Raw genomic sequence first — 54,907 nt, forward strand, 5'->3', positions numbered from 1 at the left:
CCCTCGCGGTCGGTCGCGACCATCGCGCCCTTGCTGCCGAGCTCGACGGCCCCGGCCTCCTCGAGCAAGTTCAGCAGGCCGCTCACGCGGCGCTGGTTCAGGCCGGTCTGCTCGGCCACCGCCCCGACGCGCTGCGCACCGGAGGCGACGGCCTCGAAGACGCGGGCGAGCTCGGCGGCATCCGGAGCACCGGAGTTGAAGAAGCTGCGCAGCCCGAGGTCCTCGGCCCGGTAGTGCAGCTCGATGCTGCTGGGCTCGCCGTCGCGCCCCGCTCGGCCAATCTCCTGGTAGTAGGCGTCGACCGACTCGGTGATCGCCGCATGGATGACGAAGCGCACGTCGGGCTTGTCGATGCCCATGCCGAACGCGCTCGTGGCGACGACGACCTCGAGGTCGCCGGCGAGCCAGGCGTCGTGCACCTCCGACCGCTCGCCCGCCTTGAGACCGCCGTGGTAGGCCGCGGCGCGGAGACCCCGCTTCGTCAGCTCCTCGGCGTACTTGGTCGTGTCGCGCCGGGTGGCGACGTAGAGCAGACCCGGCTTGCCGGCGGCCACGACGGCGTCGAGCACGGCCTCGCGCTTGGCGCGGTCGCTCTCGTGTCGCGCGACGGCGAGGTGGAGGTTCGGCCGGTCGAACCCGTGCGTCCGCACGAGCGGGTTCTTCATGTTCAGCCGCTCGACGATCTCCTCGCGCACGGGAGCCGAGCCCGTCGCGGTGAGGGCGAGCACGACCGGGTGACCGAGGTCCTCGATCACCTCGCCGAGCCGCAGGTAGTCGGGGCGGAAGTCGTGACCCCAGGAGCTGACGCAGTGCGCCTCGTCGACGACGAACAGCCGGGGCTTCAGCGCGCGCAGCCGGTCGACGACCTCCTCCTTGGCGAGCTGCTCGGGCGCGAGGAAGACGTACTCGGCCTCCTTGCGGCCGAGGTCCTTCCACGCCTCCTCGATCTCGCCGCTGCTGAGGCTCGAGTTGATGATCACGGCGTCGGGGGCGTTCGGCGCCTCCTCGATCATCCCCGCCTGGTCGTGCTGCAGGGCGATGAGCGGCGAGACGACGACGGTGGGGCCGTTCAGCAGCAGCCCGGCGACCTGATAGATCGCGCTCTTGCCGTGACCGGTCGGCATGACGGCCAGGGTGTCGTGCCCGTCGGCGAGAGCGGAGATCGCCTCGTGCTGACCGGGGCGAAGGGACTCGAAACCGAACGCATCGCGCGCGGTCCTCTCGATACGTGAAGGCACGTCAACACTTGAGCCCCTCTTGCTGTGAGAGCCCTGGTCGCACAGAGCTCTCAGCCTCCGGTGCCAGCGTGGAGGAATGAACGCCGACAATTCAGGATTCCGGGAGTGGCTGCACACGCAGCAGGACCGCAGCGACGAGATCGGTGCCTTCGCGCAGAAGGTGCTCGCCGACCCGCTCTTCCCCGAGCACGGCGGCAGGGCGATCTACGACGGCTACTTCGAGACGGGCTTCGACGACGAGACGCGCGAGACCTACGGGCGCGCGTACGAGGAGTTCGAGAACATGCCGCAGATGCCGCAGTGACGATGCCGCGATGACACTGACGGTCCGCACGACGGCGGGCCTCGTGCGCGGCGTCCGTCGCGGCGGACTGCGCGAGTGGTGGGGCATCCGGTACGCCCGCGCCGAGCGGTTCCGGGCGCCGCGTCCGGTGGAGCCCTGGGAGGGGCTGCGCGGGGCGAGCGTGCCGGGTCCGGTGTGCCCGCAGGAGCGGAACGCGCGGCTCGGCGGCGGCGCACGCGGACCGATGGACGAGGACTGCCTCTTCCTCAACGTGCAGGCGCCGGAGGACGCCGACGGCCTGCCCGTCGTCGTCTTCATCCACGGCGGCGCCTACCGGGTGGGCGCCGGCTCGCTCGAGCTCTACGACGGGCGCCGGCTGGCGGAGCGCGGCGTCGTGTACGTCTCGCTCAACTACCGTCTCGGCGCCCTCGGCTACCTCGACTTCACGAGGTACTCGACCGCCGAGCATCCGTTCGAGTCGAACCTCGGGCTGCGCGACCAGGTGGCGGCGCTGACCTGGGTGCAGGAGAATATCTCGGGTTTCGGCGGCGACCCCGGCAACGTGACGATCGTGGGGGAGAGTTCCGGCGGCAACGCGGTGACGACGCTGCTCGCGACGGCCGCCGCCCGGGGGCTCTTCGCCCGCGCGATCGCGCAGAGCCCGTGCCCGAACGCCGTGTACGAACCGCGCCTCACGGCGCAGTGGGCCGAGGAGTTCGTCGAGCTCGCGGGAGGCGTCGACCGGCTGCTGACGCTGCCGGCGACGGCGCTCGCCGCGTTGAGCGCGCAGGTGGAGCGCCAGACACCCGACGAGTACCCGGGCGCGATCGTGCTCTGCCCGGTGATCGACGGCGACTACCTGCCGGAGCGGCCGATCGACGCGATGGCGAACGGCACCGCCGCCGCCGTGCCGCTGCTCGTCGGAACCAACGCCGACGAGGGCACGCTCTTCCGCGGCGACCTCGACATCCTCGCGACCACGCCGGAGCGGGTCGACGGCGTGCTCTCCGCGACGCCGCCACACGAGGCCGAGCGCATCCGCCGCGCGTACGACGGGTACCCCTCGTCGGACGCGCTGCACTCGCTCGGCGGCGACTACGCCTTCTGGCTCGCGACGACGGTCGCGGCCGAACGGCACTCGGCGCACGCTCCGGTGCACTTCTACCGGTTCGACTTCGCGCCCCGACTCGTGAAGGCGACCGGGTTCGGCGCGACGCACGGGCTCGAGCTCTACGCCCTGTTCGGCGACACGTCGGCCTTCTTCCGGACGATGACCGCGCTCGGCGGCAGACGCGCGTTCGACGAGATCGGAGAGCGGATGCGGCAGTGGTGGGTCTCGTTCGCCACCGACGGCTCGCTGCCCTGGCCGCAGTACGAGCCCGAGCGGAGGGCGACCTGGATCATCGACGCCGAGGACCGGCTCGAGCTCGACCCGTACGCCGAGCGGCGGGAGGCCTGGCGCGCCTACGTGCCGCACCTCTGATCGGGTGGCATCCGTCGCGTCGCTAGGGTTGCCGGGTGAGCGTCGTCGTCGTCGGAAGCGCCAACCTCGACCTGGTCTACACCGTCGAACGGATCCCGCGCCCCGGCGAGACCGTGCTCGCCACCGGCGCGGCCAGCTACCCCGGGGGCAAGGGCAACAATCAGGTCGTCGCCGTCGCCCGCTCCGGCGCCGAGGTCGCGTTCGTCGCCGCGATGGGCACGGATGACGCGAGCGGCACACTCCTCGCCGTGCTCGCCGACGCCGGCGTCCGCGCCCACGTGCGGCGCGTCGACGCGCCGACGGGCACCGCGCTCATCACGGTCGACGCGTCCGCCGAGAACGTCATCGTCGTGAACCCCGGGGCAAACGCCGCCCTGGTGGAACTCACCGCGGAGGAGCGGGAGGTCGTCGCGGCGGCCGACGTGCTGCTCCTGCAGCTCGAGATCCCGCTCGGGACGGTGCTCGAGGCCGCGCGCACCGCCCGCGAGGCCGGCACCCTCGTCGTGCTGAACGCGGCGCCGATCCAGCCTCTGCCGCAGGACCTGCTCGACCTCGTCGACCTGCTCGTGGTCAACGAGCACGAGGCGCGGGAGCTCGCGGGGGAGCGGGGAGCGGCGGGAAGCGTCGACGCGCTGTCCGAGGCCGTGCGACCCCTCGCCCCTGCGGCGGTCGTGACCCTCGGCGGGGAGGGAGCGCTCGTCGTCGCCGGAGGGGCCACTCGCCGCCTTTCGGGGCACGCGGTCGACGCCGTGGACACGACGGGTGCCGGCGACACGTTCTGCGGCGCCCTCGTCGCCGCCCTCGACCGCCGCGGCTCCGAGCGACTGGGACTCGAGTCGCTCGTCGCCGCCGCCGAGTGGGCGGGCGCCGCCGCCGCGATCGCCGTCACACGGCCCGGCGCGGTCCCCGCGATTCCCACGGCCGACGAGGTCGAGGATTTCCTCGCCCGGCGCTGACGTCCTCCCCACCGGTCGCGCCGCGGGCGTCGTCCACAGTCCGGCCTCTCAGCGGTCGCTGCGCATCCTCGGCGACGAGGCTCGGGACATGACGATCCCCGCCTACGACGACGCGAAGCTCGTGCCCCTCGACACCGACGCGGCCATCGAGCGCCGCGTCGCCGACCTCATCGGCCGCGCCAACCGCCGGCAGCTCTGGCTGATCTTCCTCGACGAGCACCAGCGTCAGCTGCCCACCATGATCCCCGTCGACGACCTGCCGCTCGCGCCCGAGCCGGGCGACGGTGACATGCTCGCCGGCGCACTCGCCACCACGGCCGAGATGATCGGCGCCGCGTCGGTCGTGCTCGTTTGGGAGCGCTACGCCGACGACGCGCTCACCGTGTCCGACCGCCGCTGGGCCCGCCTCGCGCACGACGCCTGCGCGGGCCACGACGTGCCCCTCCGCGCGATGCTGCTGTCGCACCGGCACGGCGTGCGCTGGATAGCCCAGGACGACTACCGATTCTGACGTCGCCGCTCAGGGCTTGATCGGTGCGTCCTTCCGCACGTCGATGCGCTTGACGCCCCGCTCGTCCTCCGTCACGTCGATGCGCTTCGCATCCGAGTCGTTGTCGACGTGCTTGTCGCCGGGAGCGGAGGACAGGATGTCGCTCCGCGCGGCCTCGAACTCGTCGGCGTTCAGCTCATCGGAGGAGGTGCGCACCTCGTGGCGCTCGTCGTCGCTCATGCCACCACTGTGTCGGGCGCTCCTGGACCTTCTCTCGACGTCGGGCTCCACCGGTCGGCTTCCGATGCGGAGCGCGCCCGTCGGCCGGCCGGTCCCGACGCCGGGCCTCCGGGTCTCCGCCGTATGAGAACGTGAGGAGGTGACGGAGTGGCTGCAAGCAGGACTGTGGGGACTCGCTAGCGGCGCGATGCTGGTCGTCGGCGCGGCCATCGCCTGGTTCGTCCGGGTGCCCAGCCGTGTCGTCGCCGGCGTCATGGCGTTCGGGGCCGGCGTGCTGATCTCGGCCCTCGCGTTCGAGCTCGTCGAGGAGGCCACCGACACGGGCGGTCTCGGTCCCGCGGTGCTCGGCTTCGCGGTCGGCGCCCTCGTCTACCTCGCGGCGACGCTCGCGCTCGATCGCCTCGGCGCGCGGCACCGCAAGCGCAGCGGCGACCAGCAGTCGAGGGAGGACGAGAAGTCCGGCAGCGGCCTCGCGATCGCCGTCGGGGCCCTGCTCGACGGGGTTCCGGAGTCGATCGTGCTCGGGCTGAGCCTCGTCGGCGGTGGCGGCGTCAGCGTCGTCGTCTTCGCCGCGATCGCGATCTCCAACCTGCCGGAGGGGCTCAGCAGCGCGGCCGGAATGAAGAATGCGGGGCGGAGCGCCCGCTACGTCTTCGGGGTGTGGGGCGGCATCGCACTCGCCTCCGCACTCGCCGCTGCCCTCGGCAACCTCGCTCTCGCCGACGCCTCGCCCGCGACCGTCGGCTTCATCACGACGATCGCCGCCGGCGCGATCCTCACGATGCTCGCCGACACGATGATCCCCGAGGCGTTCGAGAAGGCGCACGCGTTCACCGGAGTGATCACGGCCGCGGGGTTCCTCGTCGCCTTCGCCCTGTCCAATCTAGGCTAGGCGGCCGGAACGACGACGAGCCCGCCACCTCGGTGACGGGCTCGTCGTGGCGCTCGACGCGTGTCAGTCGTCCGGGCCCTCGCCCACGGAGTCGAACTGCGGGTCGTCGGCCTCGGCGATGTCGATCTGCTCGTCGGCCAGCTCGAGAGGGTCGGTCCCCTCGGTCGAGTCCGGGTTGTTCAGGCCGCCCTTGCCGGGGATCGCCTGACCGTCCTGCGGCAGGTCGGGATATGCGTTGCTCATCGGCTCATCCCTTCTTCGGGTCGAGGTCGTCCTCGTCGGCGACGATGTTGCCCTCGATCAGCGCGTTGGGGTTGCCGTCCACCCGGCCGCCGTCCTGGTCGGTCGGCGCGGCGTCGACGTTCTCCGTCGCGGCACCGAACGCGGAGTCGTCGGTCGCGGTCAGCGTGGCCTCGCCCTTCTCGAGCGGGTCGGCATCCGCCGCGGTCTGCGCGTTGCCGTCGCCCGGCGCACCGTCGGTGTCGCCGAACTGCGACTCCCCGAGCTTCTGGTACATCGGGTCGTCCTGCAGCTGGTCGGTCGCCTGGTCCTGCGCCGCCTGGCTGCCGGTGACGCTGCCGCCCCCGTTGCCGTCCTGGCTGTTCGTGGTCATGGTTCTCCTTCCGTACGACGAAGGGCCGAGCCTCTCGGCCCGGCCCTTCGCACGTCACTGGTCCGGACGTTCGAGCTCGTCCTCGACTGTCGAGTCGAGCTCCGTGTCCGTTCCGATGTCGCCGTCCGCGGCGTCGGTGAGGTAGTCGGTCATGCCGACGCCGATCGCCGCTTCGGGTGACTCCGGGTTCTCGATGCCGCCGGTGCCGGGCACGGCCCCCGCGTCATCCGTGTTGATGTCGTTCCTGAGGTGATCCGCTGGTCCGCCCATCAGTCCTTCTTCGCCTTGGGGTCGATCTCGGCCCGCTCACCGGTGCGCTCGTTGGGGTCGCTCGGGAAGTCGAGGTCGATCTCGGCCGGCATCGTGAAATCCGTCTCGGGGTCGCCTTCCCGACGGTCGGGCTCCCGGTCGGTCATCAGGAACTCGGGGTCGGGGTGCCGGTCGCCGGGTTGGTCGAGCCGGTCGTGACGCCGCCGGTCGTCGTCGCGGACGTGCCGGTGGCGCCGCCCGTGCTGGAACCGCTCGTGTCGGTGCCGGTCGAACCGGAGCCGGACGAGCCGGAGCCGCTGCCGGACGAGTCGGAGCCGCTCTCGGTCGAGGTCGAGTCCTTGAGGTACGACTTCAGCGACTCGGGGGTCTTCTCGTCGATCGTCGACTTCGCCTGGTCGACGAGGCGCTGCACCTGGGGCTTCTCCCACAGGCCGCTCGCGGTCGACTTGATCTTCTCGTACTGCTGACGACCCGCGGCCGATCCGAGCAGGTAGCCGACGGCGGCGCCGACGAGGAAGGTGAACTTACGCATGTTCCGTCTCCTTGTGGTTGTTGGGTGCGGTTCGAGGGCGTCTACTGCTGAGACGTGTCGAGGTCGTCGCGGTCGACGTCGTAGTCGGAACCTTCGGCACCGCTCAGGGCGCTCGGCTCGGACGGCGTCTCCGCGTCGGTGCCGGCGGCCGAGGACACGCCGACGACCTTCGGTCCCGGGAGGTCCTCGGTGCTGACCGTGTAGTCGTCGTTCCCGTTCGCGGTGAGCGAGTCGCGCACGTCATCCGACTGCCCCTGGTCGACGGCCGCTTCGGTGATCGCGTCGTTCGGGATCGGCTGCTTGCTGCTCTGGGTGTCTTCCACATCGCTCATTCCTCCACACTATGAGCGCCCCTCCGCGCCCCGGCTGGCTTCCGGACAACGCACAGGGCTTGTTGAGCAATCGTCGGGAGCCCCCGGAGTTTGAGAGACTGGCGCGATGCTGCTCGAGCGCCTTCCCACCGGTGACGAGGCGCGGAACGACCCCGACGGGGTGTACGCCGCCTTCGTCGACTGGGTCGAGGAGGGCGGCATCTCGCTCTACCCGGCCCAGGACGAGGCGCTCATCGAGATCGTCTCCGGCAACAACGTCGTGCTCAGCACGCCGACCGGCACGGGCAAGTCGCTCGTCGCGGTGGGCGCGCACGCGGCCGCCGTCGCGGCCGGGGGGCGCAGCTACTACACCGCGCCGATCAAAGCCCTGGTCAGTGAGAAGTTCTTCGCCCTCGTCGACGTCTTCGGGGCGGAGAACGTCGGCATGGTCACGGGCGACAGCTCGGTCAACGCCGACGCCCCGATCGTGTGCTGCACGGCGGAGATCCTCGCCAACCTCGCGCTGCGTCAGGGCCCGGATGCCGCGATCGATCAGGTCGTGATGGACGAGTTCCACTTCTACGCCGACCCCGAGCGGGGCTGGGCCTGGCAGGTGCCGCTCCTCGTGCTCGAGCGCGCCCAGTTCGTGCTGATGTCGGCGACGCTCGGCGACATGAGCGACCTCGCCGCCGACCTCACGCAACGGACGAAGCGCGAGACCGCGCTCGTGACGGGCGTCGAGCGCCCGGTGCCGCTGCACTACAGCTACGCGCTGTCGCCGGTGCACGAGACGGTCGACGAGCTGCTGCACACCGCCCAGTCGCCGGTCTACGTCGTGCACTTCTCCCAGGCGGATGCCCTCGAGCGCGCGCAGGCGCTGACGAGCGCGAAGATCGCGAGCCGAGAGCAGCGCGACGCGATCGCGGAGGCGATCGGCGACTTCCGCTTCACCACCAACTTCGGCCGCACCCTGTCGCGCCTGCTGCGCTCCGGGGTGGGCGTGCACCACGCGGGGATGCTGCCCAAGTACCGCCGACTCGTCGAACAGCTGGCGCAGCGCGGGCTGCTCCGGGTCATCTGCGGCACCGACACGCTCGGAGTGGGCATCAACGTGCCCATCCGCAGCGTGCTGCTGACCGCGCTCACGAAGTTCGACGGCACGCGGATGCGGCAGCTCAACGCCCGCGAGTTCCACCAGATCGCCGGGCGCGCCGGACGCGCCGGCTTCGACACCGCCGGCACGGTCGTCGTGCAGGCGCCCGAGCATGAGATCGAGAACCAGCGCGCCCTCGAGAAGGCGGGCGACGATCCGAAGAAGCGGCGCAAGATCGTGCGCAAGAAGCCGCCGGAGGGCTTCGTCAGCTGGGGGCGTGGCAGCTTCGACCGGCTGATCGTCGCCGAGCCCGAACGGCTCGAGTCACGGATGCAGATCACCTCGGCGATGATCATCAACGTCATCGCCCGGGGCGGGGACGCGTTCGCGAACGTGCGCTCGCTCGTCTTCGACAATCACGAGCCGATGCCGCGCCGCTACGCGCTCGCCCGACGCGCGCTCGCGATCTTCCGCACGCTGCGGCAGGCGGGCATCGTCGAGGTGACCGCCGCCGGCGACATCCGGCTCACCGTCGACCTGCAGCCGAACTTCGCGCTCAACCAGCCGCTGTCGCCCTTCGCCCTCGCGGCGATCGAGCTGCTCGACCCCGAGGACTCGGCGTACGCGCTCGATGTCGTGAGCGTCGTCGAGGCGACGCTCGACGATCCGCGTCCGGTGCTCGCGGAGCAGCAGTTCCGCGCCAGGGGCGAGGCCGTCGCCGCCATGAAGCGGGAGGGCGTCGAGTACGAGGAGCGGATGGAGCTGCTCGAGGACGTCACCTGGCCTCAGCCGCTCGCGGAGCTGCTCGAGCAGGCGTACGAGACGTTCGCCTCGACACAGGCGTGGGTGCGCGACTTCTCGCTGGCTCCGAAGTCGGTCGTGCGCGACATGTACGAGAAGGCGATGACGTTCGCCGAGTTCGTCGGCTACTACAAGCTCGCCCGGAGCGAGGGGCTCGTGCTGCGGTACCTCTCGAACGCCTACCGCGCGATCCGGCAGACAGTGCCGGCGACCGCCCGCAATCAGGAGCTCGAAGACATCGTGGAGTGGCTCGGCGAGCTCGTCCGTCAGGTGGACTCGAGCCTGCTCGACGAGTGGGAGCAACTCGTGAACCCGCGGGAGGTGCTCGAGGGTCCCGTCGTCCCGCCGCCGCCGCCGGATGTCACGACGAACCGTCGCGCCTTCACGGTGCTCGTGCGCAACGAGCTGTTCCGCCGGGTGCAGCTCGCCGCGCAGGAGCGCTGGGGCGACCTCGGCGAGCTCGACGGCGGGGTCGGCTGGCACTCCCTGCGATGGGCCGAGGCGCTCGACCCCTACTGGGACGAGCACGACGAGATCCTCACCGGACCGGACGCGCGGAGTCCGAAGATGCTCCTCATCGAGGAGCTCCCCGGGTCGTGGCGGGTGTGCCAGATCCTGGACGACCCCGAGGGCGACCACGACTGGGGCATCTCCGCCGAGGTCGATCTCGCCGCCTCGGCGGAGCAGGGCGTCGCGGTCGTCGCGGTCACCGACGTCGGCCGGCTGTAGAACGAGGAAGGGCCCCGCCGGTTCCCCGGCGGAGCCCTCCGTTCCGGACGACCCTTACTTCGCGAGCACCGCGAGCAGGTCGGCCTTGGTCATCCGCGAGTAGCCCGCGATGCCGCGCGACTTGGCCTCGTCGCGCAGGCGCTGGACAGTCCAGGTCGAGTCGGGCGCAGCGCCGGACCCGGTGCCGAGGCTCGGCGCGTCGTCGCTCGTCCTGGCCGTCGCGGGCGCGAGCGGCTCGCCGGTGGCGGGGGCGTCCGCGACGGTCTCGTTGCTGCCGCCGTGCAGGTCGGCTGCCGGGGTGTCCGCGGGCTGCGCGAGGTCGTCGGAGTGCTTCTGCTCTTCGGGCACCGCCACCTCGAGGTCACCGCCGGGCTCGACCTCGGTCGCCGCGGCGGCCGTCGTGGTCGGAGCGGCGACGGAGGGGGTCTCCGACTCGGTGTCGCGGTCCTTCACGGGGACCTGGACGCCGTGCAGCGCCTGGGTCGCACGCGGGCTACGGGTGAACAGTCGCTTGATGAAGTTGGCCATGTGCTGTGTCGAATCTTTCGCGAGAAGTCGTGGGGATGGGCGGAGGCGCCCCTAGTCTGCCCGATGCCTCTTGATCCTGAGGGAATTCTCAGGAGGTCGTGTCGCCGCGCGACTGGCCCACGAGCACGTCCCAGAAGTACTGCAGATGACCGACCATGTCGACGCTCGGGTCGACCAGCCACTGCGTCTGCAGCCCGTCGGCGGCCGCGATGATCAACCGGGCGACACGCTCGGCGTCGAGCTGCTGCGGCACCTCGCCGCGGCGCTGTCGCTCCTCGATCGCCTGCCGCACGAGCGAGATCACGGTGGGATAGCGCTCGGTGAAGAACCGCCGCGACGGGGAGTCGGGATCGGTCTCGACCGTCGCGGCCATCGCCGTGTACAGCGCGACGAGCCCGGGCACCTCGGCGTTGGCGCGCATCGTGTCGAGGAAGCCGTGGATGGTGTCGCTCTCGCCCGCCCGCTCGACCGCGAGGGCGTCGCGCCGACGGAGCACCTCGACGAGCAGTTCCTCGCGCGAGGCGAAGTGGTGCAGAACGCCCGCCTTGGTGATACCGACGGCGTCGGCGATCTGCTGGATCGAGGCGTTCGTGAAGCCTGAGGTCGCGATGGTGTTCAGTGCGGCCTCGAGGATGTCGCTGCGCTTCCGCTCGCCCTTGCGGTAGCTGCCACGCGGAGTCGTCGTGCTCACCGGTCCTCCGTCCCAGGGCTCGTCATTGGGCCCGGAACCAACTCTACGGCTCCACGGAAGACCCTGATCAGTCGGGTTCCTGGACACTGCTACGGTCGAAGGATGAGCAAGGACGACGCGGTTCTCGACGACGCCCCCATGGAGTCCACGAAGCGGTGGCGGATCATCGGACCCGGTCTCGTCGTCGCGGCGACGGGCATCGGCGCCGGCGACCTCGTCGCCACCCTCGTCGCCGGCAGCCGCTTCGGCTACACGCTGCTCTGGGCGGCCGTGCTCGGCGTCGTGATCAAGATCGCCCTCGTCGAGGGAGCCGGCCGCTACACCCTGGCCACCGGCCGCACGATCTTCCAGGGCTGGCGCTCGCTCGGCCGCTGGACGACCTTCTACTTCGCCCCCTACATCGTCATCTGGGGCTTCGTCTACGGCGCCGCCGCGATGTCGAGCTCGGCCCTGCCGCTGAAGGCGATGTTCCCGGGCGTCGACCTCAAGGTGTTCGCGATCGCGTGCGGTCTGGCCGGCGCCGCCCTCGTCTGGTTCGGCCGCTACCGCTTCTTCGAGAAGGTCATCGCGGTCTTCGTCGGCATCATGTTCGTGACTGTCGTCGGCGCCGCGATCGCGACCCTGCCGAACATCCCGCAACTGCTCGCCGGTCTCGTGCCGCGGATCCCGGAGAACTCCCTCGTCTACACGCTCGGCCTCGCCGGCGGCGTGGGCGGCACGATCACCCTCGCCGCCTACGGCTACTGGCTGCGGGAGAAGGGCTGGGTCGCCCCGCGCTGGATGAAGGTCATGCGGCTCGACAACGCGGTCGCCTACGTCGTCTCGGGCATCTTCGTCATCTCGATGCTCGTCGTCGGCGCGGAGCTGCTCTACTCCGCCGACCTCACGATCGGCGACGGCGAGGCCGGGCTCGTCGACCTCGCGGCGATCCTCGGCGAGCGGTACGGCACGTTCATGACGTACTTCTTCCTGATCGGGTTCTTCGCCTCGTCGTTCTCCTCCGTGCTCGGCGTGTGGAACGGCGTCTCGTTGATGTTCGCCGACTTCGTCGGCACCCTCCGCGGGCTCGACGAGGACGACCCCCGCCGTCTGAGCGGCGGCCTGTACTACCGCCTGTTCATCGTGCTGCTGACGATCCCGCCGATGTCGCTGCTGTTCCTCGGCCAGCCGATCGCGCTGATCGTCGCGTACGGAGTGCTCGGCGCGCTGTTCATGCCCTTCCTCGCGATCACGCTGCTCGTGCTGCTCAACACCTCGCGCACGCCGGCGCAGTGGCGCAACGGCTGGTTGGCGAACGGCATCCTGGGCCTCTGCGCCGCGCTCTTCATCGGCCTCGCGATCAACGAACTCGTGCGGGTGCTCGGCACGCTCTGACCTCGGCGCTAGGGTTCGAGCAGGCGCGCGATCCGCGCCTGACCGAGGAGCGACGACGGCGACGCGACCCGTGCCGTCGAGGAAAGGACGAGCGGATGTCAGAAGACACCCTGTCCGGCGAGACCCGAGACGACGACGACGTCGACGTGACGCCGGTGAGCGGCCAGCCGGTGAGACTCGAGCGGGACTCGCTGGGGGAGCGCGAGGTGCCGGCGGAGGCGTACTGGGGCATCCACACGCTGCGCGCCCGCGAGAACTTCCCGATCACCCGGCGCACCATCTCGGTGTTCCCCGATCTGCTCACCGCGTTCGCCTGCGTCAAGCAGGCGGCCGCGCGCGCCAACGCCGAGCTCGGCGTGCTCGACCGGCACAAGGCCGACGTGATCGACCGCGTGTGCGACGAGATCCGTGCGGGCAGGCTGCGCGACAGCTTCATCGTCGGCGTCATCCAGGGCGGCGCCGGCACCTCGACGAACATGAACGTCAACGAGGTGATCGCGAACCGCGGGCTCGAGCTGATGGGCCACGGGCGCGGGCAGTACGAGCACCTGCATCCGATCGACGACGTCAACCGCAGCCAGTCGACGAACGACGTCTACCCGACCGCGATCAAGCTCGCGATGGTGCTGTCGCTGCGCCGGCTGCTCGCCGAGCACGACCTGCTCACGCAGGCGTTCGCGCGCAAGGGCGAGGAGTTCGCGCACGTGCTCAAGGTCGGCCGCACCCAGCTGCAGGACGCCGTTCCGATGACGCTCGGGCAGGAGTTCATGGGGTTCTCGCACACGATGCGCGAGGACTACGAGCGGCTGCTCGAGACCGTGCCGTGGCTCGGCGAGATCAACCTCGGCGCGACCGCGATCGGCACCGGAATCACCGCCGACCCGCGCTACGCGAAGACAGTGCGGCGGCACCTCGCCGAGATCACGGGGGAGGACATCCAGACGGCGCCCGACCTGATCGAGGCGACGAGCGACACCGGCGTCTTCATGGCGCTGAGCGGCATCCTCAAGCGCGCCGCGGTCAAGCTCTCGAAGATCTGCAACGACCTGCGGCTGCTCTCGAGCGGCCCGCAGGCCGGGCTCGGCGAGATCCAGCTGCCGCCGCGACAGGCCGGGTCGTCGATCATGCCGGGCAAGGTGAACCCGGTCATCCCCGAGGTGGTCAACCAGGTCGCGTTCTCGGTGATCGGCACGGACGCCACGGTGACCGCGGCCGCGGAGGCCGGTCAGCTCCAGCTCAACGCGTTCGAGCCGGTGATCGCGCACAGCCTGCTGCAGTCGCTCGCCTGGATGACGAACGCCTGCCGCACGCTGCGCGTCAACTGCGTCGACGGGATCACGGCGAACGTGACGCGGCTCACCGCGCAGGTGGCGACCAACGTCGGCGTCGTCACGGCGCTCACGCCCTACATCGGCTACGCCGCGAGCGCGTCGCTGGCGCACGAGGCGCTGACGACGGATGCCTCGATCAAGCAGCTCGTCGTCGAGCGCGGGCTCATGTCGGTCGACGAGGTCGAGAGCGTGCTCTCACCGGAGCGGTTGAGCGGCATCGAGGCGATCACGGCCGCGCTGCCGCTCGCGTCGGTCGAGCAGGCCCTCGAGGAGGCCAGGACCGACCCCGAGCGCCAGGAGGAGGCGGAGCGGGCGCAGTAGGCGTCTGCTCCCGAAGCTGCTCCTTCGGCGGTCGAGTAGCGCCGCAGACGCGTATCGAGACCCGGCGGCCCTGGCTACACGCCCTCTTCGCCGGCCGGGGACGCCCCGCGCGCGGTCGCGCGCTCCCGGATCTCCCGGCTCGCGCGCTCGTCCTCTGCTCGGTGCCGGGCGATCATGAGCGTCCGGGCGCTGTCCCGCGCGGGCAGGTGGATGACCTCTTCCGACGGGATGCCGGCGCGTAGCTGCCGCGCCCGCACGATCTCCGCGTCGAGGTTCGCGCCGAACACGAGCACGAGGTTGGTGATGTACAGCCAGAGCAGCAGCACGAAGGAGCCGCCGAGCCAGCCGTACACCCGGTCGTACCGCGCGACGGTCGTGACGTAGAGCGCGAAGCCCGCGGTGGCGAGTGCCCAGGCGACGATCGCGACGACGGCCCCGTAGCTGACCCAGCGGAAGCGCGGGTGTCGGATGTTCGGGGTGAAGAAGTAGAGCACCGCGACCACGGCGATCGCGACGGCGAGGATCACCGGCCACTTGCCGACGTTCCACAGCGTCAGCCACGGCTCGCCGAACCCGATGCTCTCCGCGATCGCGGCGGAGACGGTGGGCGTGAGCAGCAGCATCGCACCGATGAGCGCGAACGCGGCGAGCACCGCGACGGTCACGAGCATCATGAGCGAACGGAACTTCCAGAGCTTGCGTCCCTCCTCGATCTCGTAGGCGACGTTGACGGCGCGGCCGAAGGCCGTCGCGTACGCGGAGAACGACCAGAGGGCCAGCGTGAGCCCGAGGGCGAGCCCGATCCCGGGATTGGCGAGGGTGAGGAGCGCTTCGAGCGGATCCCGCAGGGTCTCCACCGTGTCGCGGCGCACGAACTCGTCGGCGATCGTGAGCAGTTCCTCGACCGCGAAGTCGCGGTCGGTCGCGAGCGCGAAGGCCGAGGCGACGCTCAGGGCCCCGGGGAAGATCGCGAGGGTCGCGAAGAAGGTGAGTGCCGCCGCAGAGTCGATCCCGCGGTGCCGCACGAAGCCGTGCGCGGCCCGGCGCAGCACGAGCATCCAGTCGCCGCGCTCGAGGTCGCGGCTCGTCGGATGACTCATAGCGGTCGATCGTACGGGCGCCGCACGGCCTCCTTCGGCGCCCGTCTCGAAACCTTCGAAACCTCCGAAACGTTCGGTTGATATGTCGAAACTCGCAACTTATGTTGGAAAGCGTCCGGTGCGCCGGACAGGCAACGACGCCGATCGGAAGGTTCCACATGCACATCCGTACCCCACGCCGAGCCACCCGCCTCGCGGTCACCGCTGCAGCGGCGACCGCCCTCGTCCTCGCCGGCACCCTGCCGGCGACGGCGGCGAACGGCAAGCACCCCTCGCTGCGCGACGCGGCCCCCGCCGATCTCGTGATCGGCACCGCCGCGGCCGGCGGCGGCCACCACCTCGCTCAGGACTACGAGGGCCTGGAGCCGGGCCAGTCCCCGTTCCTGCACGACCAGCAGTACCGCCGCGAGCTGAAGCACGAGTTCAGCTCCCTCTCGCCCGAGAACCAGATGAAGTGGGAGTTCATCCATCCTGAGCAGGGGCGGTACGACTTCGCCGAGGCGGACGCCATCGTCAAGTTCGCCCGCCAGCACAAGCAGGACGTGCGCGGGCACACCCTGCTCTGGCACAGCCAGAACCCCGCCTGGGTCGAGGAGGGCGACTTCACCGCCGAGGAGCTCCGCGCCGTCCTGAAGGACCACATCCAGACCCTCGTCGGCCGCTACAAGGGCCAGATCGACCAGTGGGACGTCGCGAACGAGATCTTCGACGAGGGAGGAAATCTCCGCACGAGCGAGAACATCTGGATCAGGGAGCTCGGGCCCGGCATCATCGCCGACGCGTTCCGCTGGGCTCACGAAGCCGACCCCGACGCGAAGCTGTTCTTCAACGACTACAACGTCGAGTGGAAGGGCCCGAAGAGCAACGCGTACTACGCGCTCATCCAGGATCTGCTGAAGCAGGACGTGCCGGTCGACGGATTCTCGGTGCAGGGCCACCTGAGCACGCAGTACGGCTTCCCGGGCGACCTGCGGGAGAACCTCCAGCGCTTCGACGACCTCGGCCTCGAGACCGCGATCACGGAGCTCGACGTGCGCATGAACGTGCCGGAGGGACAGCAGCCGACCGAGTCCCAGCTGGCGCAGCAGGCCGACTACTACCAGCAGGCGCTCGAGGCCTGCCTCGCCGTCGACGACTGCAACTCCTTCACCATCTGGGGCTTCACCGACCGCTACTCGTGGGTGCCGGTGTTCTTCACGGGCGAGGGCTTCGCGAACGTCATGACCGAGGACTACGAGCGCAAGCCCGCGTACTACGCACTGCGCGACACGCTCCTCGCGGCCGCGGGCGGGAAGTAGTCCGCGAATCAGCCACGGCGACCACGGAAGGCCCCCGCTCGCGCGGGGGCCTTCCTCGTTCCGTCGATCAGGCGCGACCGAGGAGCCGTCGGCGCCACCGGAACATCGGGGTCTCCCGCCAGCCGTGCACCGCGAAGGTCGTCCACGCGCGTCGCACGCGCTTGAGCATCGCGCGCGGGTCGCGGAACGGTCGACCGGAGATCGCGACGACGAGGTCGGGGTCGTAGACGACGACCTCGGCGGGGGAGAAGTGGAAGCTGAGGTCGAGGTCGTCGTGCACGTCGTCGTGACGGTGCACCTCGGGCGACACGCGCCGCCAGACATCCGTCCGCATCGCGAAGTTCGAGCCGAACACCGGACGCCGCGCGAGCCCGCCGCCGCAGAGCACGAAGTACGCGCGCATGTAGAACAGCTGCGCGAGCCCGGATGCCACCGGCCCGAGGTCGTGGAAGCGCCCGCGACCCGTCACCGCGATCGCCTCTCGGCGTTGCTCGAGTGTGATGCGCACCCGCTCGAGCCAGTCGGCGTCGGGCCGGGAGTCGGCGTCGAGCCGGGCGATCACGTCGCCGGTCGCCTCGTCGTACCCCCGTGCGGCGGCCGACGGGATGCCCGGCACGGGCTCGGCGACGACGCGCGCGCCGGCCTCGCGGGCGACGGTCACAGTGTCATCCGTCGAGCCGTTGTCGACGACGACGATCTCGTGCGGCTGCAGGGTCTGTGCGCGCAGGCGAGCGAGGCACTCGCGCAGTTCCTCGGCGTCGTCCTTCACCGGGATCACGACCGAGATCCTCATTCCGGCGCCACCTCGTCGGGGCTCTTGTCCGGCCGCCAGCCCCGCCACACCGGATGCCGCAGATGCCCCGCCGGTGTCCACTCCGTGAACTCGACCTCGCCCACGAGCGTCGGCTCGACCCAGTGCGCGTCGCGGCGGTCCTCCCTCGGCACGTCGAGGAACGGCGGGTCGGTGCGTTCGAGGCCGGCGAGGGTCCGCATCGCGTCGGCGAGCGCACGCTCGGTGAATCCCGAGCCCGCGCGGCCCACGTACCGGAGGCCGTCGGGGCCCGGGATGCCGAGCAGCAGCGAGCCGATCGTGGAGGAGCGGTTGCCGCGGCCCTCGCGCCAGCCGCCGATCACGACATCCTGGGTGCGCGAGTGCTTGAGCTTGACCCAGGCGGTCGAACGTCGGCCAGGGGAGTAGGTGCTGGAGCGGCGCTTCGCGACGACGCCCTCGAGCCCGAGCGTGCGGCTCACCTCGAGCGCCTCGTCGAGCTCACCGTCGAACGCGGGCGGCACGTGCACGTGCTCTCCGTCGTCGACGAGCTGTTCGAGCAGCCGTCGCCGCTCGTCGTAGGGGCGCTGCGTCAGGTCCTCCCCGTCGCGCTCGAGCACGTCGAAGAGCAGCAGATCGACGCTCTGCCGCTTCCTCGCCTCGGCGACGTCGCGCGGCTTGGTGAGCTTCATCCGGGTCTGCAGGCGGCCGAAGTCCGGGCGCCCCGTGGCATCCGGAGCGATGATCTCGCCGTCGAGCACGGCGTCGACCGTCACGAGGTCGGCCAGCTCGGCGACCTCGGGGTACGTCGCGGTCACGTCGATGCCGTTGCGGCTCGCCACGCGCACCTGGTCGCCGTCGACGGTGACGATCGCCCGCACGCCGTCCCACTTCATCTCGTACGCCCAGTCCGGGCCGCGCACCTCGCCCGCCCGTCCGGCGGAGGCGAGCATCGGCGGGGTCGACGCGAGCCGCGACTCGGTCGCGCCACCGAGCACCCGTCGGGCGCCGGAGGCGGCGGCCCGGGCCGGCCGCGCTTCCGGCGTGGGCGCTGGCGCCTCGGTCGCCGCGGGAGGCGAGGCAGGAGCACGCGGGGAGTCCGCCGCGGCAGGCGACGCAGGGGCAGCTGGCGAGGCGGACCGAGCAGGAGCGGGCGGGGCGGATGCCACGGGCGGCCGCGCGTGCGTGCGCTTCTGCAGCCGCAGCGGCGGGGCGAACGGGGTCTGGTCCTTCATCAGGTGAATGAGCCAGTTCTTCTTGTCGTCCGAGCCCGCGGTGCGGATGAGCGCGACCCGCTTGCCCTGGAGTCGCTCGCCGTGCAGCACGACGATGACCTCGTCGTCGCGGAACTTCTCGAGCTCGTACGTGCCGCGGTCCCAGATCGTGACGACGCCCGCGCCGTACTCGCCCTCCGGGATCGTGCCCTCGAACGAGCCGTACTCGAGGGGGTGGTCCTCGGTCTGCACCGCGAGGTGGTTCTCGCCCGGGTCGGTCGGCACGTTCTTCGGCAGCGCCCAGCTCACGAGCACCCCGTCGTGCTCGAGGCGGAAGTCGTAGTGCAGTCGCCGGGCGTGGTGCTCCTGGATGACGAAGGAGCGGCCCTCGGACGGCGCCGGGGCCTCCGCCGGCACGGGCTCCGGAGTCTTCGCCGCGTCCCGCATCGAGCGGTAGCGCTCGAGCCGGTCGGTGCCCTCGCGACGCGGAGCGAGCGGGGCGAGCAGATCGCCGAGGTCGCGCACCCGCTCGAGCGCCTCCTGGAACGGCACGTGCGCGAGGCCCGGGTCACCGAGCTCGTCCCAGGTGCGCGGCGTCGCGACGGTCGGCCGGGCCGTGCCGCGCAGCGAGTAGGGGCAGATCGTCGTCTTGTTGCCGTTGTTCTGGCTCCAGTCGACGAGCACCTTGCCCTCGCGCAGGGACTTCTTCATGTCGCTCACCACGAGCTGGGGCATGTCCGCCTCGAGCACGCGGGCGAGCTCCTTCGCGACGGCAGAGACCCCGTCGCTCGACTGCCTTCCGTCGAGGGCGGCGTAGAGATGGATGCCTTTGCTGCCGCTCGTGACGGGAAAGGGCTCGAGCCCCATCCCGAGCAGGATCTCCCGGGCGGCGAAGGCCACCTCGGCGCACTGCTCGAGCCCGGCGCCGGGACCGGGATCGAGGTCGAGCACGATCCGGTCGGGGTTCAGTGGCTCGCCGTCCGCGTCGAACCGCCACTGCGGCACGTGCACCTCGAGCGACGCGATCTGGGCCATCCAGGTGAGCGTCGGCAGATCGTTGACGAGCGGGTACGCCTTCGCACCGCTCGAGTGCTGGATGCGCTGCCGGGGCACCCACTCGGGCGTCGACTCGTCGAGGTCCTTCTGGAAGAACACCTGCCCCTCGACGCCGTCCGGCCAGCGCTTGCGCGTCGCGGGCCGGTCGGCCGCGTGCGGGACGAGGAACGGAGCGATCTCCGCGTAGAAGGCGAGCACCTCGGCCTTGGTCGTGCCGGTCTCGGGGTAGAGCACCTTGCCGAGGTTCGTCAGCTTCAGCCGCCGACCCTCGATGGTCACGACCTGGCTGTCGCTCGGCGGCATTCCTGCATCGTATCCACCGGCGCCTGAGCGACCCTCGATCCCACTGGTGACGCCCATCCGGCTGGTGTTCACTGGGGGAATGAGATCGATCTGGAAGGGTGCGATCACCTTCGGGCTGGTCAACGTGCCGGTCAAGGTGTACTCCGCGACCGAGGACCACGACGTGCCGCTGCACCAGGTGCACGACGCCGACGGCGGCCGCATCCGTTATCAGCGCGTCTGCGAGGTCGACGGGCAGCCCGTCGACTACGAGCACATCGTCAAGGCGTACGACGACGGCGGGCGCACGGTCGTGCTCACCAAGGAGGACCTGAACTCGCTGCCGGTCGAGAAGAGCCGCGAGATCGACGTCGTCGAGTTCGTGCCGAGCGAGCAGGTCGACCCGATCATGTTCGACCGCAGCTACTACCTCGAGCCCGACTCTGCCTCGCCGAAAGCGTACGCCCTGCTGCGCGAGACCCTCGAGGCGACCGACCGCACCGCGATCGTGACGTTCTCGCTGCGTCAGAAGACCCGGCTCGCGGCGCTCCGCGTGCGCGGCGACGTCATCGTGCTGCAGACGCTGCTATGGAACGACGAGGTGCGCGAGGCCCGCTTCCCCTCGCTCGACGCCGCGCCGAAGATCTCCGAGCGCGAGCTGCAGATGAGCGAAGCCCTCGTGAAGAGCTTCGAATCGGACTTCACACCGGAGAAGTTCGTCGACGAGTACCAGACGCAGCTGCGCGAACTGATCGACGCGAAGCTCGAGCAGGGCGACGCGCTCGACACCGAGCAGACCTTCGGGGATCGCGACCGCGACGACGCGGGAGGCGGCGAGGTGCTCGACCTCATGGAGGCCCTGCGCCGCAGCGTCGAGAAGACGAGGGGCGGCAAGTCGGACGACGACGAGGCGGAGCCGAAGCGCGCGCCCGCCAAGTCGTCGTCGAAGACCCCGGCCAAGTCCACGTCGGCCAAGAGCACGGCGAAGAGCGGGACGAAGTCGTCGACCGCGTCGAAGAAGAAGACGGATGTCGCGGGCGACGAGCCCGCCGAGAAGCCCGCCCGGCGACGCACGACCAAGACGGCATGATCCCCGTCCTGCCGGGCGACTCCAGCGCGGCGTTTCTGCGCGAGGGCTACCGCTTCGGCGAGCACCGCTTCGACCGGCTGGGCTCGGACTCCTTCCACACCCGGATCGCCCTGCGTCCCGTCACGTTCCTGCGGGGACCGCGGGCGGCCGGCTTCTTCTACGAGGGAGGCCGCTTCACCCGCGCCGCCGCCCTTCCCCCCGGGGTGCAGCACCTGCTACAGGACACCGGCAGCGTGCAGCGCCTCGAGGGGCGTGAGCACGCCCACCGCAAGGCGATGTTCCTCGGCATGATGATGCCGACCGCGATGGCCGACGTGCGCCGCATCTACCGCGACGAGTGGGCGAACGCCGTCGAAGGCTGGCGCGGCTACGAGATCGAGTTCCGCCGCGAGCTGCCCGAGCTGCTGACCCGCACGGTGTGCCGCTGGGCGGGCGTCCCGCTCGAGGGCGACGAGATCGAGGCGCGGTCGGGGGAGCTTGCCGCGATGTTCGAGTACGCGGGTTCGTTCGGTCCGCCGAACTGGGCGGCGCGGGTGCGGCGGCTACGGGCGGAGGCCTGGGCGCGCCGCGTCATCCGCGAGGTGCGGGAGGGCGACCACGCGCCGGCCCCCGGGTCGCCGCTGCTCGACATCGCGACGCACCGCGGGCTGGACGGCGAGGAGCTGAGCCTGCAGGACGCGGCGACCGAGCTGCTCAACCTGCTGCGGCCGACCGTCGCGGTCGCCCGGTTCCTGGTGTTCGCCGCGCTCGCGCTGCACCATCGGCCGCAGTGGGCCGAGCGGTTCGCGGCCGGCGACGAGAGCGACCTCGAGGGCTTCGTGCTCGAGGTGCGCCGGCACGCCCCGTTCTTCCCCGCCGTCGCCGGCACGGCGGCCCACGACCTCGACTGGGAGGGCGAACGCCTCGACCAGGGGTCCTGGGTCATGCTCGACCTGTGGGCGACGAACCACGACCCCTCGGTGTGGGACGACCCCGACGAGTTCCGGCCCGAGCGCTTCCGCGGGCGGGAGCCGGGACCGAACGAGCTCGTGCCGCAGGGAGCGGGCTTCGTCGAGGGCGGCCACCGCTGCCCGGGGGAGGACCTGACGACGGAACTCATCCGCGAGACGGTGCGCCTGCTTGCCCGCGACACCCGGTACGTCGTGCCCCCGCAGGACCTCCGCGTGCGCATGAACCGCTTCCCGGCGGTGCCCAACAGCGGGCTGCGCCTGCGGGTCGCCTGACCCACGCGCCATCCGTCGGTCGAGTAGGCCTCAGCGGCCGTATCGAGACCCTCGCACTGGTGGAAGGGTCTCGATACGCGCCTGCGGCGCTACCCGACCGCCGGGTGGGCGGCGTGCCTCAGATCGGCATCCCGCCCGCGACCACGATCGTCGCGCCAGAGGTGTAGCTCGCGTCGTCGCTCGCGAGGTAGACGTACGCGCCCGCGCACTCGGCCGGCTGGCCCGGGCGGCCGTAAGGGCCGTCGGCACCGAACTGCTTGACGCTCTCCGCATCCGAGGAGTCGGGCTGCAGGTTCGTCCAGAACGGGCCGGGCGCGACGCCGTTGACCCGGATGCCGCGGGGCGCGAGCTGCTGCGCGAGCGCCTTCGTGAAGGTCACGATCGCGCCCTTCGTCGCCGCGTAGTCGAGCTTGTCGGGCGACGGAACGTTCGCCTGCACGCTCGAGGTCGTGATGATGCTGCCGCCCGCGGGGATGTACTTGAGCGCGGCCTTGCTCAGCCAGTACAGCGAGAACACGTTCGTCTTGAACGTCAGCTCGAGCTGCTTCGTCTCGAGGTCCTCGATGCTGTCGAGGTTGTTCTGGTAGCCCGCGACCATCACGAGGGTGTCGAGCCCGCCGAGCGCCTCGGCGGCCTCGTCGATCGCGGTCGTGCAGGCCTCCTCCTCGGAGATGTCGACCTGCATCGCGCGGGCCGTGACGCCGGCCTCCTCCATCGTGCGGACGGTGTCCTGGGCGCCCTCCTCGTCGCTGTGATACGTGATCACGACGTCGGCGCCCTCGCGCGCGAACGCGATCGCGGTCGCCTTGCCGATGCCCGAGTTGCCGCCGGTGAGGAACACCTTGCGGCCGCGCAGGCGGTTGTGGCCCCGGTAGCTCTGCTCACCGGCATCCGGCGGCGGACTCATCACGGGCTCGTCGCCGGAGTCGTCCACCTCGAACGGCGGGTGCGGGTACTGATCGATGGGATTGCGCAGTTCGGCCATGCCCTCAGCCAAGCCAGGCAGCCTGAGCGTGCGCTGGCCGTGCGGTCAGTGGTTCCGGCGACGCGGGTGCGCGCCGTACGGCACGACGACCCACAGCGCGATGAGCACGGCGGCCGTGACGAGCGCCGCGATGATGCCCATCGGTCGTCCGACGCCGGTGCCCGCCATGAACTCGCCGACGATGTCGAACACGAGCAGCACGACGCCGGCGATGACGAGCCCGATCGTCAGCAGGGCGAGCCGGAGGATGCGGTCGGCGGCCTCGACGATCTGGCGCTTCGCCTGCTTGCGGAAGAGCAGCCGGTGCAGGTTCACGGGCGCGAGGCTCAGCATCGTCGCCGTCACGGCGAGCGAGACGACGATCAGGTAGGCGACCATCTGGTACAGGTCGAGCTCCTCGAAGCGCGACTGGAACGGCACCGTCAGCAGGAAGCCCGTGATGATCTGCGTGCCCGTCTGCGTCACGCGCAGCTCCTGCAGCAGTTCGCTCCAGTTGCGGTCGAGCCGCTCCGCCTCGGTCTCGTCGCGGCCGCCGTCGCTCAGATCGGCGGCGCGGTCCTCAGTGCCCATGTCCGTACCGTACCCAGCGGGGCGCCGGATGCCGCGCCGCTTGACAGCGTGGTCTTGAGTGGCTCCCGAGCGGTCGCTGGGAGACCCATGGAATCGGCCCGAGCGCTTCTCCCGTCCTCGTAACGTCGAGGGGAAAGCTCATCGACAGAATCGAGGAACTGAGAACCATGCCTACCGTTGAGAAGTCCATCGACGTCAACGTCCCGATCTCCACCGCCTACAACCAGTGGACGCAGTTCGAGTCGTTCCCGCACTTCCTCGCCGGTGTCGACTCGATCACGCAGCTCGATGACAAGAACACGCACTGGAAGGTCACCGTCGGTGGCGTCACGCGCGAGTTCGACGCGACCATCACCGAGCAGCACCCCGACGAGCGTGTCGCCTGGAAGAGCACCGACGGCGAGACCCACGCCGGCGTCGTGACCTTCCACCGTCTCGCCGACGACAAGACCCGCGTGACCGTGCAGCTCGACTGGAAGCCCGAGAGCTTCGTCGAGAAGGTCGGCGCCGTCCTCCAGATCGACGACGCGCAGATCTCGAAGTCGGTCAACGACTTCAAGGACTACATCGAGTCGCAGGGTGCCGAGTCGGGCGCCTGGCGCGGCGACATCGACCGTCCCTCGGACGCGACCGGCCGCTGAGCCACCGCATCCGCTGAAGGGCGCCGGCTTCGGTCGGCGCCCTTCGTCGTGCCCGGGGCGGCAGCTGCTTCTTAGGCAGTGCGCACCGGGTCGGACGCGGTCCTCCGCCCCGTAGTGCCGGGTCGCCGCGGTCGTCCGGCGTGGCATCCGTAGGAGCGCGGGCGCCGACACGCCGCGCTCGACGTCGGTGGAGCGGCGCGTCGCCGACATCCGTCCTACGGACGCCGCAGCCCGGCCGCCGCGACCGGCGCAGCTGACGCCATCGGGCGGCGCCGCGCCGACCGGCCCGCCGACCTAGGCTCGAGCGCATGATCACGGATGCCCCGCAGCGCGTGCTCGACGAGCTGACCCGCGCGCTCGGGCCGGCGCTCGTCACCGACCCCGCCGCGCTCGCGCCCCTGCGCGCCGACCGCTCCGGGCACAGCTCGCCGGCCGCGCCGCTCGCCCTCGTCGAGGCCCGGAGCGTCGAGGACGTGCAGGCCACCCTGCGCATCGCGAACGCGCACGGCGTGCCCGTCGTGCCGCGCGGCGCGGGCACCGGACTCGCCGGGGGAGCGATCGCCGGCGAGGACGAGCTCGTGCTGTCGACGCTCGCCATGAACCGCATCCTCGAGGTCGATCCCGTCGACGAGATCGCCGTCGTCGAGCCCGGCATCCTCAACGGCGCGTTCAACGACGCGCTGGCCGAGCACGGGCTGTGGTTCGCGCCCGACCCGGCGAGCCGGGCGATCTCCACGGTCGGCGGGAACATCGCGACCAACGCCGGCGGCCTGCTCTGCGCGAAGTACGGCGTCACCCGCGAGGCCGTGCTCGGGCTCGACGTGGTGCTCGCCGACGGCACGCTGCTGCGCGTCGGCCGGCGCAGCCTCAAGGGCGTGACCGGCCTCGACCTCACCGGGCTCTTCGTCGGCTCGGAGGGCACGCTCGGCGTCATCGTCGGCGCCACCGTGCGCGTACGGCCGCGGGTGTCCGGCGCGATCGCCACGATCGGCGCGTGGTTCCCCGACGTGCACTCCGCCGCATCCGCCTGCACGGCGGTCGGAGCGACGCGCGTGCGTCCTGCCGTGCTCGAGCTCATGGACGCGGCCTCGCTCGCCGCGATCGCCGGCTACCTCGGCCCGCAGCTCGAACCGAAGGGCGCCGTATACGTGCTCGCGCAGGCCGACGGGCCGGCCGCCGCGAGCGAGGCCGACACGATCGCCGACGCACTGCGCGCCTCAGGAGGCATCGTCGAGGCGACGACGGATGCCGCGGAGGGGGAGCGCCTGCTCGCCGTCCGCCGCTCCGCGCACCCGGCCTACGCGGCGCTCGGCTCCACGCTCATCGAGGACGTGTGCGTGCCGCGCTCGAAGCTCGCCGCCATGTTCGACGCGATCGGCGACATCGAGCGCCGCTACGGCCTCACCATCCCCACCCTCGCCCACGCCGGGGACGGCAACCTGCATCCCAACTTCATCTTCGGCGAGCCCGGGTCGGTCACGACCGAGGTGCCGGAGGAGATCTGGCGGGCGGCCGACGACCTGTTCCGCTCCGCGCTGCAGCTCGGCGGCACGCTCACGGGCGAGCACGGCGTCGGCATCCTCAAGAAGCGGTGGCTCGCCGACGAGCTGGGGGAGCGGCAGGTCGACTTGCAGCGCGACCTGCGGAGGGTGTTCGATCCGCGCGGCATCCTGAACCCCGGAAAGGTGTTCTGACCAGCGCGATTTAGAGTCGATACTCAGGAATAGACTTCCGCCCCCTCCGGTTGTACCCGGCGTGAGTACGACAATGACCCCCCGCCGCCGCTCCCGCGTGCGCATCCGTCCCGGCACGGGTCAGCTCCGCGTGCGCCTCGGCGCCGTCGCCCTCAACGGCGACGCAGCGGGCACCATCGAGGCCGTCGGCCCCGAACTCGTCGGCTTCGCCAACGGGGATCGGGTCGCGTTCCGGGGTGCACCCCTCGACCCCCAAGCCGTCCGCACCATCGACGCCAAGGACGTCGTCGGCGTCCCCCGCGACGTCACCGACGCCCAGGCCGCAGCCTTCCTCAGCGACGGCCTGCGCGCCCGCATGCTTCTCCGCGAGCGCGGCCCCATCGGCCGCGGCGACCGCGTCGTCGTGCTCGACCGTGAGCGCGGCATCGGCGCCATGGCCGCCGCGATGGTGCTCGCCCTCGGCGCAGAGGTCGTCGACGACCCCGAGCGGGCCGTCGCCGTGCTCGACCCCGCCGACGTCACCCGCCGCCCCATCCGCGGCTACGGCACCCTCGCCCAGAACGCCGCCGACCTGTTCACCGCGGTGCGCCGCGGCGACTTCGACTGCGTGCCGCTCACGACCTACCCCATCGAGGAGCTCACCGAGGCGGGGGACGTCGCGGAGCGCTGTCAGGGCATGATCGTGCTCGAGCCCTCCTCGGTGAACGCCGCCGCCTGATTCCCGGCTAGCGTGGGGGAGGTGAGCGCCACGCCGCCGAACCAGCCCCCGTACATGCCCGGCTACCCGCGCGCAGAGCGCCCGTGGCCGGGCCACGTCGGCGCCGCCGACCAGCGGGTGCAGCAGTCGTTCTACGCCGGGCCGCCCGCCCCTGCGCGGCGCGGCGCCGGCACCGGCGCGCTCGTCGCCGCGATCCTCGGCTTCGTCCTGCTCGGCCTGCTCGGGCTTCTCGTCGTACTTTTCCTCGTCGGCAGCGTCGGCCCCGTCGCGTTCGCGATCGCGGGCGTCATGGCCCTCGTGCCGCTCGGCATCGTGCTGCTCGCCGTTCGCTGGATCGACCGCTGGGAGCCGGAACCGCGCGGCGCGCTCATCTTCGGCTTCGGCTGGGGCGCCATCGTGGCCGTCCTCGGCGCGCTCCTCATCGGCTTCCTCGTCGAGGCGGGCCTCGCCGCGACCGGCCTCTACGGCGGCTGGTACGACTTCTTCGGCGCCGCCGTGCAGGCGCCCATCACGGAGGAGTTCGGCAAGGGCCTCGGCGTGCTCGTGCTCTTCCTCGCGCTCCGCCGGCACTTCGACGGCCCGGTCGACGGGATCGTCTACGCCGCCGTCGTCGCGGCGGGCTTCGCCTTCACAGAGAACATCCTCTACTTCGGCAGCGCGCTCATCGACGGCTCGTCGGTGGCCGTGACGGTCGAGACCTTCATCATCCGCGGGCTCCTGTCGCCGTTCGCGCACGTCATGTTCACCTCGGCCACGGGCCTCGCCATCGGTTACGCCGCCCGCTTCGGCAGCAACTGGATGGGCGTGCTGTTCTTCCTGATCGGTCTCGTGCCGGCGATGCTGCTGCACGGCCTCTGGAACGGCGCGCTGTTCTTCGTCGGCGACTTCTACGCCTATTACCTCGTGGTGCAGGTCCCGCTGTTCCTCTTCGCGATCGGCATCGTGATGTTCCTGCTCTCCGTCGAGCGCCGCGTCACGCGCGCCCGGCTGCTCGAGTACGCCCAGGCCGGCTGGTTCACCCCCGACGAGGCGGTCATGCTCTCGACCTCCGACGGGCGCGGGCGGCTCCGCCGCTGGGCGGTCTCCCGCGGCCGCGGTCCGCAGATGCGCCGCTTCATCACGGATGCCACGCGGCTCGCCCACGCCCGTCAGCGGGTGCTCAGCGGTCGCGCCGCCGCCCTCCGCGACGAGGCCGACCTGCTCGCCGCGATCGTGCAGGACCGGCGCGAGATCGGCGCCTGACGCGTCATCCGTCGCCGCCGGCGTCCAGACTCCGGACACGGGACGCCAAGGCTCGCCGCCTAGCGTTGCCCGTGAGTTGCCGCAGCCGCCGTCGCCCGACGGTTTGAGCCTCACGTGGCAAGGGAACGGAGGGGACATGGCCGACACCTACACCGCGACGCTCGACAACGGTCAGACGACCGAGACCGTCGAACTGGAGCTCATCGCGGGCGAACCGCAGAAGTCCTTCACCCGCGCGTCGGAGGTGAACGGGGAGGAGGTCGAGCTGCTCTGGGAGCTCGACCAGGACTCTCCCGACTACACCTACCGACCGCAGTTCCTCGCGAACCACGACTACAACTGACGCGACCGAGGGCCGCGCACCGCGAGGGTGCGCGGCCCTCGGCATGTCCGCCGCCGGGAACGGATGACGAGTAGACTCGAACGCCGATTCCTGAGGGGGTAGCGAATGGCGTCCGAGCTCGAACGGGAGCAGGAGTACGTCTCGGGGCTGTACGCCCGGCTGGACGCCATCAAGAGCGAGACGCGCGCACAGCTCACCGAGGTGCGGCGGCAGCAGGTCGGCGGCAACCACCAGGCGCGCTCCGAGCGCGACGCGTTCGCCCGCATCTACGAGGACCGCATCGCTCAGCTCGACGAGGTCGACGAGCGCCTGGTGTTCGGCCGACTCGAGCTCGAGGACGGCGAGGACGACACCGAGCTGCGCTACATCGGCCGCATCGGCCTGCGCGACGCCGACCTCGAGCCGATCCTCCTCGACTGGCGCGTGCCGAAGGCGAGCGCGTTCTACCAGGCGACCGCCGCGAACCCCATGGGCGCGCGGGCACGCCGGCACCTCATGACGCGCGGACGCAAGGTCATCCGGATCGAGGACGAGGTCTTCGACGAGGAGCTCCTCGGCAGCGACTCGGTGCAGCTGCAGGGCGAGGGCGCCCTGCTCGCGGCCCTCACCGCGCAGCGGACCGGACGGATGGGCGACATCGTCGCCACGATCCAGGCCGAGCAGGACCGCATCATCCGTTCCGAGCTGCGCGGCGTGCTCGTCGTGCAGGGTGGACCCGGCACCGGCAAGACCGCCGTCGCCCTGCACCGCGCCGCCTACCTGCTGTACGCGCACCGCGAGCGCCTCGCCCGCTCCGGCGTGCTCATCGTCGGCCCGAGCCGCTCGTTCCTCGAGTACATCGAGCAGGTGCTGCCCTCGCTCGGCGAGTCGGGTGTGGTGCTGATGAGCGTCGGACAGCTCTACCCCGGCGTGGAGGCGACGACCGACGACCCCGCGGATGCCGCGGCGCTGAAGGGCGACGCCCGGATGGCCGACCTCATCAAGCGCGCCGTGCGGTCGCGTCAGGTCGTGCCGAGCGAGACGCAGTACCTCGACGTGAACGGCACGAGCCTGCGGGTGCGGCCCGAGGTGATCGCCCGGGCCATGCGTCGCGCGCAGGAGCGCAACGAGCCGCACAACGTCGCCCGCGTCACGTTCAACCGTCTCGCGCTGCGCGAGCTCAGCCGGCTGCTGGCCGAGCAGCTGCGCCGAGGCGGCAGCACGGTCGACGACGACGACCTCCCCGTGCTCGCGGCCGACCTGCGCGACAGCTACGACGTGCGCGTCGCGCTCAACACCGCGTGGATGCCGCTGACGCCCGAGAAGCTCGTGCAGGACCTGTGGGCCCGCCCCAACTGGTTCGCGAGCCTCACGCCCGACTGGACGGAGGCGGAGCGCCGCGCGGTGCGCCGCGGGCGCGACGAGCCGTTCACCGTCAGCGACATCCCGCTCCTCGACGAGGCCGCCGAGCACCTCGGCGCCTTCGACCCGGCCGGCGACGCGCGCAAGCGCGAGGCCGCGCGGCAGCGCGAGCGCGACCTCGAGAACGCCGAGCACGCCATTCAGAACATGCAGGTCGAGGGCATGGTGAGCGCCGAGACCCTCGCCGCCGGCTTCGCCGAGAGCGCCGAGCGCCTGACCACCGCCGAGCGGGCGGCGACCGACCGCACGTGGGCCTTCGGCCACATCGTGGTCGACGAGGCGCAGGAGCTGTCGCCCATGCAGTGGCGCCTGCTGCGCCGCCGAGCCCCGCTGCGCAGCTTCACGATCGTGGGCGACATCGCCCAGGCGAGCACCGTGACCGCCGCCGACGACTGGGGGAGCGCGCTCGCGACCCTCACGCAGGACTTCGTGCTCGAGGAGCTGACGGTCAACTACCGCACGCCGCAGCAGATCACGGAGCTGGCCGAGCGCGTCGCGCGCGAGCGAGGGCTGCCGATCACGCCGTCCCGCGCCGTGCGTGCGAGCGAGTGGGACGTCTTCCGCACGGAGTCCGCCGGCCGCCCGGTCCCGGCGGCGGTCGAAGCCGTCGCAGCGGATCGCGCGCTCGGCCGGCCGGGCTCGCTCGCGGTGATCGCGCCGTCCGCCCTCGTCGAACCGCTCGCCGCGGCGCTCGAGTCGCAGCACGGCGGTGACGTCGCCCTCGGCCGCCGCACGCTCGCCGCCCCCATCACGGTGCTGACGCCGCAGGAGTCGAAGGGCCTCGAGTTCGACGCGGTCGTGCTCGTGGATCCGGACGCGATCGCGGCCGACGGGCCGCGCGGGCCGAGCGCGCTCTACGTCGCGATGACGCGCCCGACGCAGCGATTGCACCTCGTTATGGGGTGAATCCTCGCGACACGCCGCGGAGGAGTTGCGTAACCCTCAAGCTGAGGGTGAAAGTTTGACCCAGTACTACTGGGAGACAACATCGTGGCACAGCACAGAGCGTCCTTCTGGGGACGACACTCCCGCGCCCGGCACCGCGGGCCCGGATCCGTCGAACGCGCCTACCGTCGCGCGCATCACGCCGCCATCCGTGGCGCCGTCGGCCTCACCCTGATCACCACGATGCTCTGGTACACCCCCGCCTTCGACCGGCAGGTGTAGTCGCTCGCAGGCGCACGCGATAGGACTGAAGGATGAGCGCGCGCCTCGACTCCTTCATGGACGACTACCTCTCCGCCTGGGAGAGCAACGACCCGGCCGAGATCGGGGCCCTGTTCACCGAGGACGCCGTCTACCACCCCGACCCCTGGGGCGACGGCTGGCAGGGCGTCGACGACATCGTCGAGAACTGGATCGAGCGCCAGGACGACCCCGGCACGTGGGAGTTCGAGTGGTCGGTGCTCGTCGAGCAGGGCGACCTCGCGATCGTCGAGGGTGAAACCCGTTACGACGACGGCACCACGTACTCGAACCTCTGGATCATCCGCTTCGCGCCCGACGGCCGCGTCCACGAGTTCACCGAGTGGTGGCAGGACCAGGCGGACCCCAGTTGATCCGCGCGGTCAGGGTGCCGCGCTTCGGCGGGCCCGAGGTGCTCACCGTCGAGCGGCTCGACCCCGAGGCCCCCGGTCCCGGGCAGGTGCGCGTCGCCGTCCGCACAGCCGGGCTGAACCCCGTCGACTCGTCGATTCGCCGCGGACCCAACGCCTACGGCTTCGAGCCGCCGCTGACGAACGGGCGGGAGCTCGCGGGCGTCGTGGAATCAGTGGGGCCGGATGTCTCGCGGCTCGCGCCCGGCGACGAGGTCTTCGGCACGATCCCGATCGGCGCGCAGGCGGAGCTCGTCGTCGCCGATGAGGAGCAGTTCGCGCTCAAGCCGGCCGCGCTGCCCTGGGAGGTCGCCGGCGGCCTCGCCCTCGCCGGGCAGACGGCCTGGGACGAGCTCGCCTCCCAGCACGTCACCGCCGCCGACGTCGTGCTCGTGAGCGCAGCGGCCGGCGGCGTCGGCGTGATCGCGGCCCAGCTCGCGCTGAAGCTCGGCGCGATCGTGCTCGGCACCGCGAGCGAGCGCAACCACGAGTTCCTCCGCGGGCTCGGCGTCGTGCCGCTCGCCTACGGCGAGGGACTGCGCGAGCGGCTGGAGCAGTTGCCGCGCGTCACCGTCGTGCTCGACCACGCCGGGCCGGAGACGCTTCGCACCGCGCTGGGGCTCGGCGTCGACCCTCGGCGCATCAATACCATCGCGACCGACCCCGCACCCTTCGGCGTGCAGCGGGTCGGCCGCGGACCGCGTGACATCCGCGCCCTCTCGACCCTCGCCGACCTCGTCGTCGACGGCACGCTGCAGGTGCCCGTCGACTCGACGTGGGCGATGGACGACGTCGTCGACGCGTACCGGCGCCTCGAGGGTCGCCACCTCCGGGGAAAGGTCGTGCTCGAGATCGCGGCGCGCTGAGCCGCCGCTCCGCTACAACCGCGCGGCCACCCGTCGCGGCCGAGTCGGGAGCGGAGCGTCGAGAGCGTCGGTGATGCGCGCGATCGTGCCCTCGGGGTCGCGCATCCAGCCCGGCAGCCACACGCGCACGACCGCCGGCCAGCCCATGAGCTCCCCGAGCAGGGCCGGAGCGCCGTCGCGATCGGCGACGGTGGGACGTGACGCCCACAGCGGACCGTCGACGAGCACGGCCACCCGCCACGCGTCCGCGCCCGGCCGGCGCGCCGCGAGGTCGACGCGGAACGACGACAGCCCGAGATCCGTCTCGACCTCGTACCCGCGGTCACGCAGCTCGGTTGCGAGCTCGGCGACGATGCGGCCGCGGTTCGACGAGGGCGGCGACGCGGCCTCGAGGCGGCGGTCGGCCGCGAAGTCGAGGTACTTCCGCAGGTCGTGCAGCCCGCGGGCCGACGTGCGCGCGAGATCGAGGTGCTGCGGGTCGAAGGAGGAGAACAGCACGACCTCGTTGCGGGCACGCGTGATCGCGACGTTGAGCCGCCGTTCGCCGCCCGGCAGATTGAGCGGGCCGAAGTTCAGTGGCAGCAGGCCGGTGTCGGGGTCGACGGAGAACGCGAGCGAGAACAGGATCACGTCGCGCTCGTCGCCCTGCACGTTCTCGAGGTTCTTGACGAAGAGCGGGGCGTCGGGGCTCGTCAGCGCGCGCTGCACGGCCGGGTCGCCGCCGTCCTCGAGCATCGTGAGGATCAGGTCGCGCTGCTGCACGTTGAAGCAGACGACGCCGATCGACTCGGTGCGGCGCGAGGGGTGCGACAGCCGCGCGGTGACCTCATCGACGACCGCCTGCGCCTCCGCCTGGTTCGTGCGGCTCCGGCCGCGGTCGAACATCCCCTCGAGGCGCCGGAGCGACAGCCCGCCCTGCCCGTGGCCCGGAGCGGGCAGGGTCACGAGGCGGCCGTCGTAGTACGCGGCGTTGGAGAACGCGATGAGGCTCTCGTCGCGGGAGCGGTAGTGCCACTCGAGCGAGAGTCTGGGCAGCCCGGACTCGACGGCCTCGTCGAGGATGCTCTCGAGGTCCTCGACCGCGTCGAGCGGCGACGCGGCGGCCTCCAGCTGCATCATCCGGGTGGGCGGCATCTGCTTGGAGTCGCCGACGACGACCACGGACTTCGCGCGGCCCATCGAGCCGATCGCCTGCGGAACGCGGATCTGCGAGGCCTCGTCGAAGACGACGAGATCGAACTCGATGCTCGTCGCGTCGAGGAAGTGCGCGACCGAGCCGGGGCTCATCAGGAAGCACGGGGTGAGCGCCGTCAGCGCCCCCGGATAGCGCCGGGTCAGCTCACGGAAGCTCAGACCGCCGCGCTTGCGGTCGAGCTGCCGCTTGAGCTCGGCGATCTCGCCGTGCAGGTTGGCGATGTCGAACGGTCGCCGGACGAGGATCGACGCGGCGATGCCGGCCGGCGCGGCGGCGCGGGCCGCCGCCGACTCCGTGAGGTAGCCGTCGACCGCACGCTGCTGGGCGTCGCTGTCGAAGGCGCCGAGCCCGGATGCCGCGAAGCGCTCCTCGAGCGACGCCCGCGCGAGCGAACGCAGCAGCGCCTCGGGGGCGTCCGCGGGAGAGAGGAGCCCCGCGCCGACCCGGTCGGCGAGTCCGGACAGCCCGAGCTCGGCGAGGGCGGAGAGCAGACGCCGGGTCTCGGCGAAGCGCTGTGGTTGGAGGGCGCCGGTGCTCGCGACATCCGCCTGCCAGCGCGGGAGGTCGCTGCGCCAGGCGTCGAGCCAGTCGCGGCCCGCGCACCACTGCCGCACGGACGCGGACGTCGCGCCGAGCGCGGCGAGCAGCCTTCCCCAGACGCCGTCGAGGTCGCGCAGGGCGGCGGCGTCGGTCGCGGAGGCGTCGGCCACGAGGGCGAGCGCGTCGGGCGCGTGCCGTTCGAGCCGGAGCAGGGCCCGCACGGCCCAGGCCGCCGCCGTCAGCTGCTCGTCGGCGCCGGGGGCGTACGGCCGCCACGACATCGGCAGCAGGAGCCCGGGCAGCGCGTCCCGGGCGGCGAGCAGCGGCTGCGCCTCACGGCGCGCGTCGGCGAGCCGACGGAGCACCGTCGTGAGCTCGGTGTCGGGCACGGTGGCGGGGTCGGCGAGCAGCGGTTCGAGGCGGCGCCGGATGCCGCGGCGCCGCAGCCCCGGCAGGAACCAGGCGTCGTCGAGCTTCGCCGCCCGCTCGATCAGCTCGTCGAGCTCCTCGAGCTCGATCGCGGCGGGGGTGGCGAGCGCGAGGGTGTCGGCGTGCCGCTCGCGGTAGTCCGCGAGCTCCCGCTTGAGGTCGTCCGCGGCGGCGTGCCACGTCGACCGTTCGAACTCCGGCAGGAACCGCCGTTCCGGCAGCAGCCCGACGTCGCGTGCGCCGAGCAGGCCGACGACCGCCCCGAGCAGCGCGCCGGGCGGGGTCGACGCGACCGCGGAGCGCCAGGCGGGGGAGAGCTCGTCGACGCGGGCACGTGCCGCGGCCACGTCGCCGAGGGCGGCGGAGAGCCTGGCGGGGTCGAGCGCCGCGGCATCCGTCGCTCCCGAGAGCACCCACGGATGCGCGGGCGTCAGCCCGAACGCGGTCGCCGCGGCGGCCAGGTCGTCGGTGAGCCGGACGGGATCGCCGTCGGCGGACGCGAGCACCGCCGGCGGCACGGGCACGACGGGCCCGTCGCCCAGTGCCGCGGCCGCGTCGTACGCCGACCACAGCGAGTAGCCGCGGGCGTTCTGCGCGTGCACCGCCGCCGGGTGCGCCGTGAGGGTCGTGAGCGCGCGCCGCAGACGGGCGTCGGTCGCGCGCAGCACGGCCTCGTCGACGTCGACGTCGTGCGCGAGCGCCTTGCGCAACTGGTCGCGGATCGAGTTGGTCGACTGCTTCGGGCCGTGCAGCTCGAGCGCGAAGGCGCCCAGGCCGACGGCGTCGAGCCGGCGGGCGACGACGTCGAGGGCCGCCTGCTTCTCGGCGACGAAGAGCACGGTGCGGCCCTGGTCGAGCGCGTGCGCGATGAGGTTCGTGATCGTCTGGGACTTGCCCGTGCCGGGAGGTCCCTCCAGCACGAAGGACTCGCCGGCCGTCGCGCGGACGATGGCCTTGAGCTGCGACCCGTCGGCCGCGATCGGGAGCCGGAGGGACCCCTCGTCGACGGCCGGGGTCGCTCCCGCGGCCGGATCGTGGAACGTCTCGCCGGGGCGCTCGACGAGGTGGCGCACGACCCGGTTCTCGAGCAGCTGCGGCCAGTGCGCGTCGAGGTCCTTCCAGATCTGGAACGTCGGGAAACGGAGGATCGCGAGGCACGCGGTCTCCTCGATCCGGAACGGCAGCTCCGCCTCGAGCAGCTGACGGCGGATCGCCGCGAACGTCGCCTGAACCGCGAGCCCGTCCTCGTCGAGCAGCGGCTGCGCGAGGGCGTCGAGCTCGACACCCTTCGTCGCACGGAGCCACTCGAGCAGGCACAGGTTCGGCTCGGCCAGCTCCGACCCGTCGAGCTGCATCGAGAACGGTGCGGATGCCATGCCGCCGCTCAGCCGCACGGGGAGCAGGAACAGGGGCGCGCGCGCCTCCCGGCCGTCCTCCCGCGTGTGCACGAGCACACCGAGACCGAGGTAGAGGTAGTTGCTGCCCGTCTCCTGCTCGAGCGTGTCGGCCTCGCGCTTCATCGCGCGCAGCTGCGTCCGATGCGCGTCCTCGGTCAGGGTCGAGTAGATCGTGCGGGTGGTCTGGAACATCGTCGTCATGACGCCAGTCGCCACCTCGTGCGCGGACCCGACACCGGCCAGCCGCTGCAACTCCGACGACTCCGCCCCGACGCCCAGCCGCACGCTCTTGCCGGAATGCACGACGTCGTCGAGCGCCGGCAGCATCCCGTCCGGCACCGCGAGGTCGAGCACCCGGCGGTTGCGCGGCAGGTTGAGCAGCGGGTTGCGCAGCGTGAGGTCGAGCAGGTCGCGCTTCCACACCTGCACGCGGGCGGGAGCGGGGTCGGACCCGTCGCGGACCCCGCGCACGAGCTCCGGCGTGTCGGCGGGAGCGGATGCCGGGCGCCCGGCGGCCCCGAGCACCGGACGCACCCCGTCGAGCCGCGCCCGGGCGACGTCGACCATCGCGTCGAGCGGGCGGAGCGGCGCCCGGAAGTAGGAGGACGCCAGCGCGACGGCGTCGGGGTACGAGGCGGCGCCGCGCCCGGCGGCGAGGGCGCCGACCTCGACCGCGACGACCTGATCGGTCGCTACGAGGTTGGCCGCGGTGTTGCCGCCCGTGACGGCGTCGAGCGCCCCGGGGCGGTGCTCGGTCGCGAAGCCGGTGAAGGCGCCGCCGTCGGCGAGGAAGAGCACGGGGTCGAGCCCGGCGGCCTCGAGGCACCCGGCGTAGAGCAGCGCGAGGTCGAGCGAGGTGCCGAGGCGGTCGCGCAGCACCTCGTCGGGGAGGCGCACGCGGCTGGGCGCGGCGGGGGAGGCGACGTGGCTGATCTCCAGAGAGCGGAGCGTCTCGAAGATCGCCGCGGCCACCGCGGGCGCGCGCTCGGCACCGTCGGCGTAGCCGTTCGTCCGGCCGTCCCCGGTCGTGTCGGCGAGCAGGCGCGAGGCAGCCCGCAGCACGGGCTCGACAGCGGCAGCACCGGGGGTCACGAGCGTGGCGAGGGACGCCGGCGATGCGTCCTCGGGCAGCGCGCCGGGATCGTCGACGGCTACCGGCACCCGGAGGGTGGGTCCGGCGCCGGCGGTGCGGGCGCCGAGCACGACGGTGCCGGTGGCGGCCCGCCCCGCGCGCAGCAGGGCCTCGCCGAGCGGGGCGAGCTCCGCCGCGGCCGCCGAGTGGCGGGCGCCGGGTGGCACGGGGCCGTCGAGGCGCAGGCTCACCGTCTGCTCCGTGCCGTCGTCGAGCACGAGCCGGGCGCCGAAGTCGACCGCCCCGAGCCATCCGTCGCCGGTGTTCGTCACCGACAGCGCGCGCACCGCGGGGACCCCGCTCGCGACGAGCGCGTGATTGACCGTGCCCTGGACCTCGAACCGCAGGGCGAGCCCGCCTGCCTCCTGCTCGAGAACCTCGTAGACCTCGCGCATCTCGTCCTTCGTCCGCAGCCGATCGGGTGCTGGCAGCCTACGTCCGGCCGGGGACAACGCCCGGGCCATCCGCTCGTGTCGCGGGGAAGCGGTGAGCGCTGTCTCAGTCGCGGATGCAGGCGCCCGCAGCGACGGGGTCGGTGAGGCCGGGGGCCTGGTCGACGACGGGCTGCAGTTCGGCCATCGTGGAGGCGTAGCCGACGTTCTCGACGTCGGCGCCCTTGGCGAAGACGAGCCCGATGACGGCCCCGTCGGTCGTCAGCAGCGGGCCGCCGGAGTTGCCCGGCTCGACGTCGGAGGCGAGGGTGTAGACCTCGCGGGGCTGCGGATCGGCGCCGTAGATGTCCTGCACGGCGAGCGTGCCGACCTGCAGCACTCCGGCGGGGATCGACGTGAACGGTCCGCCGAACGGATAGCCCTGCACCGCGCCGTTCGTGCCGGGCGCGGCGGTCGCCGCGGTCGGCAGCGTGGCGGCGGCGAGCCCGGGCACGTCGAGCACCGCGATGTCGTCGACCGGGTCGAAGTAGACGACGGAGGCCGGCCGGGCGGTCTCGCCGGGAGCCTCGACGAACGGCTCGTCGACGCCCGCCACGACGTGCGCGTTCGTGATGACGCGGTCGTCGGCGGCGACGAAGCCGCTGCCGGACTGCCCCTGGCCGCAGGCGAGGGCCGTGCCCGTGATGCGCACGACGCTCGCCGCCGCGGTGGTCAGGCCGGGCGAGGCGAGGTCGACCTCCGGCAGCGTCGGCGGCGCTCCCTCGAACGCGTCGACGATCGTCGGGATGCCCTCCTCGGTCGCGTACGACCGGGCCTGGGCGAGCCAGGTCTTCGCCGCCTGCGGCGTCGCGGCGTCGATCGTGCGGAGCACGGTCGAGCCGGAGATCGCGGGCGAGAGCACCGGGATGCCGAGCGGGGCGACCCCCGAGGCGACGGTCGAGGCGACGAGCGCCGCGACGACCGGGGCGGCGACGCCGCCCGCGAGGCGGTCGACGGTGCGGAGCGGGGAGTCGCGGCGGGGCGCGACGGCGCCGGAGATGGCGACGCCGATGGCGTTGCCGACGCTGATCAGCAGCAGGGCGACGGCGAGGATCGCGGGCACCCGCCATGCGGCATCCGTCACCCACTGGCTGACGAGGGGGATCGAGAGGTAGGCGAGCACACCGCCCGCGACGACCCCCGCGATGCCGCCGAGACTGCGCACGAATCCGTTGCGGATGCCGGCCGCGAGGTACCCGAGCAGCACCAGGACGAGGAGCAGGTCGAGGACGATCGCGGCCATCACGACTACACCGTAGTGGGCTGCCTCCACAGACGCCGCGTGGCTGCGGCCGCGCCCTGCGACAGCGCCTCGAGCTTCGCCCAGGCGATCTGCGGGTGGATCCGGCCGCCGAGCCCGCAGTCGGTCGAGGCGATGACGCGCTCGCGCCCGACCCGGGAGGCGAAGCGCTCGATCCGGTCGGCGACGAGCTCGGGGTGCTCGAGCACGTTGGTCGCGTGGCTGACGACGCCGGGCAGGATCACCTTGCCCTCGGGCAGCTCGACGTCGTCCCAGACGCGCCACTCGTGCTCGTGCCGCACGTTCGCCGCCTCGAACGAGTAGCCGCCCGCGTCGATCTCGAGCATGAGGTCGACGATGTGCCGGAACTCGACGTCGGTCGAGTGGGGGCCGTGCCACGACCCCCAACACAGGTGGAAGCGCACCTGCTCGGTGGGCAGCCCGCGCAGCGCCCAGTTGAGCGCCTCGACGCGGATGCGGGTGAAGGCCCGGTAGTCCTCGATCGAGGGCTCGGGGTTGATCTGGTCGAAGTTCTCGGCGATCGACGGGTCGTCGATCTGCACGATCAGCCCGGCATCCACGATCGCCCGGTACTCCTCGCGCATGACCTCCGCCCACGCCCAGATGTGCTCCTCCTCGGTCGCGTAGTGCCGGTTCGCGATCCGGGCGCCGGAGCCGGGGGAGAGGGAGGTGAGGAAGCCGGTCTCGAGTCCCGCGGCCGCGAGGCCCTGCCTGAGGTTCGCGATGTCGGAGGCGATCGCCTCGTGCCCGCGGTACGAGAGCGGGCCGGTCGTCGTCGGGAACGCCGTCGCGGTCCTGCCCGTCGAGATGCCGCTGTCGGGGTCCTGGTACGCGTCGAAGAAGATCGTCCAGTCGCGCCGGTCGGGGAAGCTCGTGAGCCGCACGTCGCCGGGTGCGCTGCGCACCGGCTGCTGCGTGAAGAGGTTCTCCTCGGTCACCGACAGGCCGGCGACGCGCTGGAACGAGTACGACCACCACGCGCCGTAGTCGACGGCACTCGTCATGGCCTTGCCGTACTCGCCGTCGCCCGGGATGGTGATGCCCGCGTCCCGCTGGCGGCGCACGAGGTCGGTCACCGCGTCGGAGAGCAGCGCCTCGAACTCGGGGGTGCGGGCGAGGGTGAACCCGTCGTCCTCGAGACGGCGTGCCTCGTTCGCGGCGAGCAGTTCGGCAGTGCGCGGGAGGCTCCCGGCGTGCGAGGTCTGGATGGCGTCGTCGGCGTTCGGCATGCTCCGACACTGGCACCGACGGATGCCGCCGCACCAGGGCTCTTACGTCGTGTTACCGGTGGTCGGGCTCGCGGAGTGCGCCCGCCCCCCAGGTCACGGGCGCACTGCACGAGCCCGGCCCCGAGCCTCGGGGGCGGACACCGGACGTGCCGGCGCTTCCACTGTAGGGAAACTCCAAGCGATGGCGCTTCCCCGCAAGAGGGGGACACGCGGGGTACGAGTCGGTACCGGCGCCGGTCGGCAGGGAAGCGCCTCTGCTATTCTTCTGCGGTTGCCGTCAAACGGCCGCGGACAAAGAGAGCTCATCCATCGGGGATCGGGCGCCGCGCAACGAGAGAAAGGGGATCCCATCTATGGCACTTGAAGCCGATGTCAAGAAGGCGATCATCGAAGAGTACGCAACCCACCCCGGTGACACCGGATCCCCCGAGGTCCAGGTCGCGGTTCTGACCCGTCGGATCAAGGACCTGACCGAGCACCTCAAGGAGCACAAGCACGACCACCACTCGCGTCGTGGTCTGCTGCTGCTCGTGGGTCAGCGTCGGCGCCTGCTGGGCTACCTGCAGGACATCGACATCAACCGGTACCGCTCGCTCATCGAGCGTCTGGGTCTGCGCCGCTAGTCGCGCCTCCTACTCGGCGAAGGGCCGTCACCCCACGGGGTGGCGGCCCTTCATCGTTTCCGCGGTCGGGTTCATCGCCCGCCTGCTCCCGGCAGGTGCCGCCGCTCAGGCAGGGCGGATAGCCTGACGGAATGTCTCTGCTGTCCCGACTGCTCGGCGGCCGTCGCGCCGGACCCGAGAAGCTCAGCTGGAACCTTCTCGGCCTGCAGGCCCCCGCGACGATCGAGCTCGGCAGCGACTCGTTCACGCCGGGCGGGCCGCTCCGGCAGCCGCAGGCGGGGCCGCTCGTCGGCGACAACGTCTCGCCCGAGCTGCACTGGACGCTCGTGCCCACGACGACGGCGGAGCTCGTGCTCGTGCTCGAGGACCCGGATGCCCCGGGGCGCAGGCCGCTCGTGCACACCGTCGCCCGCATGGAGCCGCACGTCAAGGCGATCCCCGCCGGCGGGCTGGCCCCGAAGGAGCTGCCGGCCGGGGTCACGCTCGTGCGCGGCACGCTCGGCAACCTCGGTTACATCGGGCCGACCCCGCCGAAGGGGCACGGACCGCACCGCTACGTCTTCCAGCTCTACGCGCTCGACGCGCCGCTCGAGCTGCCCCGCACGGCGGGCGCACGCAGCGTCATCCGCGGCATGCGCGGACACGTGCTCGCGCGCGCCCGCATCGTGGGGACGTACGAGCGCAGCTGAGGCTAGCCCTCGAGCTTGCGCTCGAAGATCCAGAGGTTCCCGGACTCGCCCGGCTGGTGCTCTAGGTGGCCGAGCGACTGCATGAGCGCGAAGCCGCGGCCGGACTCCATGTCCTCCTCGGGCATCTCGCGTTCGATCTCGACGCCGATCACCGGAGGGGTGGTGTCCTCGAACTCGCCGATCAGGCGGTCGGGCAGGATCCGCACGGTCGCGCGGCAGTTGAAGGGACCGCCCGCGGGGGAGTGACGCACCATGTTGCCGACCAGCTCGATGAGGGCCGTGTCGAACGCCATCCGGTCGAGCATGCCGACCTGCGGGTTCGCCTCCCACACCTGCGCCAGGAGCCCGTGCAGGGTCTCCAGCATGGGAGGTTCGACGGTGAGCGTCTCCGAGAAGACGGTCGCGCCGCTCTCAGGCCGTGAAGGCATCCGCCGCACTCTCGTGAGGAGTGAGCACGCGGTCGAGGTTCGTCAGCTTGAGCACCATGAGCACCTGCGAGGAGGCGCCGCCGATACGCAGGTCGCCCTCGGCCTGACGGGCCGCCTTGAGGGAGCCGACGAGCGCGCCGAGGCCCGAGGAGTCGATGAACTCGACGCCGCTGAGGTCGACGGCGATCTTGCGCGCGCCCGAGGTGATCGCCCCGCTAACCACCTCGCGCAGCTGCGGAGCGGTGTTCATGGTCAGCATGCCGGAGGCATGGACGAGGGTGATGTCCCCGCGCTCCTCTGTGGTGAAGGCCATCAGGCTTCCTGTTCCTTTCTTTGCTGCTGCTGCTGCTGGGCGGCGTCGTACCCGTCGTACCGTACCGCCCACACGAGCACACTCAGGATCACCATGTCGAAGATGATCCAAACGACGTTGACGAATGTTCCGATCGGCTCGCCGAGCCCCGCCGTTAGGCGGATGACGCCGACGATAGCCGACACGGCGAGCACGACCGCCGCGGCGATCTGCCAGCGCACGAGCCCCCACTGGTTGCGGTGCTCGCTGTCGCGCGTCTTCTTCGTGACCGAGAAGCCGAGCTCGCGGCCGAACCAGACGTTGTTCACCGCGGACGTCACCGCCCTGATCCACACCGGGAACAGCGCGAAGCTGTACTGCTGCCCGCGCCAGGTCGGGGCTCCGCGGGCGGCGGCGAGGAACAGGAACTGGTTGATGATGAAGAACGGGATGAACCGGACGAAGAAGTCCACGTTCCAGGCGTCGACCGGCATGACCCCGAAGCAGAGGTAGGCGACGGGCGCGGCGATGTAGACGATCGTGGCGAAGCCGCCGAGGTAGCTCCACATCGTGCTGAAGTACATGAGCTTCTGCCCGAGCGAGAGACCGCGCAGGAACAGCGGGTTCTCCTTGAGCATGACCTGCATCGTGCCCTGCGCCCAGCGCAGACGCTGCGTCAGCATCGTGCCGAGGTCCTCGGGCGCGAGCCCGTAGGCGAGCGTGTGCGAGTGGAAGCGGCTCGACCAGCCGGAGGCGTGCATCCGCATCGAGGTCGCCATGTCCTCGGTCACCGAGATCGTCGCGACGGGCAGCACGGGCTGCGCCTCGTGCGAGCGGCTGACGTCGATCTTGTTGAGCGTCGCGGCGACCGTGCCCAGAGCGCCGAGGGGCGAGAGCTCGCGGCTCGCGAGCACGTCGACGGCGGCCTCGAGGTCGATCTGGGTCTCGTCCTCACCGGGTTCGAGCAGTCCGAGGGCGGCGAGGTCGTCGCGCACGGCGGCGAGCTGCCGGTCGACGAGCCGTCGCTCGGCCTGCCGCACGCGCTCCTGCACGCGGAAGGTGAGCTCGCCGAAGGCGACGCCGGAGCGCAGTTCCCTGCGAGCCTGGCGGACCGCCTCGTAGGCCTCGGTCAGCACCTCGGTCGCGAGGGCGTCGGCCCGGCGGCGGGCGCGACGCAACGCCGTCGCGGAGGCGTCGAGGGCTTCGGCGACCGTCGCCTCGACGTCGGCGACGTAGCCGCGGATGCCGAGCTGCATGAGGGCCTCTCGTCGCAGCACGGCGTTCGAGCCGCAGAAGAAGGCCGCGTTCCAGCCGTCCTTGCCCTCCTGGATCGGCCCGTAGAACAGCGGAGCCTGGCTGCCGAGCGGGTCCCCGGTGGCGACGTTGGAGAAGACCTGCGGCGTCTGCACGAGCGCGACCTTCTCGTCGTGGAAGTACGGCAGCGTCTCGTCGAGGATCTCCGGCACCGGGATCTGGTCGGCGTCGAGGATCAGCAGGAACTCGCCGTCGGTCGACATGAGCGCGTTGTTGAGGTTGCCGGCCTTCGCGTGGCGGGGGCGGCCGGCCCAGTCGGGGCTCCGGGTGATGTAGCCGATACCCGCCGCCTCCGCCGCGCGCTTGAGCTCGGGGCGGTCGCCGTCGTCGAGCACCCACGTCCTGTGCGGGTACCGGATGGCCTTCGCGGCACGGGCGGTGGTCATGACGAGCTCGATTGGCTCGTTGTAGGTGGCGATGAACACGTCGACGGTGCGCCCGTCGGGCATCGGCTCCTTGGGGCGCTCCTTCTTGATGCGCCACACCGTGACGCCGAACAGGATGACGTCGATGAGGGAGTAGGTCTCGGCCGCGACGAGCGGCACGGCGATCCACCAGGCCTCCCAGTTGACGGAGGCCAGCCAGCGCCAGGCGACGTAGTTGACGCCGAGCACGATCGTCAGGAAGACGAGGATGCGAACGACCAGAATGCGGGTCACGGGTTCCTCCTCACCACGACGACGGTCGTGTCGTCCGTCGCCTTCTTGTCGCGGGCCATGGTCAGCACGCGGTGCACGACGTCCTCGGCCCGCTCGCCCGAGCGGGCGACCTCGAACACCTGCTCGAGCGACGAGCGACCGGGGTCGGCGAGGTCGAGCACCCCGTCGCTGCCCACGAGCAGCATGTCGCCGGGCTCGAGCCGCAGCGTCCGCTCCGACCACGTGTCGTCCTCGAACACGCCGATCGGGCGGTCGATGCTCGTCAGGTGCTCGACGAGCCCGTCGGCGCGCACGACCGCGGCGACGCCGTGGCCGGCGTCGACATACCGCAGCTCGCCGTCGCTCGAGAGGTGCGCGTGGAAGAGCGTGACGAAGCTGTTCGACTGCTCGAGGTCGCCGATGAGGGAGTCGGATGCCACGGCGATCGCCGCGGCCGGGTCGAGCCGGCGCGCACCGCGCAGCACCGCCCGCACGGTCGCTGCGAGGATCGCCGCGCCCATGCCCTTGCCCATGACGTCGGCGACCGTGAAGCGGGCGCCGTCGCCGACGGTGTACCAGTCGTAGAAGTCGCCTCCGATGCCGCGGGCGGGGAGGCATCCGCCGGCCAACTCGAACCCCGGCACGGACAGGGCGTCGCGGGGGAGCAGGGCGCGCTGCACCTCGATCGCGCGGTCGAGCTCCTCCGCAATCGTCATCTCGTACTGCACCCACAGCGCGAGGTCCTGCAGCAGGCGCTCGTCCTGCTCGGTAAAGCGGCGGGGGGTCGGCCCGTAGACGCAGAGGCTGCCGATGCGGTGGCCGGACGCGGTCGTCAGCGGATGCCCGGCGTAGAAACGCAGCCGCGGGTCCTCCGTCACGAGCGCGTAGTCCTTGAACCGCTCGTCCTCCGCGAGGTTCTCGACGACGAGGGTCTCGTCGTGCTCGATCGTGACGGAGCAGATCGCCTGCTCGCGCGGGAACTCGGCCCCCTGTTCCACGAGCCCGCCGGCGGTCGACTTGGCGAACTGTCGATCGCGGTCGATCAGGTTGACGGACGCGCCCTCGACGCCGAAGAGGTCGGCGGCGAGCCGGGTGATCCGGTCGTAGCGCTCCTCGTGCGGGGTGTCGAGCACGCCGAGACCGGCGAGAGCGAGCACGCGCGCCTCGTCGCCGGAAGGTGTTGCCATGGTGCTCCGTTCCTCGTCCGATGCTTCGGAGCCGGAGCGGAGGTGGTTCGGTGGTGCAGTCAGGAGATCCTCCGGAGAACGACCTGGGTCGTGTCGTCGGTGCGCGGGCCGCGCGCCGCGCTCGCCATGTAGAAGTCGACGATGTCTTGGGCCGAACGGCCCGAGGTGACGAGTTCCGACAGTACGCGGTCGGCGTCGTCGCCCGGCGTCACGTGGTCGAGCAGCCCGTCGCTCGCGACGAGGAGCGCGTCGCCCGGCTCGAGCCGCACGGTGCCTGCGGTCCACTCGTCGTCCTCGAAGAGCCCGACCGGGGGGTCCACCGAGGGGAGCGGCACGTGGGTGCCGTCGGCCCGCACCACCCGTCCGAGCCCGTGGCCGGCGTCGACGTACTCGACGAGGCCGTCCTCGAAGGCGCGGGCGTGGAACAGGGTGACGAAGCTGTGGGCGGCCTCGAGATCCTGCGTCAGGGAGTCCGCCGCCACACCGACCGCGGCGGCGGGGTCGAGGCGCCGCGCCCCGCGCAGTACCGCGCGCACCGTCGCCGCGAGCAGGGCGGCTCCCATGCCCTTGCCCATGACGTCGCCGACGGTGATCTGCACGCCGTCGATGACGGAGTACCAGTCGAAGAAGTCGCCGCCGACGCCCTTCGCGGGGGAGCAGGCGCCTGCGAGTTCGAACCCGGGGAGGTCGAGGGTGCGCTGCGGCAGCAGCCCGCGCTGCACCTCGCCGGCGCGCTCGAGCTCCTCCTCCATGCTCAGCTCGCTCTGCACCCAGGCCGCGAGGTGTCGCAGCAGGTCGGCCTCGTCGGCGCTGAAGCTGTGCGGCATCGAGTCGAGCACGCAGATGGTGCCGATGCGGCGGCCCGACGGGGTCGTGACCGGATGGCCCGCGTAGAACCGCAGGGCGGCCGGCCCGGTGACGAGAGGGAGGTCCTTGAAGCGGTCGTCCTTCGTCAGGTCCTCGACGACGAGGGTCTCGTGGCCGCGGACCGTCACGTCGCACATCGTGCCCGCGCGGGGGAGCGACTCCGGCCACACCCCCTCCGGGGCGGCCGCCGCGCGGGTGTACTGCACCGCGCCGTCCATGAGGTTGATCGACGCGATGGGCATGCCGAAGAGGTCTCGGGCCACCGTCGTCACCCGCTCGAGCCGGGCTCCGTCGGCGGCGTCGAGCACGTCGAGCTGCGGCAGCGCGACGACGCGGGCGCTACCGTCCGCTGTCCTGCTCATCGGCTCCCCAGTCCCGTCGGGCGGCGGTGCCGGGAGCACCGCTGGGGACCAAGTGTCCCCTCCGGCGTACCCCGGCCGAACGTCCCCTTTCGCGGGACATCCTTCTCAGCATCCTTTCGTACGGCCGAACGAGAAGGAAGTCGCACTGAGAGAATCGTCAGGACATGCGAAACAGACGCGCTCTCCTCAATCTCGCGATCCTCCTGCTCGTGATCGCGCTCCTCGTCGTCGGCCGTGTTCTCGCCGGACGCGTCGAGCTCGGTCAGCAGACCTTCACCGTCGTGGTGCTCGTGGTCGTCGTCGTGCTCGCGGTCGCCGTCGCGGTGCAGGCGGTGCGCAAGCACCGTGCGCGCATCGGGTCGTGGAAGCGGGAGCGGGGCGGCGCGGAGGAGGCGAGGGGGACGGGCGGAAAGGAGGAGGGGGACCAGTAGTCGTACCCCTCCCGTGTCCCCCTGGCGGACTGGGGACGGGAATGTTCCATCCGGCTCCGCCGTTCACTACGATGTCCATGCAAATGCATCGAAATGAGGCTCCCATGCAATTCGGCATCTTCACTGTCGGGGACGTCACGCCCGACCCCACCACCGGGCGCACGCCGACCGAGTACGAGCGCATCAAGGCGATCCTCACGATCGCGCAGAAGGCCGAGGAGGTCGGGCTCGACGTCTTCGCCCTGGGGGAGCACCACAACCCGCCGTTCGTGCCGTCCTCGCCCACGACGATGCTCGGCTACGTCGCGGCCAAGACCGAGCGCATCGTCCTCTCGACCTCCACGACGCTCATCACGACGAACGACCCGGTCAAGATCGCCGAGGACTTCGCGATGCTGCAGCACGTCGCCGACGGTCGCGTCGACGTCATGATGGGCCGGGGCAACACCGGCCCCGTCTATCCCTGGTTCGGCAAGGACATCCGGCAGGGCATCCCGCTCGCGATCGAGAACTACGCCCTGCTGCACCGGCTGTGGCGCGAGGACTTCGTCGACTGGGAGGGCCAGTTCCGCACGCCCCTCCAGGGCTTCCAGTCCACGCCGCGTCCGCTCGACGGAGTGCCGCCCTTCGTGTGGCACGGCTCGATCCGCAGCCCCGAGATCGCCGAGCAGGCCGCCTACTACGGCGACGGCTTCTTCGCGAACAACATCTTCTGGCCGAAGGAGCACTTCCAGAAGCTCATCGGCTTCTACCGCCAGCGGTTCGAGCACTACGGACACGGCTCCGCCGACCAGGCGATCGTGGGCCTCGGCGGCCAGGTCTTCATGCGCAAGAACTCGCAGGACGCGATCGACGAGTTCCGCCCCTACTTCGACGTCGCCCCGGTCTACGGCCACGGCCCCTCGCTCGAGGACTTCACCGCGCAGACCCCGCTGACGGTCGGCAGCCCGCAGGAGGTCATCGACCGCTACGCCGCGATGCGCGACCACTTCGGCGACTACCAGCGCCAGCTGTTCCTGATGGATCACGCCGGCCTGCCGCTGAAGACCGTGCTCGAGCAGCTCGACCTGCTCGGCGAGGAGGTGGTGCCGGTGCTGCGCAAGGAGCTCGCCGTGAACCGTCCCGCGCACGTGCCGGACGCCCCGACGCACGCCTCGCTCAAGGCCGCCGCTGCCACCGAGACCACGTCCGTCGCGAGCTGAGAGGACCAGCCGACATGACCACCAGGAAGATCGCCGTCGTCTCGGCCGGGCTCAGCCGCCCGTCCTCCACGCGACTGCTCGCCGATCATCTGGCCGAGGCGACCGTCGCGCGCCTCGCCGAGCAGGGCGTCGACGCGGAGGTGCACACGGTCGAGCTGCGCGACCACGCGCACGACATCACGAACAACCTGCTGACCGGGTTCCCGAGCCCTGCCCTCGCCGACGTCATCGAGACGGTCACGACCGCGGACGGGCTCATCGCGGTCACCCCCGTGTTCACGACGAGCTACAGCGGACTGTTCAAGTCCTTCATCGACGTGATCGACCCGAAGGCGCTCACCGACCAGCCGGTGCTGATCGGCGCGACCGGCGGCACCGAGCGGCACTCGCTCGCCCTCGACTACGCGATGCGGCCGCTCTTCAGCTACCTGCACGCGGTCGTCGTGCCGACGAGCGTCTACGCGGCCTCGAGCGACTGGGGCAGCGGGGCGGATGCCGCGAGCGGCTCCCTCGCCGACCGCGTCGGTCGTGCGGCCGGCGAACTCGCGTCGCTCGTGAAGGACTCCGAGCGCTCGGGCCTCGTGCGGGACCCCTTCGCGCTCGACCCCTCGTTCAGCCCCGTCCCGCGCTGACGATTGGCGCCTGCCGCGCCGTGTGACGCGGCGCGGCGGAGTGTGACGCGGCACGCTGGGCAGGCGCACGGCGACCTGCCTAGCGTGCCGCCATGACTCTTCTCGACACCGTCCGTCCCTCCGTCCCCGACGCCACCGCCGACGAGCGCGCCGAGCGCCTGCAGAAGGCAGGAGCGGCCTGGCACGAACGGATCGCGACGGATCCGGCGACCGCTCAGCTGACCTACCGGGTCAAGGCGCAGGGGGAGGGCGCCGTCGGAACCCGCGTCATCGCCGGGCGCCACGAGTTCCTCGTCGACGAGCCCGGGGCGCTCGCGGGCGACGACGTCGCCGCGAGCCCGGTCGAGTACGCGCTCGGCGCGCTGCTGTCGTGCCAGGTCGTCGTCTACCGCCTCTACGCACAGGCGCTCGGCATCCGCGTCCACGAGATCGACGCCAGCGCCGAGGGCGACCTCGACGCCCGCAAGCTGTTCGGCATCGACGAGGGCGTGCGCGCCGGCTTCGGTGCCGTGCGGCTGACCGTCACGGTCTCCGGCCCTGAGAGCCGCGAGCGCTACGAGGAGCTGAAGGCCGCCGTCGACGAGCACTGCCCGGTGCTCGACCTCTTCGCCAACCCCGTCCCCGTCACGACGACGCTCGAGGTGCGCTGACTCCTCTCGCAACGGCGCCTCCGGCCTCGCGGTCGGGGGCGCCGTTCAGCGACCGGAGCCTGCGCGCCGCACCGCCCAGTCGATGGCGAGCCCCAGAGTCATCGCGACGACGACCGAGACGGCGACCGCCGCCACCGGGTGCTCGGCGAGCACGACGCCCGTCGTCGCGCCGACCACCGTGTTGTACACGGCCCAGGCCAGCCCGGCCGACGCCGCGAGGGGTACGTAGCGCCGCAGCGGCAGGCCGCTCGCGCCCGCGACGAGATTCACCGCGATGCGTGCGAACGGGATGTAGCGGGCGGTGAAGATCAGCACGGCGGCCCGCCGGTCGACCGCGACGCGCACCCGCGTGATCGCGGCGGCGACGCGGCCGCGGCGTTGCCACTCCCAGCGGTCGAGGCCGACGCGACGACCCAGCGCGTAGCAGGCGAGGTCGCCGCAGAGCGCTCCGACGGCGGCGGTCGGCACGAGCAGCCAGAGCGTCGGCGCCCCGACCGACGTCGACGCGGCCGCGAGCGCGACGACCGCGGTCTCGCTCGGCACGACGACGAGGAAGGCGTCGGCGACGGTGAGCAGCCACAGCAACGGGAGCACGAGCGGCGACTCGGCCAGCTCGGTCAGCCAGGTCGCGTCCACCCGGTCTTCCTACGTCGCTCAGGTGAACGGACGGTGCCGGCGCCTGACAGGGGAACGCCTCCGCGACGCCCGATCGGGCGGGAAGTCCCCGGAAAACGCCGGTCCTCGGCTAGTATTGACGAGGTTCCACAGCGAACCGCTCAATTCAACACGAGCACACGGAGCAGGCCGGCGCGAAGCTGGTCCACGGTGGTGGTGCGCGGAACGGGATCCCGGTCCGATCACTTCTACTGTTGGCCAGAGCAGACGCCGGACGCCGCCTGAGGCGTCCAGTCCCTTCCTGCCCGCTCCTGCTCCGACGTACGTCGTCGCGATCTTTCGCGACACGAGACTAAGGAGACAGACCTTTTGGAAGGTCCTGAGATCAAGTTCGCCGAGGCCGTTCTCGACAACGGCAAGTTCGGCACCCGTACCGTCCGCTTCGAGACCGGCCGGCTGGCCCAGCAGGCGCAGGGCGCCGTCGCCGCCTACCTCGACGAGGACACGATGCTCCTCTCCGCGACGAGCGTCAGCAAGCAGCCGAAGGACCAGTTCGACTTCTTCCCGCTGACGGTCGACGTCGAGGAGCGTTCCTACGCCGCCGGCAAGATCCCCGGCTCGTTCTTCCGCCGTGAGGGCCGCCCCTCGACCGAGGCGATCCTCGTCTGCCGGCTCATCGACCGCCCGCTGCGCCCGTCGTTCGTCGACGGTCTCCGCAACGAGGTGCAGATCGTCGTGACCGTGCTCTCGATCGCCCCCGGCGAGTTCTACGACGCCCTCGCCATCAACGCCGCGTCGGCGTCGACGCAGATCTCCGGTCTGCCGTTCTCCGGCCCGATCGGTGGCGTGCGCCTCGCCCTCATCGAGGGCCAGTGGGTCGCGTTCCCGACCTACTCGCAGCTCGAGCGTGCGGTATTCGACCTCACCGTCGCCGGCCGTCTCGTGACGAACGCCGACGGCAGCGAGGACGTCGCGATCATGATGGTCGAGGCCGAGGCGACCGAGCACGCCTGGGGTCTCATCCAGGGCGGCGCGAAGAAGCCCGACGAGGCCGTCGTCGCCGAGGGTCTCGAGGCGGCGAAGCCGTTCCTCACCCAGCTCATCAAGGCGCAGGCCGAGATGGCCGCCCAGTCGGCGAAGGAGATCAAGGAGTACCCGATCTTCCTGCCGTACAGCCAGGAGGCGTTCGACGCCGTCAAGGCCGTCGCCTACGACGAGCTGCGCGAGGTCTACCAGATCGCCGACAAGCAGGAGCGCCAGAACGCCGACGACGCCCTCAAGGAGCGCGTCAAGGCCCAGATCGCGGAGAAGGTCGAGGCGGGCGAGCTCGGCGGCGACATCCCCCCGATGGTCAGCGCCGCCTACAAGTCGGTCACGAAGTCGGTCGTACGCGGCCGCATCCTCACCGAGGGTGTCCGCATCGACGGCCGCGGCCTGCGCGACATCCGTCCGCTCGACGCCGAGGTGCAGGTCATCCCGCGCGTGCACGGCTCCGCGATCTTCCAGCGCGGTGAGACGCAGATCATGGGCGTCACGACGCTCAACATGCTCAAGATGGAGCAGCAGATCGACGCCCTCACCCCGGTGACGAGCAAGCGGTACCTGCACCACTACAACTTCCCGCCCTACTCGACAGGTGAGACCGGCCGCGTCGGCAGCCCCAAGCGTCGCGAGATCGGGCACGGCTTCCTCGCCGAGCGCGCCCTCGTGCCGGTGCTGCCGAGCCGCGAGGAGTTCCCCTACGCGATCCGTCAGGTGTCCGAGGCCCTCGGCTCCAACGGCTCGACCTCGATGGGCTCCGTCTGCGCCTCCACCCTGTCGCTCCTCAACGCCGGTGTGCCGCTGCGCGCCCCGGTCGCGGGCATCGCGATGGGTCTCGTGTCCGACCAGGTCGACGGTGAGACGCGCTACGCCGCGCTCACCGACATCCTCGGTGCCGAGGACGCGCTCGGCGACATGGACTTCAAGGTCGCCGGCACCTCTGACTTCGTCACCGCGATCCAGCTCGACACGAAGCTCGACGGCATCCCCGCCTCGGTGCTCGCCGGCGCGCTGACGCAGGCGAAGGAGGCGCGCACGTCGATCCTCGCGGTCATGAACGCCGCGATCGAGTCGCCCGACGAGATGGCGCCCACGGCTCCGCGCGTCATCAGCGTGCAGATCCCGGTCGACAAGATCGGTGAGCTCATCGGCCCCAAGGGCAAGACGATCAACCAGATCCAGGACGACACCGGCGCCGAGATCTCGATCGAGGACGACGGCACCGTCTACATCGGCGCGACCGACGGCCCCTCGGCCGAGGCGGCCCGTGCCGCGGTCAACGCGATCGCCAACCCGCACAACCCCGAGGTGGGCGAGCGGTTCCTCGGCACCGTCGTGAAGATCGCGACCTTCGGCGCGTTCGTCTCGCTGCTGCCCGGCAAGGACGGCCTGCTGCACATCTCCGAGGTGCGCAAGCTCGCCGGCGGCAAGCGCGTCGAGAACGTCGAGGACGTGCTCGGTGTCGGCCAGAAGATCCAGGTCGAGATCACGAAGGTCGACGACCGTGGCAAGCTCTCGCTCGCTCCCGTCGTCGAGGAGGAGGCGCAGACCGAGGCTCCCGCCGAGGCCTGATCTCCCGACGATCAACGAAGGGCTCGTCCGCATCACGCGGGCGGGCCCTTCGCCGTTCCACTGCAGATTCCGGTGGGAATCGCAAGCCCCTCGCGCAGAAGTGAGCCCGGCTCGCGGAAATTTTCCTAGAATGACGAGAAACTTCACGGATGGCCCATCTGTGAACGACCCAGGGCCTCGCGTCCGCTTCCCACATGGAGCAGCAGTGTCAGTGTCAGACCAGGACTTCGTCTCGTACGCGGACGTCCGCCGTACCGTGCCGGGCACCGAGCTCAGCGTCTTCCCGATCGCCCTCGACGGCAGCATCTTCGGCTGGGCGGCCGGCATCGACGACACCCGCGAGGTCCTCGAGTACTACCGCGCGGTCGGCGGCAACTTCGTCATGACGGCCGACCACTACGCGGGCGGCCGCAGCGAGATCATGATCGGCTCCTGGCTCGAGACGCTCGACCGCGACGAGGTCGTCGTGGGGACCAAGATCGGGCGTCATCCGGATGCTCCGGGGCTTTCGCCCGACAGCATCCGCCGCGGCGTCGAGGCGAGCCTCGAGCGGCTGCGCACCGATCACATCGACCTGCTCGCTTTTGACGGCGACCACCCCGAGACCCCGCTCGAGGACAGCTTCCGCGCTGCCGCCGAGCTCATCGCCGAGGGCCGAGTGCGCCACCTCGCCGCGAGCGCCTACTCCGGCAGCCGCCTGCGCGAAGCCAACCGCATCGCCGCGGACCACGGCCTCCCGGGCTTCCACGTCGCCCTCGGCGAGTACAACCTGATGGAGCGCGACGCGTTCGAACGTGATCTCGCGCCCGCCGCCGCGGAACTCGGCATCGGCGCCGTCGCCCGGCTGCCCCTCGCGAGCGGCTATCTCACCGGCGAGTTCCGCAGCCGCGACGTGCTCCCCCCGTCGCCCATGTTCGCCCAGGCGCTGCGCTACGTCGGCCGCCGCGGCAACAAGGTGCTCGGCGTGCTCGAGGAGATCGCCGAACGCCACGGAGCGCCGATGAGTGCCGTCGCCCTGCAGTGGGTCATGGCGAAGCCGCAGGTCGTCGTCGCCGTCGTGCGCGCGAAGGACGTCTACCAGCTGCGCGACCTCTACAAAGCGTCGCTGTTCAAGATCACCGACGAGGACATCGCTGCGCTCGACCGCGTCTCGCGCTGACGCAGCGCCTGGATCCGGGCCCTCCGCTCAGGGCAGGGGCACCGGCGGGCTCGTCAGCTCCGTGAGCGTGATGACCGAGCCGACCACGAGGAACCCCACGACGATCGCGATCGTCAGGAACGCGTGCAGGTACAGCCGCGGCCTGCCGGGGCGTGTGCCGAACTGCACGGCGACCATCGCGAGGTAGAGCGCGAGCGTCGTCGCGATGCCGCCGGTCGCGGCGCCCATGGGCCGCAGATCGCGCATGAGCACGAGCATGAACAGCGCGACCGCGGCGATCACCCCGGCGTAGACGAGCCACGCGCGGCCGGAGGCCGAGGTGAGCGGCGCCTGGTCGCCGACGCGGGTCGGATCCGGCATCAGCCCTCCGCAGGCGTCTCGCTCGTGAGCGTGAGCTGCGCCCGCCCGAGCAGGGAGTCGCGCAGCGTGAAGCCGAGCACGGCCGGCGTCGCGGCCTCGTCGAGCTCGAGGGCCGGCACGTCGAGCGCCGACACCGTGAACACGTACCGGTGCTCGCCGTGCCCGGCCGGGGGAGCCGCCCCGAGGAAGCGGCGCAGCCCCACCTCGTTCGGCTGGGTGACCGCGCCCTCCGGCAGCAGCCCCGCGTCGGGGTCGCCCGCGTTCCTGGGCAGCGAGGTGACGGATGCCGGCAGCCCGTGCACCGCCCAATGCCAGAAGCCGCTGCCCGTCGGGGCGTCGGGGTCGTAGACCGTGACGACGTAGCTTCGCGTGCCCTCGGGGGCTCCCGACCACTCGAGGGCGGGGGAGCAGTCCTCACCGCCGGCGCCCATGATGCCCGATCGGGCCCACAGCGGCATCCGCCCCCCGTCCTCGGCGTCGGGGCTCGACAGGCGAAAGGAGGGCACCTCCGGCAGGCGCCAGTTCGGGTCGTTCATGCCGACGAGGCTGGCACCGGGGGCTGGGCGTCAGCCGATGACGCCGGGGATGCGCAGCCAGCCGAAGGCGAACAGCGCCACGACGAGATTGAGCACGAGCGTGATGATCGTGACCGACCTCGAGCCGCCGCGGCGGCGCGCGAGCAGCATGACGGCCGCCACCACGGCGAGCACGAGGGCGAGCACCCCGCGCGACAGCGGGACGGGCACGTACGCCGCGAGCGACGGGAACAGCGTCACGAGCAGCAGCAAGCCCGCGATGAGCTCGATGACGGCGAGGGCGGTCTGACCCGAGCGGGCGCGCACTCGCACGATCGCGTCGACGATCGCGAGCACGGCGGCGGCGAGCGTCAGGACGAAGAGCACGTCGATCGTGATCATGCGGTTCCTCTCGGGTCGGTGGCCGCTCCCAGGCTAGCGAGGCTCGCGGCC

The 54,907-nt window shown here is 71.5% G+C and carries 55 protein-coding genes (1 of these 55 cut by a window edge); 28 read left to right on the plus strand and 27 right to left on the minus strand.

All coding sequences use genetic code 11. The features are described from left to right. Positions 1 to 1,238: the 5' portion of a RecQ family ATP-dependent DNA helicase gene (locus tag JUB10_RS10040; RefSeq protein ID WP_307859187.1), read on the minus strand. The gene continues 379 nt to the left of window position 1, outside the view; only the first 1,238 of its 1,617 coding nucleotides appear in the window; the start codon lies at positions 1,236 to 1,238; the stop codon falls past the left edge of the window. A 76-nt stretch (positions 1,239 to 1,314) separates the two neighbouring features. Between JUB10_RS10040 and JUB10_RS10045 the strand changes: the two genes are divergently transcribed. From JUB10_RS10045 to JUB10_RS10060, 4 genes are all read left to right on the plus strand, one after another. Then, positions 1,315 to 1,542, plus strand: coding sequence for a hypothetical protein (locus tag JUB10_RS10045; RefSeq protein WP_207456349.1), 228 nt, complete (start codon positions 1,315 to 1,317; stop codon positions 1,540 to 1,542). Positions 1,543 to 1,552: 10 nt separating this feature from the next. Then, positions 1,553 to 3,004, plus strand: coding sequence for a carboxylesterase/lipase family protein (locus tag JUB10_RS10050; protein ID WP_207456353.1), 1,452 nt, complete (start codon positions 1,553 to 1,555; stop codon positions 3,002 to 3,004). Positions 3,005 to 3,039: 35 nt separating this feature from the next. Continuing rightward, entirely contained in the window at positions 3,040 to 3,960 is a 921-nt protein-coding gene (locus JUB10_RS10055) for a ribokinase (protein WP_207456354.1), read from the plus strand. An 88-nt stretch (positions 3,961 to 4,048) separates the two neighbouring features. Then, a complete protein-coding gene (locus JUB10_RS10060; protein ID WP_207456355.1) occupies positions 4,049 to 4,471 on the plus strand; it encodes a hypothetical protein in 423 nt (140 codons plus the stop codon). Positions 4,472 to 4,480: 9 nt separating this feature from the next. On the opposite strand, the gene JUB10_RS10065 is transcribed toward JUB10_RS10060, so the two are convergent. Further along, positions 4,481 to 4,690 (minus strand): hypothetical protein, encoded by a 210-nt coding sequence (locus tag JUB10_RS10065; protein ID WP_207456356.1) that lies wholly within the window; start codon positions 4,688 to 4,690, stop codon positions 4,481 to 4,483. A 139-nt stretch (positions 4,691 to 4,829) separates the two neighbouring features. Here JUB10_RS10065 and JUB10_RS10070 point away from each other — a divergent pair, with 139 nt between their 5' ends. Beyond that, positions 4,830 to 5,582 (plus strand): ZIP family metal transporter, encoded by a 753-nt coding sequence (locus JUB10_RS10070; protein ID WP_207456357.1) that lies wholly within the window; start codon positions 4,830 to 4,832, stop codon positions 5,580 to 5,582. Positions 5,583 to 5,645: 63 nt separating this feature from the next. Here the strand turns inward: JUB10_RS10070 and JUB10_RS10075 are convergent, their stop codons facing one another. The 6 genes from JUB10_RS10075 to JUB10_RS10100 are packed head-to-tail and all read right to left on the minus strand — an operon-like array spanning position 5,646 to position 7,329. After that, positions 5,646 to 5,825 (minus strand): hypothetical protein, encoded by a 180-nt coding sequence (locus JUB10_RS10075; RefSeq protein WP_207456359.1) that lies wholly within the window; start codon positions 5,823 to 5,825, stop codon positions 5,646 to 5,648. Positions 5,826 to 5,829: 4 nt separating this feature from the next. Beyond that, the gene (locus tag JUB10_RS10080; RefSeq protein WP_207456360.1) at positions 5,830 to 6,195 is read right to left on the minus strand and encodes a hypothetical protein; all 366 of its coding nucleotides are present in this window, start codon (positions 6,193 to 6,195) and stop codon (positions 5,830 to 5,832) included. Between the two features lie 54 nt (positions 6,196 to 6,249). Further along, positions 6,250 to 6,465: a hypothetical protein gene (locus JUB10_RS10085; RefSeq protein ID WP_207456362.1), complete on the minus strand. Its 216-nt coding sequence runs from the start codon at positions 6,463 to 6,465 to the stop codon at positions 6,250 to 6,252. Beyond that, a complete protein-coding gene (locus tag JUB10_RS10090; RefSeq protein ID WP_207456363.1) occupies positions 6,465 to 6,611 on the minus strand; it encodes a hypothetical protein in 147 nt (48 codons plus the stop codon). The genes JUB10_RS10085 and JUB10_RS10090 overlap by 1 nt, the downstream gene beginning before the upstream one ends. Further along, positions 6,611 to 6,997: a YtxH domain-containing protein gene (locus JUB10_RS10095; protein ID WP_207456365.1), complete on the minus strand. Its 387-nt coding sequence runs from the start codon at positions 6,995 to 6,997 to the stop codon at positions 6,611 to 6,613. The genes JUB10_RS10090 and JUB10_RS10095 overlap by 1 nt, the downstream gene beginning before the upstream one ends. 41 nt (positions 6,998 to 7,038) lie before the next feature. After that, positions 7,039 to 7,329 carry a hypothetical protein gene (locus JUB10_RS10100; protein ID WP_207456366.1) on the minus strand — a complete coding sequence of 97 codons (291 nt, stop codon included), beginning with the start codon at positions 7,327 to 7,329 and terminating at the stop codon, positions 7,039 to 7,041. A 106-nt stretch (positions 7,330 to 7,435) separates the two neighbouring features. Here JUB10_RS10100 and JUB10_RS10105 point away from each other — a divergent pair, with 106 nt between their 5' ends. After that, a complete protein-coding gene (locus tag JUB10_RS10105) occupies positions 7,436 to 9,931 on the plus strand; it encodes a DEAD/DEAH box helicase (protein WP_207456368.1) in 2,496 nt (831 codons plus the stop codon). 54 nt (positions 9,932 to 9,985) lie between these two features. Here the strand turns inward: JUB10_RS10105 and JUB10_RS10110 are convergent, their stop codons facing one another. Beyond that, a complete protein-coding gene (locus tag JUB10_RS10110; protein ID WP_207456370.1) occupies positions 9,986 to 10,459 on the minus strand; it encodes a Rho termination factor N-terminal domain-containing protein in 474 nt (157 codons plus the stop codon). Positions 10,460 to 10,547: 88 nt separating this feature from the next. Continuing rightward, on the minus strand, positions 10,548 to 11,150 hold the full coding sequence (locus JUB10_RS10115) for a TetR/AcrR family transcriptional regulator (protein WP_207456372.1): 603 nt from the start codon (positions 11,148 to 11,150) through the stop codon (positions 10,548 to 10,550). A gap of 102 nt (positions 11,151 to 11,252) precedes the next feature. Between JUB10_RS10115 and JUB10_RS10120 the strand changes: the two genes are divergently transcribed. Continuing rightward, positions 11,253 to 12,524, plus strand: a complete 1,272-nt coding sequence (locus JUB10_RS10120) for an Nramp family divalent metal transporter (protein ID WP_207456375.1) — start codon at positions 11,253 to 11,255, stop codon at positions 12,522 to 12,524. 95 nt (positions 12,525 to 12,619) lie between these two features. Next, positions 12,620 to 14,176: an aspartate ammonia-lyase gene (locus JUB10_RS10125; protein ID WP_207456378.1), complete on the plus strand. Its 1,557-nt coding sequence runs from the start codon at positions 12,620 to 12,622 to the stop codon at positions 14,174 to 14,176. A gap of 74 nt (positions 14,177 to 14,250) precedes the next feature. Here JUB10_RS10125 and JUB10_RS10130 read toward each other — a convergent pair whose 3' ends face one another. Continuing rightward, positions 14,251 to 15,276: a YihY/virulence factor BrkB family protein gene (locus JUB10_RS10130; RefSeq protein ID WP_207456379.1), complete on the minus strand. Its 1,026-nt coding sequence runs from the start codon at positions 15,274 to 15,276 to the stop codon at positions 14,251 to 14,253. A 158-nt stretch (positions 15,277 to 15,434) separates the two neighbouring features. On the opposite strand from JUB10_RS10130, the gene JUB10_RS10135 reads away from it, so the two are divergent. Further along, positions 15,435 to 16,574 carry an endo-1,4-beta-xylanase gene (locus tag JUB10_RS10135; RefSeq protein WP_207456380.1) on the plus strand — a complete coding sequence of 380 codons (1,140 nt, stop codon included), beginning with the start codon at positions 15,435 to 15,437 and terminating at the stop codon, positions 16,572 to 16,574. 67 nt (positions 16,575 to 16,641) lie between these two features. Here the strand turns inward: JUB10_RS10135 and JUB10_RS10140 are convergent, their stop codons facing one another. Together JUB10_RS10140 and JUB10_RS10145 are read right to left on the minus strand one after the other, a co-directional pair. Further along, positions 16,642 to 17,352: a glycosyltransferase family A protein gene (locus JUB10_RS10140; protein WP_307859188.1), complete on the minus strand. Its 711-nt coding sequence runs from the start codon at positions 17,350 to 17,352 to the stop codon at positions 16,642 to 16,644. Between the two features lie 11 nt (positions 17,353 to 17,363). Beyond that, entirely contained in the window at positions 17,364 to 19,916 is a 2,553-nt protein-coding gene (locus JUB10_RS10145) for an ATP-dependent DNA ligase (protein ID WP_207456383.1), read from the minus strand. A 79-nt stretch (positions 19,917 to 19,995) separates the two neighbouring features. Here JUB10_RS10145 and ku point away from each other — a divergent pair, with 79 nt between their 5' ends. Further along, positions 19,996 to 20,985, plus strand: a complete 990-nt coding sequence (ku, locus tag JUB10_RS10150; protein ID WP_207456388.1) for a non-homologous end joining protein Ku — start codon at positions 19,996 to 19,998, stop codon at positions 20,983 to 20,985. Beyond that, positions 20,982 to 22,208 carry a cytochrome P450 gene (locus tag JUB10_RS10155; protein WP_207456389.1) on the plus strand — a complete coding sequence of 409 codons (1,227 nt, stop codon included), beginning with the start codon at positions 20,982 to 20,984 and terminating at the stop codon, positions 22,206 to 22,208. The genes ku and JUB10_RS10155 overlap by 4 nt, the downstream gene beginning before the upstream one ends. Positions 22,209 to 22,326: 118 nt before the next feature. Here JUB10_RS10155 and JUB10_RS10160 read toward each other — a convergent pair whose 3' ends face one another. Beyond that, complete coding sequence (locus JUB10_RS10160; RefSeq protein ID WP_207456390.1) at positions 22,327 to 23,193, minus strand: SDR family oxidoreductase; 867 nt, start codon at positions 23,191 to 23,193, stop codon at positions 22,327 to 22,329. Positions 23,194 to 23,238: 45 nt separating this feature from the next. Next, on the minus strand, positions 23,239 to 23,763 hold the full coding sequence (locus tag JUB10_RS10165) for a DUF6328 family protein (protein ID WP_207456391.1): 525 nt from the start codon (positions 23,761 to 23,763) through the stop codon (positions 23,239 to 23,241). A 167-nt stretch (positions 23,764 to 23,930) separates the two neighbouring features. Between JUB10_RS10165 and JUB10_RS10170 the strand changes: the two genes are divergently transcribed. The 9 genes from JUB10_RS10170 to JUB10_RS10210 all read left to right on the plus strand — a co-directional run bounded on the left by JUB10_RS10170 (position 23,931) and on the right by JUB10_RS10210 (position 32,263). Continuing rightward, the gene (locus JUB10_RS10170) at positions 23,931 to 24,404 is read left to right on the plus strand and encodes an SRPBCC family protein (RefSeq protein ID WP_207456393.1); all 474 of its coding nucleotides are present in this window, start codon (positions 23,931 to 23,933) and stop codon (positions 24,402 to 24,404) included. A gap of 308 nt (positions 24,405 to 24,712) precedes the next feature. Beyond that, positions 24,713 to 26,098, plus strand: coding sequence for an FAD-binding oxidoreductase (locus tag JUB10_RS10175; protein WP_207456398.1), 1,386 nt, complete (start codon positions 24,713 to 24,715; stop codon positions 26,096 to 26,098). A gap of 73 nt (positions 26,099 to 26,171) precedes the next feature. Further along, on the plus strand, positions 26,172 to 26,816 hold the full coding sequence (locus tag JUB10_RS10180) for an MDR/zinc-dependent alcohol dehydrogenase-like family protein (RefSeq protein ID WP_207456400.1): 645 nt from the start codon (positions 26,172 to 26,174) through the stop codon (positions 26,814 to 26,816). A gap of 21 nt (positions 26,817 to 26,837) precedes the next feature. Then, positions 26,838 to 28,058, plus strand: a complete 1,221-nt coding sequence (locus tag JUB10_RS10185) for a PrsW family intramembrane metalloprotease (RefSeq protein WP_207456401.1) — start codon at positions 26,838 to 26,840, stop codon at positions 28,056 to 28,058. A 136-nt stretch (positions 28,059 to 28,194) separates the two neighbouring features. Then, the gene (locus tag JUB10_RS10190) at positions 28,195 to 28,401 is read left to right on the plus strand and encodes a hypothetical protein (RefSeq protein WP_207456403.1); all 207 of its coding nucleotides are present in this window, start codon (positions 28,195 to 28,197) and stop codon (positions 28,399 to 28,401) included. 105 nt (positions 28,402 to 28,506) lie between these two features. After that, positions 28,507 to 30,708, plus strand: coding sequence for a HelD family protein (locus JUB10_RS10195; RefSeq protein WP_207456405.1), 2,202 nt, complete (start codon positions 28,507 to 28,509; stop codon positions 30,706 to 30,708). Positions 30,709 to 30,792: 84 nt separating this feature from the next. Then, complete coding sequence (locus tag JUB10_RS10200) at positions 30,793 to 30,969, plus strand: hypothetical protein (RefSeq protein WP_207456407.1); 177 nt, start codon at positions 30,793 to 30,795, stop codon at positions 30,967 to 30,969. Between the two features lie 32 nt (positions 30,970 to 31,001). Next, on the plus strand, positions 31,002 to 31,361 hold the full coding sequence (locus JUB10_RS10205) for a nuclear transport factor 2 family protein (protein WP_207456409.1): 360 nt from the start codon (positions 31,002 to 31,004) through the stop codon (positions 31,359 to 31,361). After that, a complete protein-coding gene (locus JUB10_RS10210; RefSeq protein WP_207456410.1) occupies positions 31,358 to 32,263 on the plus strand; it encodes an NADP-dependent oxidoreductase in 906 nt (301 codons plus the stop codon). The genes JUB10_RS10205 and JUB10_RS10210 overlap by 4 nt, the downstream gene beginning before the upstream one ends. 12 nt (positions 32,264 to 32,275) lie before the next feature. Here JUB10_RS10210 and JUB10_RS10215 read toward each other — a convergent pair whose 3' ends face one another. From JUB10_RS10215 to JUB10_RS10225, 3 genes are all read right to left on the minus strand, one after another. Beyond that, positions 32,276 to 37,351, minus strand: coding sequence for a DUF4011 domain-containing protein (locus JUB10_RS10215; protein ID WP_207456412.1), 5,076 nt, complete (start codon positions 37,349 to 37,351; stop codon positions 32,276 to 32,278). A 103-nt stretch (positions 37,352 to 37,454) separates the two neighbouring features. Next, positions 37,455 to 38,630, minus strand: coding sequence for a MarP family serine protease (locus JUB10_RS10220; protein WP_207456419.1), 1,176 nt, complete (start codon positions 38,628 to 38,630; stop codon positions 37,455 to 37,457). A 5-nt stretch (positions 38,631 to 38,635) separates the two neighbouring features. Beyond that, the gene (locus JUB10_RS10225; protein WP_207456421.1) at positions 38,636 to 39,877 is read right to left on the minus strand and encodes a cobalamin-independent methionine synthase II family protein; all 1,242 of its coding nucleotides are present in this window, start codon (positions 39,875 to 39,877) and stop codon (positions 38,636 to 38,638) included. A 353-nt stretch (positions 39,878 to 40,230) separates the two neighbouring features. On the opposite strand from JUB10_RS10225, the gene rpsO reads away from it, so the two are divergent. Then, entirely contained in the window at positions 40,231 to 40,500 is a 270-nt protein-coding gene (gene rpsO, locus JUB10_RS10230) for a 30S ribosomal protein S15 (protein ID WP_207456435.1), read from the plus strand. 131 nt (positions 40,501 to 40,631) lie between these two features. Then, the gene (locus JUB10_RS10235; protein WP_207456437.1) at positions 40,632 to 41,189 is read left to right on the plus strand and encodes a YbhB/YbcL family Raf kinase inhibitor-like protein; all 558 of its coding nucleotides are present in this window, start codon (positions 40,632 to 40,634) and stop codon (positions 41,187 to 41,189) included. A gap of 2 nt (positions 41,190 to 41,191) precedes the next feature. Here the strand turns inward: JUB10_RS10235 and JUB10_RS10240 are convergent, their stop codons facing one another. Genes JUB10_RS10240 through JUB10_RS10260 form a run of 5 tightly spaced genes read right to left on the minus strand, consistent with a single transcriptional unit; the run spans position 41,192 to position 46,277 of the window. Then, positions 41,192 to 41,617: an ATP-binding protein gene (locus JUB10_RS10240; RefSeq protein WP_207456438.1), complete on the minus strand. Its 426-nt coding sequence runs from the start codon at positions 41,615 to 41,617 to the stop codon at positions 41,192 to 41,194. Beyond that, a complete protein-coding gene (locus JUB10_RS10245) occupies positions 41,601 to 41,930 on the minus strand; it encodes an STAS domain-containing protein (protein ID WP_207456440.1) in 330 nt (109 codons plus the stop codon). Before JUB10_RS10245 ends, JUB10_RS10240 begins: the two co-directional genes overlap by 17 nt. Further along, a complete protein-coding gene (locus tag JUB10_RS10250) occupies positions 41,930 to 43,882 on the minus strand; it encodes a glycosyltransferase family 2 protein (RefSeq protein WP_207456442.1) in 1,953 nt (650 codons plus the stop codon). Before JUB10_RS10250 ends, JUB10_RS10245 begins: the two co-directional genes overlap by 1 nt. Further along, entirely contained in the window at positions 43,879 to 45,048 is a 1,170-nt protein-coding gene (locus JUB10_RS10255; RefSeq protein WP_207456444.1) for a PP2C family protein-serine/threonine phosphatase, read from the minus strand. The genes JUB10_RS10250 and JUB10_RS10255 overlap by 4 nt, the downstream gene beginning before the upstream one ends. A 59-nt stretch (positions 45,049 to 45,107) precedes the next feature. After that, on the minus strand, positions 45,108 to 46,277 hold the full coding sequence (locus JUB10_RS10260) for a PP2C family protein-serine/threonine phosphatase (protein WP_207456445.1): 1,170 nt from the start codon (positions 46,275 to 46,277) through the stop codon (positions 45,108 to 45,110). A 164-nt stretch (positions 46,278 to 46,441) separates the two neighbouring features. Between JUB10_RS10260 and JUB10_RS10265 the strand changes: the two genes are divergently transcribed. The 4 genes from JUB10_RS10265 (at position 46,442) to JUB10_RS10280 (ending at position 49,192) form a co-directional block, all read left to right on the plus strand. Then, a complete protein-coding gene (locus JUB10_RS10265; RefSeq protein ID WP_207456447.1) occupies positions 46,442 to 46,708 on the plus strand; it encodes a hypothetical protein in 267 nt (88 codons plus the stop codon). A 104-nt stretch (positions 46,709 to 46,812) separates the two neighbouring features. After that, positions 46,813 to 47,910 carry an LLM class flavin-dependent oxidoreductase gene (locus JUB10_RS10270; protein WP_207456449.1) on the plus strand — a complete coding sequence of 366 codons (1,098 nt, stop codon included), beginning with the start codon at positions 46,813 to 46,815 and terminating at the stop codon, positions 47,908 to 47,910. Positions 47,911 to 47,924: 14 nt separating this feature from the next. After that, complete coding sequence (locus JUB10_RS10275) at positions 47,925 to 48,542, plus strand: FMN reductase (RefSeq protein WP_207456451.1); 618 nt, start codon at positions 47,925 to 47,927, stop codon at positions 48,540 to 48,542. A 92-nt stretch (positions 48,543 to 48,634) separates the two neighbouring features. Further along, positions 48,635 to 49,192: an OsmC family protein gene (locus JUB10_RS10280; RefSeq protein ID WP_207456453.1), complete on the plus strand. Its 558-nt coding sequence runs from the start codon at positions 48,635 to 48,637 to the stop codon at positions 49,190 to 49,192. 45 nt (positions 49,193 to 49,237) lie between these two features. On the opposite strand, the gene JUB10_RS10285 is transcribed toward JUB10_RS10280, so the two are convergent. Continuing rightward, a complete protein-coding gene (locus JUB10_RS10285) occupies positions 49,238 to 49,828 on the minus strand; it encodes a DedA family protein (RefSeq protein WP_207456455.1) in 591 nt (196 codons plus the stop codon). Between the two features lie 348 nt (positions 49,829 to 50,176). Here JUB10_RS10285 and JUB10_RS10290 point away from each other — a divergent pair, with 348 nt between their 5' ends. Beyond that, the gene (locus JUB10_RS10290; RefSeq protein ID WP_207456457.1) at positions 50,177 to 52,420 is read left to right on the plus strand and encodes a polyribonucleotide nucleotidyltransferase; all 2,244 of its coding nucleotides are present in this window, start codon (positions 50,177 to 50,179) and stop codon (positions 52,418 to 52,420) included. 211 nt (positions 52,421 to 52,631) lie between these two features. Next, positions 52,632 to 53,579: an aldo/keto reductase gene (locus JUB10_RS10295; protein WP_207456459.1), complete on the plus strand. Its 948-nt coding sequence runs from the start codon at positions 52,632 to 52,634 to the stop codon at positions 53,577 to 53,579. A 27-nt stretch (positions 53,580 to 53,606) separates the two neighbouring features. On the opposite strand, the gene JUB10_RS10300 is transcribed toward JUB10_RS10295, so the two are convergent. Genes JUB10_RS10300 through JUB10_RS10310 form a run of 3 tightly spaced genes read right to left on the minus strand, consistent with a single transcriptional unit; the run spans position 53,607 to position 54,856 of the window. Further along, complete coding sequence (locus JUB10_RS10300) at positions 53,607 to 53,939, minus strand: hypothetical protein (RefSeq protein ID WP_207456461.1); 333 nt, start codon at positions 53,937 to 53,939, stop codon at positions 53,607 to 53,609. Further along, on the minus strand, positions 53,939 to 54,475 hold the full coding sequence (locus JUB10_RS10305; protein ID WP_207456462.1) for a YbhB/YbcL family Raf kinase inhibitor-like protein: 537 nt from the start codon (positions 54,473 to 54,475) through the stop codon (positions 53,939 to 53,941). Before JUB10_RS10305 ends, JUB10_RS10300 begins: the two co-directional genes overlap by 1 nt. Before the next feature lie 30 nt (positions 54,476 to 54,505). Beyond that, a complete protein-coding gene (locus JUB10_RS10310) occupies positions 54,506 to 54,856 on the minus strand; it encodes a hypothetical protein (protein WP_207456464.1) in 351 nt (116 codons plus the stop codon). Positions 54,857 to 54,907 lie beyond the last annotated feature (51 nt).

Origin of the sequence: Desertivibrio insolitus, from assembly GCF_017355965.1 — a bacterium.
GTDB lineage: Bacteria > Actinomycetota > Actinomycetes > Actinomycetales > Microbacteriaceae > JAFIQW01.

Bases quoted from the DNA above. Each gene is read 5' to 3' on its own strand.
- JUB10_RS10125 (WP_207456378.1), top strand. From the start codon at position 12,620: ATGTCAGAAGACACCCTGTCCGGCGAGACCCGAGACGACGACGACGTC.
- JUB10_RS10065 (WP_207456356.1), bottom strand. From the start codon at position 4,690: ATGAGCGACGACGAGCGCCACGAGGTGCGCACCTCCTCCGATGAGCTG.
- rpsO (WP_207456435.1), top strand. From the start codon at position 40,231: ATGGCACTTGAAGCCGATGTCAAGAAGGCGATCATCGAAGAGTACGCA.
- JUB10_RS10240 (WP_207456438.1), bottom strand. From the start codon at position 41,617: ATGCCTTCACGGCCTGAGAGCGGCGCGACCGTCTTCTCGGAGACGCTC.
- JUB10_RS10180 (WP_207456400.1), top strand. From the start codon at position 26,172: ATGACCCCCCGCCGCCGCTCCCGCGTGCGCATCCGTCCCGGCACGGGT.
- JUB10_RS10060 (WP_207456355.1), top strand. From the start codon at position 4,049: ATGACGATCCCCGCCTACGACGACGCGAAGCTCGTGCCCCTCGACACC.
- ku (WP_207456388.1), top strand. From the start codon at position 19,996: ATGAGATCGATCTGGAAGGGTGCGATCACCTTCGGGCTGGTCAACGTG.
- JUB10_RS10245 (WP_207456440.1), bottom strand. From the start codon at position 41,930: ATGGCCTTCACCACAGAGGAGCGCGGGGACATCACCCTCGTCCATGCC.
- JUB10_RS10255 (WP_207456444.1), bottom strand. From the start codon at position 45,048: ATGGCAACACCTTCCGGCGACGAGGCGCGCGTGCTCGCTCTCGCCGGT.
- JUB10_RS10045 (WP_207456349.1), top strand. From the start codon at position 1,315: ATGAACGCCGACAATTCAGGATTCCGGGAGTGGCTGCACACGCAGCAG.
- JUB10_RS10305 (WP_207456462.1), bottom strand. From the start codon at position 54,475: ATGAACGACCCGAACTGGCGCCTGCCGGAGGTGCCCTCCTTTCGCCTG.
- JUB10_RS10160 (WP_207456390.1), bottom strand. From the start codon at position 23,193: ATGGCCGAACTGCGCAATCCCATCGATCAGTACCCGCACCCGCCGTTC.
- JUB10_RS10215 (WP_207456412.1), bottom strand. From the start codon at position 37,351: ATGCGCGAGGTCTACGAGGTTCTCGAGCAGGAGGCAGGCGGGCTCGCC.
- JUB10_RS10110 (WP_207456370.1), bottom strand. From the start codon at position 10,459: ATGGCCAACTTCATCAAGCGACTGTTCACCCGTAGCCCGCGTGCGACC.
- JUB10_RS10085 (WP_207456362.1), bottom strand. From the start codon at position 6,465: ATGGGCGGACCAGCGGATCACCTCAGGAACGACATCAACACGGATGAC.
- JUB10_RS10280 (WP_207456453.1), top strand. From the start codon at position 48,635: ATGACTCTTCTCGACACCGTCCGTCCCTCCGTCCCCGACGCCACCGCC.
- JUB10_RS10310 (WP_207456464.1), bottom strand. From the start codon at position 54,856: ATGATCACGATCGACGTGCTCTTCGTCCTGACGCTCGCCGCCGCCGTG.
- JUB10_RS10270 (WP_207456449.1), top strand. From the start codon at position 46,813: ATGCAATTCGGCATCTTCACTGTCGGGGACGTCACGCCCGACCCCACC.
- JUB10_RS10120 (WP_207456375.1), top strand. From the start codon at position 11,253: ATGAGCAAGGACGACGCGGTTCTCGACGACGCCCCCATGGAGTCCACG.
- JUB10_RS10095 (WP_207456365.1), bottom strand. From the start codon at position 6,997: ATGCGTAAGTTCACCTTCCTCGTCGGCGCCGCCGTCGGCTACCTGCTC.
- JUB10_RS10050 (WP_207456353.1), top strand. From the start codon at position 1,553: ATGACACTGACGGTCCGCACGACGGCGGGCCTCGTGCGCGGCGTCCGT.
- JUB10_RS10155 (WP_207456389.1), top strand. From the start codon at position 20,982: ATGATCCCCGTCCTGCCGGGCGACTCCAGCGCGGCGTTTCTGCGCGAG.
- JUB10_RS10275 (WP_207456451.1), top strand. From the start codon at position 47,925: ATGACCACCAGGAAGATCGCCGTCGTCTCGGCCGGGCTCAGCCGCCCG.
- JUB10_RS10225 (WP_207456421.1), bottom strand. From the start codon at position 39,877: ATGCCGAACGCCGACGACGCCATCCAGACCTCGCACGCCGGGAGCCTC.
- JUB10_RS10205 (WP_207456409.1), top strand. From the start codon at position 31,002: ATGAGCGCGCGCCTCGACTCCTTCATGGACGACTACCTCTCCGCCTGG.
- JUB10_RS10220 (WP_207456419.1), bottom strand. From the start codon at position 38,630: ATGGCCGCGATCGTCCTCGACCTGCTCCTCGTCCTGGTGCTGCTCGGG.
- JUB10_RS10105 (WP_207456368.1), top strand. From the start codon at position 7,436: ATGCTGCTCGAGCGCCTTCCCACCGGTGACGAGGCGCGGAACGACCCC.
- JUB10_RS10075 (WP_207456359.1), bottom strand. From the start codon at position 5,825: ATGAGCAACGCATATCCCGACCTGCCGCAGGACGGTCAGGCGATCCCC.
- JUB10_RS10165 (WP_207456391.1), bottom strand. From the start codon at position 23,763: ATGGGCACTGAGGACCGCGCCGCCGATCTGAGCGACGGCGGCCGCGAC.
- JUB10_RS10265 (WP_207456447.1), top strand. From the start codon at position 46,442: ATGCGAAACAGACGCGCTCTCCTCAATCTCGCGATCCTCCTGCTCGTG.
- JUB10_RS10170 (WP_207456393.1), top strand. From the start codon at position 23,931: ATGCCTACCGTTGAGAAGTCCATCGACGTCAACGTCCCGATCTCCACC.
- JUB10_RS10175 (WP_207456398.1), top strand. From the start codon at position 24,713: ATGATCACGGATGCCCCGCAGCGCGTGCTCGACGAGCTGACCCGCGCG.
- JUB10_RS10135 (WP_207456380.1), top strand. From the start codon at position 15,435: ATGCACATCCGTACCCCACGCCGAGCCACCCGCCTCGCGGTCACCGCT.
- JUB10_RS10080 (WP_207456360.1), bottom strand. From the start codon at position 6,195: ATGACCACGAACAGCCAGGACGGCAACGGGGGCGGCAGCGTCACCGGC.
- JUB10_RS10145 (WP_207456383.1), bottom strand. From the start codon at position 19,916: ATGCCGCCGAGCGACAGCCAGGTCGTGACCATCGAGGGTCGGCGGCTG.
- JUB10_RS10090 (WP_207456363.1), bottom strand. From the start codon at position 6,611: ATGACCGACCGGGAGCCCGACCGTCGGGAAGGCGACCCCGAGACGGAT.
- JUB10_RS10235 (WP_207456437.1), top strand. From the start codon at position 40,632: ATGTCTCTGCTGTCCCGACTGCTCGGCGGCCGTCGCGCCGGACCCGAG.
- JUB10_RS10260 (WP_207456445.1), bottom strand. From the start codon at position 46,277: ATGAGCAGGACAGCGGACGGTAGCGCCCGCGTCGTCGCGCTGCCGCAG.
- JUB10_RS10195 (WP_207456405.1), top strand. From the start codon at position 28,507: ATGGCGTCCGAGCTCGAACGGGAGCAGGAGTACGTCTCGGGGCTGTAC.
- JUB10_RS10100 (WP_207456366.1), bottom strand. From the start codon at position 7,329: ATGAGCGATGTGGAAGACACCCAGAGCAGCAAGCAGCCGATCCCGAAC.
- JUB10_RS10300 (WP_207456461.1), bottom strand. From the start codon at position 53,939: ATGCCGGATCCGACCCGCGTCGGCGACCAGGCGCCGCTCACCTCGGCC.
- JUB10_RS10190 (WP_207456403.1), top strand. From the start codon at position 28,195: ATGGCCGACACCTACACCGCGACGCTCGACAACGGTCAGACGACCGAG.
- JUB10_RS10130 (WP_207456379.1), bottom strand. From the start codon at position 15,276: ATGAGTCATCCGACGAGCCGCGACCTCGAGCGCGGCGACTGGATGCTC.